The following is a 55,594-nucleotide window of genomic DNA, read 5'->3' as shown; positions in this document are numbered from 1 at the left end:
ATCGTCAAGCTCGACGCCGACCAGAACCCTGAGACGGTGACCGCAGTCGGTGTCACGTCCATTCCCACCCTCGGGTTCTACACGGGAGGCGCGCGCGTCGACACACTCATCGGCGCCCACCCGAAGCCCATCATCGCCACGAAGATGGAGGCTCTCCTCGCATGAGCACCGCCACCGCACCTACCACCGTCCCGACCACCACGCGCCGTCTGTCGACCCTCGACCGGTGGTTGCCGCTCTGGATCGGTCTCGCCATGGTCGGCGGCATCGTCATCGGCCGCTTCATCCCCGGCGTCTCCGGTCTCCTGGCCGATCTTGAGGTCGGTGGAATCTCGATTCCCATCGCCCTCGGCTTGCTGGTGATGATGTACCCGGTTCTCGCTAAGGTCCGTTACGACAAGGTCGCCGCGGTCACCGGAGACAAGAAGCTGCTCATCTCCTCCCTGGTGCTCAACTGGCTCGTCGGACCGGCGCTCATGTTCGTTCTTGCGTGGGCCCTCCTCCCGGACCTGCCTGAGTATCGAACCGGGCTCATCATCGTCGGTCTTGCCCGCTGCATCGCCATGGTCGTCATCTGGAATGACCTCGCCTGTGGCGACCGCGAGGCTGCGGCAGTGCTCGTCGCCATCAATTCGGTGTTCCAGGTCTTCGCCTTCTCGCTGCTCGGCTGGTTCTACCTGACGGTTCTGCCCGGCTGGCTCGGCCTCGACTCCCAAGGCCTGGAGATCTCGGTCTGGCAGATCGCGCTCAACGTGCTGATCTTCCTCGGCATACCCCTCGTCGCCGGATTCGCCTCCCGCTTCATCGGGGAGCGCACGAAGGGACGCGACTGGTACGAAGACCGCTACCTCCCGAAGATCGGCCCCTGGGCCCTCTACGGTCTCCTCTTCACCATCGTGCTGTTGTTCGCGCTCCAGGGCGAACAGGTCACGAGCCGCCCCTGGGACGTCGCTCGGATCGCCCTCCCACTGCTGGCGTACTTCGGGATCATGTGGTTTATCGGCCTCTTCACCGGCAAGGCACTGGGTCTCGGATACGCACGCTCGTCGACGCTGGCATTCACCGCAGCGGGCAACAACTTCGAGCTCGCCATCGCCGTCGCCATCGGCACATTCGGCGCGACATCCGGCCAGGCCCTCGCCGGAGTCGTCGGCCCGCTCATCGAAGTCCCTGTTCTCGTCGGACTGGTCTATGTCTCTCTCTGGGCAGCCCGACGCTGGTTCCACACCGATCCATTCACCGCTGAAAGGATGTAGACATGAACGCCGTGCTGACCACCCAGGGCGACACCTGCAGTCCTGTCGCCAGCCACGCCATAGGCGTCGATGCGGCCACCTCGGTCGCCTCTACTCTGAAGGCGCTGTCGGATCCGCTCCGTCTTCGAATGCTGTCTGCCATCGCATCCGACCCTCGAGGGGAGTCGTGCGTCTGCGATCTCGCCGAGCTCGCCGAGGTTTCCCAGCCGACGGTCTCTCATCATCTGAAGGTGCTCAAGGACGTCGATGTCCTCACCTCGGAGCGGCGTGGAACCTGGGTCTGGTATCGGATCAACCCGAACCTGCGCAGCGCCGTCACGGCCCTGCTGGAATCCTTCGCGCCCGCGACGCTCGCACCGTGGAGTGTCTCTGACGGCCGCGATGAGCCGCGGCCCGACTTCGACGCGCGGGTGACCCATCTCGCAGATGAACTCGCAGCAGAAGTCCCCGAGCTCGACCCCAATGTCGTGCTCACCATCGTCCGCGAGTCCTACACCGCCCTCGCCCGCACCGCGCGAGTCACCTCAGCACTCGTGCCACTGACCGAACGCTTCGCACGTCAGCGACTCGCCGACCTCACACGGGACCGCGACTCTGCTGTGCCCCAGGTGCTCTTCGTCTGTGTCGCCAACGCGGGGCGTTCGCAGCTCGCCGCCGCGCTCGTCAACAAGATGGCGGGCGGCAAGGTCGTGGCTCGCTCGGCAGGATCGGCTCCTGCCGACGTCATCCATCCTCACGTCCGGTCGATTCTCGCCGAGATCGAAGGTGACGCTGCCGTCGAGCGCTTTCCGAAGCCGCTCACCGATGATGCCGTCCGTGCGGCGGACGTCGTCATCACGATGGGCTGCGGAGATGTCTGCCCGATCATCCCCGGCGTCCGTTACGACGACTGGGCAGTCGGCGATCCTGCTCTCGCATCGCGTGACGGTGTCGAAGCCATCCGTGACGACATCGCCGGCCGCGTGCGCGCGCTCGTCGAAGACCTTCTCCCTTGACCAACCCCTCGCACCAGGAGCAACCATGACTGACACGACCACCAAGCCCTCCGTTCTCTTCGTCTGCGTCCACAACGCCGGACGCTCGCAGATGGCCGCCGGATTCCTCCGCGACATCGCCGGCGACCGCATTGAGGTCCGCTCCGCCGGCTCCATGCCCGCCGACCAGATCAACTCGACTGCCGTCGAAGCGATGAATGAACTCGGGATCGACATCACCGCCGAGCAGCCCAAGATCCTGACGACCGAGGCCGTGCAGGCATCCGATGTCGTCATCACGATGGGATGCGGTGACGCCTGCCCGTTCTTCCCCGGCAAGCGCTACGAGGACTGGAAGCTCGACGACCCGGCCGGCCAGGGCATCGACGCCGTGCGTCCCATCCGTGACGACATCAAGGCGCGAATCGAGCAGCTGGTGAGCGAACTCGTCTAACGAGGGGAATGTGCTCGCCGATCCGGGATGCTTTCGTCAGTGATCGAATCGGGAGCTCGAGTCTCTCGATCACTCCCGATTCGCTCGTGTCAGCGTCAGCGCCAAACAGAGAGCTAGCGCTGGATGCGAGGAGGACTCAGCGCCACGAGTAAAACCCCAGACGAGGTTCGCATCGGGTCCTGTTACTACTTGCGACATTCGGGGCAGTGGGCGTGAGGTCTGCGGGTTCTGGTCTGAATCTTGGACGGCCACGAATATCCGCACGCACAGATCCACATGACTTTTCGACCCGACCCGACGGTGACCTCGGTAGGAGAGAGGGCGTTCGCTGGGTCCCATTGCTTGGCGAGGTCGGGGCGCAGAGTCGCAAGGTCGTTCTCGCCAGGGATGGGCAGCTTTCCTGCGCAGTAGGGGCAGCCGTGGCCGCACGTCCGATTCTTGACTGTCGCCGGCCACGAGTGGTTGCGGTGGCAGATCCATGACACTTTCACGTGGGAGGAGACTGTGACCTGATTCGGTGAGCAGTCGTTGCTGGGGTCCCATTGTGCGGCGATATCCGGTCGGCGTGTCGCGAGGTCAGTGGCTCCCGGGATGGCGACCCGTCCGGAGCATGAGGGGCACCCGGAGCCTGCGTGTCGGTTGGCGACTGTCGCTGGCCACGTGTGATTCTCAGCGCAGCGCCACTGGGCTTCATAGGAGCTACTAACGGTCACTTCGGAGGGTGTTCGGTCGTTCGCCCCCGCTTCATGGTCCCACTCCGAAGCCAGACGAGGGTCGAGGGTTCCCAAGTCGTTGAATCCCGCGAGGACGACCCGATTCGCGCACACGGGGCATCCCGTCTTGTCCGTCGTGCGACCCCAGACGGGAAGCTCCCACGTGTGGCTCAGCGCGCAACGCCATACCGCAGGGTAATCCGAACCCGCGGTGACCTCTCGCGGAGTCTTGGAGTTCGAGGGGTCCCACTGGCCGGCGAGTCGAGGGTGGGTGGTGGCCAGGTCATTGAAACCGGCGAGGGTGCGTTGATTTGAACAGTACGGGCACCCGTATCCCGAGCAACGGTCGCCGACGGCCGCGTCCCAGCTGTGGTCGCAGGGGCCGCGCCACCAGACGACACGGTCCGATCCGGGGGTGACTGTCTCCGGAGTGATGGAGCTGTCGTTGCGTTCGCAATCCCACTCTGCTGCAAGGCCCGGGTGAAGTGTGGCTAAGTCTGTTTCACCCGGTATCGCCCGGCTACCGCTGCAGTAGGGGCAGCTGGTTTCTTGCGTGGTGCGGGAACGCACCTGGGCGGGCCAGGTGTGCTCTCGAGCAGTACACCTCCAGTTGATTCTCCGGGCAGAGGTGACGCTGACGTGATGGGGGTCCCCGCGGTTGGCTCCTGAGGTGGTGTCCCATTCCGCGGCGATGTCTGGCCGCAGGGTGCCAAGGTCGGTGTGTCCAGGCCAGAAGTCCATGCCGATGCAGTACGAGCAGTTTGTCTCGGCAAAGCCTCGCACGTGGGGGCTTGCTTCCCAGGAGTGCCCCTCCTCGCACAACCACCAGGCTTTGTGGGAGACATCTACTCCCGACCAGGGGTCGCGGGTGGGCGGGTTGCGATCCCAGTCCCATTCGGAGATGGCTTTCGGGTGGCGGAGGATCCACAGCGGGTAGTTGGCGGTGGTGTCGAGGATGCGGGGGACGTCGACAGTGTCGAGGGCAGCTTCCAGGGGGCGGAACTTCGTGGGGATGGTGTGGCGGCGGAGGGGGCGGAGCCAGAGAATCACCCGTTCGACGAGGACGTCGCTGTTGGTGAAGCCCAACGTTGCCTTGATGTCGAGCCGTAGATCTGCCGCCGACTGAGTGCGCCATCGTGCGCAGTGCGAATGATTGGACAAGATCTGCAGAACGCGCACCGTCGCGCGGTACAGATGTGCGCGGCGATCGATCTCGCGTACCGCGCTCATCAAAGACGGACTCTGCCCGGTCTCTGCGTTCTGGGCGGAGAGCGTGTCGTTGTCGCGCACCATGGCCCACACCTGACCGTGCATTTGCGTGGTGACCTGACCAGTAGCGACGAGTCGACGGAAGGAGAGTTCCGCGTTCCGAAGAGAGGGATCGAAGGGAACGATCACCTGGGTATCGGTTTCGGTTCCGGGACCGAACCACACCATCTGCCCCGGGTGTCGGAGACAGAAGTTCTCCCGATCGTGGGGAATCTGCTCGATCGTCTCCCCGGCACTGCATAGGCGGCACAGGAAGCGCTGCGGGTAGGCCCGTGTGGAGTCCGGTTGCGCTAGACGTTTCATGCGGAGGTAATGACCGGCTGGGCGCCCCGCCGTCGCCTCGACCGTCCGAGCGGCCGCTTCGTCGTCGATCCAGACGCGGTGGATGTTCGGTTGCGCTCGGTTGGTCAGTGCCCTCTCGGCGAAGTCGAACGGCACTCCTGCGGCGCGGCATTGCCGCTGCGCGTAGGAGCGTGGCGTCTCAAGATGATGCCACTTGGGTCGTTTCGCCCACGCCTGCGTGCTGATCATGCGGCGTCAACCAAGTCGTCCAGGGTGACGTTGTGTTTGTTGAGCGTGGTGCGCCGGAGAGTATCGAGAACCCCGAAGAGTCGCTGGCGGGTTACGGTCTCAGAGGTGCGCGATTCGTCTCGCAAGATGGACGCGACGAGGCGGTCCACAATCATCGCGAGTACGGCGAGCTGCCCGTCGGCGGCGTGGACTAGCGTGCCGGCGTTGCGGGTGAGAAGGCCGTGGGAGTGCCCGCATAGTGGTAGGAAGCTGTCGAAGGTGGCGACCCATTTGATCCATTGTTCGAAGTCCTCTTTGACGTCCGGGTCGATCTTGTCGAGTGTGACGAAGTCGCAGCGTGCGCTGACTTGCAGGCCGTCGCCCGTCTTGAATGCTTGGTCGAGACTGATTCCAACCAGGACGACGGTCGCACAGGACTCGTTCTGGAGGGCTTTGATGACACTGGAGGGTTCAGTCCCGCCGAGCTTGTGCGCTTCGTCGATCAAGAGCAGCTTCGTGCCGTGACGGTGGAGGGCTTCGACGGCAAGCTTCCGCAGCCTGTCGGTGGCGATTTGTTTGGGGAGAACGATGGTGGGGGCGAGAAACTCCACGATCTGGGCAAGGAGAGCTTTCCCGGTCGAGTGTTCGGTCATCTCCACCCAGACGACCGGTGCGTCTCCGTCTCTGAGGTAGTCGGGGTGTTGGGCTGCGTGTCTGCGTTCTACGGATCGAGCCAACAGGAGAGCGAGCTCTGTCTTGCCGGAGAACATCGGCGCGGATATCATCAGCCCGCGCCGCGAGTTCTTTAGCCGAGGGTTGATCCGGATGAGGTCCTCCAGAATGCGAGCGCAGACCGCTTGCTCGCGTGTCTTCACCCTCAGTGTCAGTCGGAGAAAGTCTTCGCGAGCTTGGTCGTATAGTTCTCGTGCTTCACTGTCCAGATTTGTGTACTGCCGGAAGGTGATCTTCGGCGGGGATGCGGGCTCGGCGTCGAATGCTTCTCGAAGCCCTGCAAGGCTGGTCTTGCGGTCATGGCGGAGGACGAGCGGGGTGATCTTCATGAATCAAGCTCCTCTGCTTGCGCGAGATGTATGTCGGGGGATGTCCAATCGATGCTGGTGATGTCGACGGGTTTGGCCCATTGCCGTAGTGGGATCGGTGTCGTTGTCGAGGGGCCTGGTTCACGTTGCGCTTCGACCTTGAGGCGCTGTTGCTCTCGTTTGTGCTGGGTACGTTTCCGTTTGTCTCCTCGTTCGCGACTTTCGACGTGGTCGATCCACTCGCGGCGGCGGTCGGGATCGTCGATTGCGGCGTCGGGGTATCGGGCAAGGAGTTTCATGTCGATCTCGGCGACCATCGGTGCTGTCTTCTCCCGCAGAGCGATGTCCCAGCACTCGATCCACACACCGGTTTCTGGGTGACGCACCCAGACGGCATTGGCGTTGTAGGGGTCGAAGCTCACTGGGAATTTCCTGGCTTTCGCGGATCCCGGTTCAGCGCCCGTGAGGGAGCGATTGCGGAGATCTTCCAGGTGGGGTGAGTCGTAGCGGCGATTGTGGAGTTCGATCCCTGCACGACCGATCATGCGCCGTTCCGTGGGCAAGAGCGCGAGGTACTCCTCAACTCCGAAAGGCACCGGGACGCCGGGTCCTACAGCGAACAGTTCGGTGTACATCTGATTCGGGGTGAAGATGCGCCCTGGGGAGCTCGTCGACTTCAAGCCACGGTGAGGCCTGTTCAGGTAGATGTTCGTTATCCAGCTGTCGAGGATGAGGCGAAGCGAATCCAGGGTGAGGGTGGGGTCGTCTTTGGCGGCCCGATGGGCGACGGAGTTCCCCACGAAACCGGCCAGCCATGCGGCGAAGTCTGTCGAGAGGGTGCCGAAGTTGCGCTCTACGTGTGGCTTTACCGTCGGCGTTCTGGAGGGGGCAAGTTCCCTGTGGATTCCGTACGCACTGCAGGCATCTCTGAACGTGCGGGACCGAAAATCTGCTCCGCCGTCGATAGTGATCGATCGCGGGAAGATCCACGGGAGGGCCAGAGAATCGTCGGTGAGGTAGGGGTTCACCTGCTTCATCAGGTCAGAAGGCAACGTGGCTGATCCCGCGAGGGTGGCTGCTCCCGAACCAGGTACGGCTTTGCGCCCGATGACAGCCCGGGCGAGCAGGAGTGCATGGTCGAATCCGCCAGGGCTGTCCGCGTGAATCGCCCAAGCGAGCGGTACCCGGCTTGCGACATCGAGAAGCACGGTGAGCGTCGGCCGGAACTCACTGTTCTCATCCCAGACGAGAACGTCGAGTTTCGTTGAATCGATCTCGCATCGCTCCCCAAGTTGATAGGCAGCCCCGGAGTAGTACTGACGCTTGGGGCTGTTATCGGTGTTTCGCCGGGTGGTCGCTTTGTCGAAGCTGTAACGGCCGGCCGCCCGCTCGTTGATGTAACCCTGGAGGGTGCGAGCCTTGATCTCGCATAGAGGATCGCCCGGGTAAGTGGTCTCGAGCTCTCGCCTCACCAAGACAGCGCACCGGCGTTTGCTGCTCGTCGACTTGTCCGTTTGGCGATCGAGGAATCGATCGATGATCGTCACCAGCCGTGCATCTGCCCGGCTGATGGAGAGTCGCTGCTCGCCCTTGCGATGCATGCGGGCATTCAGCCCGGCTGCACCGTCTTGCTGGTACGTCTTCCACAGGAGGTGAAAGGTGCTGCGCGCTCGCCCAAGTGACGTGCCTTTTAGCTCGAGCAGCTTCGCGTCAACGCGTGCGTTCTGAGTTGTCAGCGCAGGGTCGTATTGTGCCCGAGAAGCGGAGGCCAACGGATCCATCGGCCTGCCCGTGAACGCCTCAAGGAGATGGGCTTCCATATCGCATACGTCGGTCGGCCATGCATCCCCGTCCGGTCGAAGAGATACGCTGCGATCCCGTTGGGCTGTTCCGGCCTGGAGCAGGAACTCGTCTACGGACATGATCAGGTGTCGATCGGGCGCGTGTTCAGAGCGGAGCTTCACCTCCAGGCCAGGAATGATGTGGACCCAGACCCAGCTCTCGCCGTCAATCTCGAAAGAGTCTCCGAGCTTCAGTTTGCGTTCATCGGACACTGATCGCGTCCGTTCTCTCCCGATGTGCGGTAGTCAGTAGCGTGTTGCTATTGAATACGGACGACAAGTCGAGCGCGAGAAGTCTGCGCCAGGCGAGGTTGTCAACCCATGCGCACGCTAGAAGCGGGCAATCTGGAGACGCCAGCTCACACAACTCCCGGCGTGTTTTGCCCTGAGTAGCTGCGTCGAGGATCTTGTCCTCGATGTCCGCCGACGGCCTGCAACGGTCATGACGCGACGCCGACAACCATTCGACCACGCGAGTCGCATGGACGCTGTGACCGGAGAGCACCTCGTAGTGCCAGCCGAGCGTTGCCGACAGCCGTGCGGTTTCATCGAACTGCAGTTGCACGGACTCGTCGATGCGTTCCTTCGGCTTCACATCTCGGACGGCGTAGGAGCCGTCCGACATCTGCAACAAGAAATCCGGCACGTGCCAATGACCGGCCATCGGTGAGCGGACGCCGAACACCACGCCAAACGGCTGCGACCACACCCTTTCGACCTGTCCGGCAAAATCGAGCCACATCAACTCGTCGCGCTCGAACTGAGACTCACACCACACGTGGCTGCGGGTGCGACTCCAGAAGTACTCAGATCCTGTGAAGAAGTGGCTGGCGCCCTTCGATACTCGAACCTTCATGGGGTCGATGACAGACCAATCCAAACGGCCGAGACTTCGGTCGACCGGTGCGAACGAGGTGTTGTTCGCATAGCCAGTCTCCGAACGATGATCACGCGGCACCCAGTGCAGCTCCGACTCTTTCGAGAACCGTCGACGAGCGATCATCCGTGCGATCTCAGCTGGCTTCATCATCACTCCCGGAGGGAGGCGGAGTGCCGGTAGGCACATCTTCGTCGCCTGCGCCCAGGATCAGCCCGGTCGGCTTCGACGGGCTTCCGACACACCGGCGCGGACCGGATATCGTTCGATCTGATCTCGAGTGGCCCGACGTGAAGCGAGAACCGCATCGTTGGTCGCCCGATGTCACTCGGGACTCCACCGGCTTCCGTCGCAAGGTCTAGGCAACGCAAGGCCAGACTTGAACGAACGAGGGGAAAGCTCCCCCACTAGCCTTCGGGTGAACAGTACTCGCCGCCGGCTTCCGGTGAACATTGCCGGCTCCGGCGCTGCGGCAGACATTGAGATGCCGGTCGGCGTTGCCGTCCCGGGCGCTCACGCCTTGGCGTCCGCGGAGACCGTTGCGGACCCCGACCTCGTGAGACTGACCATCCCGCTCCCCCAGTGCAGGACCCGTCCCGCACGAGATGCTCGACGGGAACCTCGTCATCGACAAGGTGAACTACTGACCGCCACCGACGGGGTTCTGGAGGCCCTCGACTTACACAACGAGGGCCTGCACGTGTGCACGTGCAGGCCCTCAGGTTCGATTAGACGCGCTGGCTGATCGTGCCGCCCGGGTTGCGGTTGGCGGTCGATTCGGTGACGAACCGGCCCGACGACGCGGAGCGGTGCACCGTGGTCGAGTTGCTCGTGCCGGAACCGACACGTTCGGTGGTGGTCTTTCCGGGCCAGCGGGCCGCAGCGGCCTTGGAGACGAAACGACCGGTGGATGCAGAGCGACGAACGGTTCCCATGGGAACTCCTTCACTGATTGGTGCCGGGGTGCCATGAGATGGAGCGCCGCTAGTCTGCGGCTGCCAACTCCGGTACAGTCAGTGCTCTGGATGAGACCTGACCTTCTCAGGGCTTGTGAGCCGTCCCGTTACCGCGGGGCGGCTCTTTTCCGTTGTGATCCCGACATCTCGGTATATGTCCGCCGCTGGTCACTTCCCCTCGCGGCCTCTCAACTGCTTCGATTGAGTCTTGCCCGTCATCGATCGCGAGACGAGCGACTGCGCTTTGTTGGCGGAAACGGTTCGGCGTGCCGCCTTCGCGTTCTGGGTCCCGAAGGACGAGCGCTCGATCTTGCCTCGAAATTCACTGCTCATGCGGACTCCCGGTTCTGTCGTACTTGCTGACGTGCGCGCGCGATCGCCGACTCCACCGCTTTCGCGGTCATGCCAAGCTTCTCGCCGATCTCCGCGTGCGTGAAGCCATGCGTCACGTTCAGATAAAAGGCTGAGCGGACACGCTCGTCCTTGATGCTCCCGAATGCACGACGCAGCTCGTCCTTGATGTGCGCCGCCTCGCTCGCGTCGGGAGCAGCCGACGTCGACGGACCCTCCTCGAAGTCGTCGGCCCAGGCCGCTGCGGGCGGCGGAGCCTGCGGCTCCGCATATGAACGCAGCTCTTCTCGACGCCAACGCTTGTAGACGTTGCTGAACTGCAGAAGGCACTGGCCCACGAAGAACGTGCGCAGGGAAGCTCCCTTGGCGGGGTCCCACTTGCCCGGGACGAGCACCTTGTCTCGGAACGCGGTGAGGGCGAGCACGATCGTCTCATCCGCCAGGCTCTCGGCCTCTTCGATCATCGAGCCCGGGCGGGGCTCAGGCTCCAGTGCGCCGAAGCCTTTTCGCTTCACCTCGCCACGAATCTGCCCTTTGTAGATCCACCCGCGGATGACAGCCCATCCGTACTTCGCGATCTCATTCGCGAACAGATCGTAGTTCCGGCCACGGTATCCGCTGGCCTGGAGTGCGGTCGCGAGTTCGCGGTCTCCAGCGAGCCGGTCGAAACGTTCCTCGGCGCGATCGCGGTCTGCCTCGGCCAGCCAGGCCTGATCCGTTGCCCACGCGATGAGAGTAGGAACGCCATCGGGGGACGAATGCCCTTCGGGCTCGTCGTTACCGGTCATAGCGTTCCCTCACGATCCTGGTCAGCTCATAGTCACCACGATCCCTCATATGTCCGACATTGCAGACTTCCCCTCGCCTCTCGCAAGAAAATGTTGAGCAACCTCACGGTTCGGTGCCGCCCGCCGTACACGATCGTTTGCGGCGTGGTTTCGCATTCGGTTCTACTGGTGGTGCCGCAAGCGAGGCCTCGGACCCATCTCCGCTTTCCAAAATCTCCCGCTGAAGACGCGAGGGAGCACAGCAGGAGGGAGCGTGCAGCAGACGACCCGCCGAAAACGATCGTTTCCGGCGAGTTCGCGTCGCCCGTCATCGTGCGCCCGCCGTTAACGTTCGCCGGTATCTGCTTTCGGCAGACGTTTCCGGCGTTCAGGTAGCGGGTCTCGCTCGTCGTCCGCCGATGCGAGTTGGCGAGGATGGTTTCGTTCCGCGCGGAGTTGTTGCTCGATCTTGGCGTGTGCTTTTCGTTCGTTGCGGTCGGCTCTGATGATGGACCGCAGGACGAACCAGAATGCTGCGACGACGGCGATCGTGGGGATGACGGACCAAAAGGCGTTGGTCCAGTAGTCATTGAGATTCATCCGCGCCTCCCGGGGGTTCACGCAGCACGAGCGCCAGTCCGACGATCGCGAGGATGAACGCTGTTTCGTAGCTTCCGAGCGTGTATGCCCAGAGTGACCGTTGGTCTGGAACGGTTGTGTCGATGAGGAGATGAGTTGCGATCAGTGCGACGGCGGCCAGGAGAAGGAAGGCCCCGATACGTACGAGGCGATCGTGACGCCGCTGTGGGGACATGTGGCTGGTGCGCGTGGGAACGTGTGCTCGTGGACGGTGCCGAGCTGGGTGCAGGTGGCGGGTCATCTGAATATGGCTCCGATGAGGTAGAAGCTCGCAAGGGCGAGAAGCAGGGCGAGGACTGTGGCGCACGCGATGAAGACGGATATGCGTCGGAAGGGATTGCGGCGGGGGACCATGGGTGGCCGTTCTGGTGGTGGCGTTCTCTACCGGGCGGGGGCGAGGATGGTTGTGTCGTCGGCTGTGATCTGGACGATGCCGCGGTCGTCGACAACGATGAAGCGTTCGTCATCGATCGCGGTGAAGGCCTGAGCGGCCCCTTGAAGCGCGTCGAGGCGTTGCCATGTTCCTTCGGTGTTCTGTGACCAGAGGGCACCGTCGGTTCCGACTCCTGCGAGCGAGCCATTGGGTTTGGCGTCGAGTGTGTAGAGCAGCGGGGCGTCGGCGACGGGGGTGAAGGTGGCGCCGTTGTCAGTGCTGAGGAGCAGTCCTTCTTCCGCGGCGGCGTAGAGACCGTCGCCGGTGGCGGCGAGGTCTGCCGCGGCAAGTGTTGCGCCGCGGGTCCATTCGAGACCGTCGTCAGTGCTGATGAGCAGATCGACGCCATCGGAGGCGATCCCGTAGAGAGTGCCGTCTGGTCCGGCGGTGAGGACATGGAAGTCCGTACTGCCAGTGAGGGCGATCGGTGACCACGATTCGCCGAAGTCGTCACTACGAATGACACCTAGGTTCGGGGAGCCGAGCTCTGCGGGTGTCTGTGTGCCCGGGTGACCGGATGCGAAGAGGGCGTCGTCGAGGACGGTAAAGCCCATCGCATCGAAATCGTGGCCTCCGATGGGACCGGCGATCGCACCTTCAGGATTGAGGGTGAAGAGTCCTCCGTGGGTGGCTATGAAGAGGTCCTCACCGCGGGGGTCAGCGGCAACACCGTGAATGTGTTGGATAACGGGGGGGACCGCGTTGGTGCCGGAGGCCTGCGGCACGGCGCAGCCGGTGAGGGCGACGGCTGCGAGAGCGATCGCGAAAGCGGGTAGGGGCGAGTGGCGGTTCATGAGACTCCGACGTGAAGAAATGCATGCAGGTGCGCGAGCGGTACGCGAATGAGAGTCGCGACATGGCACCAGCGCGGTGGCGTGGGTTACTGCGAGAAGGCCAGTTCGGGGGTGCGGGCGAGCGCCGCACCCCCGAAGGTAGATCAGAGTGTGTCGAGGAGGTCTTTCATCGTGGCGATCTCCGTGGTCTGTGCCTCGATGATCGTCTCGGCCAGGGCGACCGCGTCACTGTTCTGGCCGTTGTCGACTTCGTCTTGGGCCATTTCGACGGCACCCTGGTGGTGCTCGATCATCTGCTCGAGGAACAGACGGCTGGCGTCCGCCCCGGTGGCATCTTCGAGGGCCTGCATGTCGTCGTCGGACATCATGCCGCCGCCGTGGTCCATGCCTTCCATGTTGGAGGTATCAGCGCCCCACTCTTCGAGCCACTGCTCCATCTTCTGGATTTCGGGGCCCTGCGCTGCCTTGATCTCTTCCGCGAGGGCGGCGACGCGCTCGTTGACGCCGTCCTTGCTGAGGAGCATGTCAGACATCTCGATGGCCTGAGCGTGGTGCTCCTTCATCATGCTGGCGAACATGATGTCGGCGTCATTGGCGTCCGCCGACGCCGGGGCGGAGCTGCTGCTCTCGTGATTCATGCCGGGCATATCGCCTCCGCCGGAGGTGTTTCCAGCGCAGCCGGCAAGGGCGAGCACAGCAGTGAGAGTGAGTGCGGCGGTCGCCGCAAAACGGGTCTTCATGATGGTTCTCTCCAAGAGTCGATGATGGTGCCCAGCGAGACAGGCTGGGCGAGGGGGCGTTGCCCATAGAACGGGCATGCCAGCCATCAGGTGCGACTGATGCAGAGAACGGTGAGAGACGGCGGCCGCAGCGGGTACAGCGCGCCGCGAAGCGCAAAACGTGAAAGGAGCGGACCAGGGGTTTCGGTGAGTGAGCGCCACCAGGCGGGCGGCCGGGTGACCAGCACTACGGCGATGAGGAGCGCGAGAACGCAGGCCATCCACGACATGCCGTGATCGTCAGAGCACGTCGCACAGCCCGTCTCATCCATCGCTGCAGCTTCGCCTGAGGCGTGTGCGGGGTGAGCGTCGGCATGCGCGGGTGCGACCGCGATGGTTTCGCTGTGCCCGGAGGGCATGGTGTGCGTGTTCATCGAGTGCATCGCCAGAAGCCCGAAGATCACGGAAAAGGCGACGGCGACGACGGTCAGGAGGGTGCGGGTGAGGGTGCGCTGGTCATGCACGCGCCGTGCGATCGTCGTCAACACTGTCCCACCTCCCTTTCTTCCAGGGTACGTCGCCGCCGCCCGTGCGCCTACTTGTCGACGACGGCGTCCGGGCTGAGGTTCAGCCGTCGCAGCAACTGCGCATTCAGCGCGACAACGATCGTGGATAGTGACATCAACACTGCACCGACCGACATCGGCAACACGAACCCGACGGGGGCGAGCGCACCGGCAGCCAACGGCACCGAGAGAAGGTTGTACCCGGCGGCCCACCAGAGGTTCTGTTTCATCTTCCGGTAACTGGCCCGCGACAGCTCAATCACGGAGATCACCGATCGGGGGTCGTCGCTGGCGAGGATGACACCTGCGGAGGCGATCGCAACGTCCGTTCCTGCACCGATCGCAATCCCTACGTCTGCCTGGGCGAGGGCGGGGGCGTCGTTCACGCCGTCACCGACCATCCCGACCTTGCGGCCTTCGTTTTGCAGTTCTTTCACCTTGGAGGCTTTGTCCTCCGGACGGACCCCTGCGAAGTACCGGTCGATACCCAGCTCGCCGGCGACGGACGCGGCGACCGCGTCAGCGTCACCGGTGATCATGACCACCTGCACGCCGCGCTCGTGAAGCGCAACGACCGCGTGACGCGACTCGGAGCGGATTTCATCCGCGAGGCGCAGCGCGCCCGTCACCTGACCGTCGACGAGCACGTGGAGGATGATCGCACCCTCACCGCGCCACTCGTCGGCAACCGGCAGCTCGGCGGCGTGTTCTTGCTCGAGCATGTACGGGCCGCCGACCTGCACGACGTGTCCGTCGACACGGGCACGCACCCCCACGGCGGGGGAGGATTCAAAATCGGTCGATCGCGGAACGGTGAGGTTCTTCTCTTTCGCTGCGTTGACGATCGCACGGGCGAGGGGGTGCTCGGAGTCCGCTTCCGCGGCCGCCGCCCACGCGAGCAGCTGATCGGCGTCGGCCCCTGTGACGGGATCGATCGCGGTCACGGCGGGGGTGCCCTTGGTGAGCGTGCCGGTCTTGTCGAACAGGATCGTGTCGACGGTGCGCATGCTCTCCAGGGCGAGACGATCCTTGATCAGCACACCTCCACGGGCGGCGCGTTCGGTCGCTATCGACACGACCAGTGGGATCGCGAGACCCAGCGCGTGCGGGCAGGCGATGACCAGCACGGTGATGGTGCGGATCACGGCTGCCTCGGGCTGGCCGACGAGAGTCCACACAATCGCGGTGATCGCGGCAGCGCCGAGCGCGAACCAGAACAGCCACCCCGCTGCCTTATCCGCGAGTCGTTGCGCCCGCGACGATGAACTCTGCGCCTCCGTGACCAGTTTCTGGATGCCCGCGAGTGCGGTGTCTTCACCAATGGCGGTGATCTCTACCCGCACCCCGGAATCGGTGGCTACGGTTCCAGCGATTACCGGGTCACCATCGCTGCGGCGCACCGGCCGAGACTCTCCGGTGATCATCGACTCGTCCATGCTGGCCGAACCCTGCACGATCCGCCCATCCGCGGGGACCCGCCCGCCCGGACGCACCACCACCACGTCTCCGACCTGCAGATCAGCCGGTGCGACGGTGACAGTGGTGTCTCCATCGACCTTCTCCGCCTCGTCGGGCAGCAATGCGGCGAGGGAATCCAACGCCGACGTCGTCTGGGCGAGGGAACGCATCTCGATCCAGTGGCCGAGCAGCATGATCACGATCAGCAGCGCCAGCTCCCACCAGAAATCCAGCTCGTGGTGCAGCAGCCCGATGCTCGCCCCCCAGGAGGCGAGGAACGCCACGGTGATCGCGAGGGCGATCAGCAGCATCATCCCCGGTTTGCGGGCACGAAGTTCACCGACCGCACCGGTCAGGAACGGGGCACCGCCCCACACGTACATCACCGTTCCGAGAGCCGGTGACACCCACGCGACCCACGCCGCGTCCGGCAGCGGGTACCCCAGGATCATCGAGAACATCGTCGAGAATCCGACCACCGGCACGGCGAGGAGCAGCATGATCCAGAACAGGCGCCGGAACTGCCCCACATGATCCCCGTGGCCGCCATGCCCGCCGTGACCGGCGTGATCTTCGTGGCCGCCGTGCCCGGTGTCTTCGTGCGGTGCAGCGTGATCGTGGCTCATCGCCCCATGGTCGTGCTCCGTCGTTGCCGCCGCCGTGTGGTTGCGGTGCGCGGTGTGATCGGTGTGTTCGTCGTGCTGGCTCATCGGAGACTCCTTGCTCAGGTGCGCCCGGGGTAAGCCGGACGCCGACAGATGCAACTCAGGGCTGGCTGGTCGCGAGAGCGTAGCCGGCCTCCTCCACCGCAGCCTTCACAGCGGCGGGGTCAACCGGGGCGGTGCTGCGGATGGTCACCCGGGAGGTGCCACCCGCGTTGAGATCCACGGTGACGGACTCGACACCGTCGACAGCGCCCAGCTCCTCACTGACGCTCGATGCGCAATGCGAGCATGTCATCCCGTCGACGAGCACCTCCGATGTGACCGCAGAATCGTCGTGGACGGCTGTCTCTGTGTTCGATGGGGCAGCGCAGCATGCGCAACCAGCGTTCGCATCCGTCAGTCCCAGCTCGATGCGATCAGTCATGGTGTTCTCCTTTACTAAACAGACGTGTGGTCATGAACGAACCAGGCGGGCGATGGCTTCGTTGGCCTCACGAACCTTCTCCGCTGCGAAGTCGCCACCCTCAGCACTTGCCTGAGCGACGCAGTGACTCAGATGATCGCTCAGCAACGACAACGCCACCGTCTCCAGGGCCTTCGTCGCCGCAGAGACCTGCGTAAGGATGTCGATGCAGTACTTGTCCTCATCAACCATCCGGGAGATCCCCCGCACCTGGCCTTCGACGCGATTCAACCGCTTGCGCAGGTCGTCCTTGCTTCCGTCGTACCCGTTCATGCCTCGAGCATACCCCCTGGGGGTATCTAACTCAATGTTTTCGCTTCTATTCCCGCTAGGCGAACGTGGTCGCCGACTCTGTTCAGCTCACAGGCTGATCTGCGCAGCGCGGCGGCTTATCAATACCGGGTTACCAGACCCCAGCGGGGTATTCAAGGGCCTCAGTGCGCGGGCGATGCGAGCGTACTTTCGTGGCTCACGAAAGGAGTTCTCTCATGACCGTCACCGAAGAAATGCTCAGCACGTATCCGAAAGATCTGGGCGGAATTGATCAGAAGAAGCTCGTCGACTGCATCGACGCGTGTCTCGCGTGCGCGCAAGCCTGCACCGCATGTGCCGACGCTTGCCTCAGCGAGGACATGGTTGCTGACCTAATCAAGTGCATTCGCGCGAACCAGGACTGTGCAGACCTTTGCGTAACCACCACCCGGATCCTCTCCCGTCGCACCGGGCACGACGCCAGCGTCACCCGTGCCGCGCTCGAAGCTTGCCGAGCGGCGTGCCTGAGCTGTGCTAACGAGTGTGAACAGCACACCATGCACGAACACTGCACGATCTGCGCTGAGGCATGCCGACGCTGCGAACAGGCGTGCGTTGCACTGCTGGAGTCGCTATGACAAGCCGGCACGCCGACAACGGTTCACGCCCGCCGGCCGGCCACTCCCAGGGGAAGAATCAGGGCGGGATGTCGAGCTACCTTAAGCTCGCCGTCTCGCTATCGCTCAGCTTCGTTGTGATGTACTTCCTCACGTTTGCGATGATCAACGTCCTGGACGATCTCTTCCTCAACATCAGCAACCTCTACATGGCACTGATGATGGTCTTCCCCATGGGCATCATCATGGTCATCGTCATGTGGAAGATGTTCCCGAACAAGGCCGCGAACATCAGCTTGCTCGTAGGTTTCGCCGCGCTTTTCCTTGTCGCCTTCTTCATGGGACGCTCGGAAGCGTTCGTCGGTAACGACCAGTTCCTCCGTTCCATGATCCCGCATCACTCTCGAGCGATTCTGGTGTGTGAGCAATCAGACATCAGCGACCCGGAGATCCAAGATCTCTGTGAGCAGATCATCTCGTCACAGCAGGAAGAGATCGACCAGATGAATGAGATTCTCGACCGTCTCGACGATTAGTGGGGCGTCGGCACCACCCTTGCGACGAGTAGACCGGCTACCGCGCTCATGACGAGCGGACCGGATCACCGCCGTCGACAGGGTCCGGGTCGACCAGGCAACCTTACGCCTCAGCCTTACGCGAGAGCTGCCGAAAACGATCGTTTGCGGCGCGGTGAGTGAAGGCACACCAGATCGAATGCCAGAAACGTGCGCCGTAAGCGGGTTTCGGTAGGCGTATTCGGTGGGGTGTGAGCCGGATGTACTTACACCCAGGCCCCAGAGATGTCGCCTGGGGTGAAGCCGTTCCAATAGGTCATCAATCACTGTATAGTTCAGTGTGTGCTGACTATTTCCTCACGCCTCGATGTCATGAACCGGCTCGGCCGGGCCATGGCCGATCCCACGCGTTCCCGAATCCTAATGTCTCTGCTCGGTGGACCGAGCTACCCGGCTGTGCTCTCTCGTGAGCTGGAGCTGACGCGTTCGAACGTGTCGAACCATCTCACCTGCCTGCGTGACTGCGGGATTGTCGTTGCCGAGCCGGAGGGTCGCCAGACTCGTTACGAGATCGCCGACCCGCATCTTACGGCTGCGCTCGTCGCGCTCGTGGACGTGACGCTGGCGGTCGATGAGCACGCGCCGTGCGTGGACTCTGCGTGCACGGTGGCTGGCTGCTGTGGGACGGGGGCGGACGCGTGAGCGCGGCGTGTGGCTGCGAGCACGAGCCTGCCCAGCCTGCCACTGCGGCGGAGGATGAGACCGAAGAGGTTGTGCGGCCCTGGTGGAGGGACCGTGGGATCATGGTGCCGGTCTTCTCCGGTGTCGCATTCCTGGCCGGTCTGATCCTTGAATGGTCCGGCCTCGAGATCCCGGCGCTGGTGTTGTTCTGGGCCGGTCTGCTCCTCGGTGCGTCGACGTTCACGCCCGGCGCGATCCGGAAACTGTTCAAGGGCAAGCTCGGTATCGGGCTGCTGATGACGATCAGCGCGATCGGCGCGGTCATCCTCGGCTACGTGGAGGAGGCTGCGGCTCTGGCGTTCTTGTACTCGATTGCTGAGGCGCTCGAGGACAAGGCGATGGACCGTGCCCGGGGCGGGCTGAGGGCGCTGCTGAAGCTCGTGCCGGAGACAGCGACCGTGCTGCAGAACGGCGTCTCTGCGCAGGTGCCCGCGAGAGAGCTGACGGTCGGCCAGGTCATGGTGGTCCGTCCCGGCGAGCGGATCGCAACCGACGGGATCGTCCGTTCTGGCCGCTCCAGCCTGGACACCTCGGCGATCACCGGGGAGTCGATCCCCGTCGAGGTCGAGCCCGGCGATGCGGTGTCGGCCGGTGCGATCAACAGCGCCGGCGCGCTGGAGGTCGAAACGACCGCTGCGGGCACCGACAACTCGCTCACCACGATCGTGGAGCTGGTCGAGAAGGCGCAGACCGAGAAAGGCGAGCGTGCACGTCTCGCGGACAGGATCGCCCGCCCGCTCGTACCCGGCGTTCTGATCCTCGCAGCGCTCGTCGCGATCATCGGGTCGCTGCTGGGCGATCCAGCGGTGTGGATCACCCGCGCGCTTGTCGTGCTGGTCGCCGCTTCTCCGTGTGCGCTGGCGATCTCGGTGCCGCTGACGGTCGTCGCCGCGATCGGCGCAGCAAGCAAGTTCGGCGTGATCATCAAGTCCGGCGCCGTCTTCGAGCGCTTCGGCACGGTCCGCCACGTCGCGGTCGACAAGACCGGCACCCTCACCCGCAACGAACCTGCGGTCACCGCGGTGCTCACTGCGAACGGCGTGACCGAGACACAGGCGCTGGCCTGGGCGGCCGCACTGGAGCAGCACAGCACGCATCCCCTTGCCTCTGCGATCACCGCCGCGGCCCCGGGCACACCGGCAGCTGCAGATGTGACCGAGCAGGCCGGGCACGGCATCGACGGCACTGTCGGCGGATCGAGAATCACCGTCGGCAGTCCTCGCTGGCTGGACGCGGGCGACCTCGGGAAGCAGGTCGCGGAGTTGGAGGAGCAGGGCATGACCGTCGTGATCGTCCACCGCGACGGAACCCCCGTCGCCGCGATCGGCGTCCGCGACGAACTGCGCCCTGAAGTCCCCGAGGTAGTCCGGACGCTCACCAACCAAGGCGTCGGCGTGACGATGCTCACCGGAGACAACGCCCGCACCGCTCGTGCACTGGCCGCGCAGGCCGGGATCAGCAACGTGCGCGCGGAACTGCGTCCCGAGGATAAGGCAACCGCGATCGGCGAGCTGTCAAAGGCGGGGCCGGTCGCGATGATCGGCGACGGAATCAACGACGCACCGGCCCTCGCTGGCGCAGACATCGGTATCGCGATGGGCGCCACCGGCTCCGACGCGGCAATCGAATCCGCCGACGTGGCCTTCACCGGCCATGATCTGCGCCTCATCCCGCGAGCGTTCGATCACGCCCGCCGCGGTCGACGGATCATCAACCAGAACATCATCCTGTCGCTGCTGATCATCACTGCACTGCTCCCGCTCGCGCTCTTCGGCGTCCTGGGGCTCGCGGCCGTCGTCCTGGTCCACGAGGTCGCGGAGGTCATCGTGATCCTCAACGGTCTGCGCGCCGCACGCACCCGCACGCCACGACTGGAAAGCTGATGCTCGCAACTATCGGTTCAGCGATCGGCCTGTTCGCGGCAACCAACATCGACGACATTGTCGTGCTCACCGTGCTGTTCCTGGCTTCCAGTCGAGGGAAGCCCCGGCCGTGGCAGATCGTCGCGGGCCAGTATCTCGGGTTCATCACCCTCGTCGTGATCAGCGTGATCGCCGCTCTCGGTCTCACCATCGTTCCGGACGAATGGGTCGGTTTCCTGGGTCTGATCCCGCTCGGCATCGGCATCTGGACGCTCATTCGCGGCCTGCGCCGTAACAGCGATGACGATGATGACGACTCCAAGATCACCGCGGTCGGACTATGGGGCGTCGCAGGGATCACGATCGCCAACGGGGCCGACAACATCTCCCTCTACACGCCGATCTTCCGCACCAGCGCCCCCAGCGACGTCGCGATCATGATCGTCGTATTCCTGATCCTCGTCGCGGTCTGGTGCGCGGCCGGCCGGCTGATCGGCACCAACAAGGCTGTTACCGAGGGGCTGGAGCGCGTCGAGCACTGGCTCGTACCGGCCGTGTTCATCGGCCTGGGCCTGTTCATCCTGATCGAATCTGGGGTCATCGTCCGTCTGATCGAGGTGCTCGCATGACCTCCTCCCAGTCAGAGGCTCATCCGCCCGCTGCGCGCAAGCTGTCGTCGACCCGGCGGCGGCAGCTCACTGGTGGAGCGCTCTTGATCGCCGTGGTCGTCGTGCTGATCGATCAGGGAACCAAGGTGTGGGCCGAAGCGACCCTCACCGACCGTGAGCGCATCCCGCTGATCGGTGACCTGCTGGGTTTGCAGCTCGCCTATAACCCCGGAGCGGCATTCTCCTTCGGGGAAGGCTTCACCTGGGTGTTCGCGCTGCTCGCTGTCGCCGCCACGGTCACAGCGATCGTGTTCGCGTTCCGAGTGCAACGCGTGAGATGGGCGATCGTCATCGGCGCGCTCGGCGGCGCTTCCGCCTCACACGCAGGCGACCGCCTTTTCCGGGACCCCGGATTCGCCCGTGGTCACGTCGTGGACTTCCTCGCCTACGGAAACTGGTTCATCGGCAACATCGCCGACATCGTAATCTTCGCCGCAGCGATCACCGGAGCAGTTTTCATGATCCGCGCCGGGGATGAGAGCACCGAGTGAGATCCGTTGTGCGGTGGTGGGACACCCATCAACTCGCCCTCTACATCGGCGCGATCGCCGTGGGCAGCCGTTGAGTGAGTTCACGCTTAGGCAGGCGGGCGGTCGCGATGTAGGCGCAGAGCCACCCACCAGCCGCATCGTCGACAGATGAAAGCGCGATCGTCTCCGAGTGCGTGCAGCTTCTTGCGTGGCAGATGTCGCCCGCAGCACGTGCACGCAACGTCCTCGTCAGTCGCCATGAGCGGAGAGCGCCTCTCGAATCTGTTCAACCGTTGGCATCCCGGCCAGCCCAGCAGGGGTGCTGTAAATACGGCAGGCGAGGTCATTGCTTCGCCCCGACCCCGGAAAGAGATCGTTGCCATCCAGGGTGATCGTGGGGGAGCCCGCGAACGAGACTGCGCCCGCGTCCTCCTCCGTCCGGATGAGTCGGTAGTGAACCTCCGATTCGTCGTGGCCTGTTTCTCGTAGCGCCTCAGAAACACGACGGCCAGCCTCAACCCAGCTGGGGCAACCGGCGATATAAAGCAGCTCAATCTCCACGACTCAATCATCCTCGACTTCGCTGTTGATGTCGTGCCCGGGCTACCACCGAAAACGATCGTTTGCGGCCGGGCACCCGTGGTGGTGCTGGGGAAGTGCGACACGCCGAGCGTCGCCCCTGTGGAGTTGATCGCTCGGTGGCGGTGTTCTGTGATCGCTTGGCGGCGTTAGTTGCCGATGACGAGGATGCTAGCTGCGGCTTCGATGACGTCGTCGGTGATGGTCTCAAGCCCGTTGATCTTCAGCACTCGGGCGATCTGAGGGAAGAGCCGTTCAAGGAGACGAAAGTTGCCACGGGTGATGCGTTCGATCGCAGCTATCGCCTGCGCGTCGGTGAAGTCCTCTGGGTCGAGTTGCTGTCCTAGGTGTTTCCAGTGGCGGTCGAGGACGAAGAGGAGTTCTTCTCGGCCGAGGGTTCGGTAGTGGTGGGAGAAGCCGAGTCGGCTGTAGAGCTGTGGGTAGTGGCGGAACCGTTGGTCGATGCCGGGCATGCCAATGAGGATCATAGAGAGGTGTTCACGGTCGTGGCGGTCGCGGAGCAGCTCGAGCGCAGTCGGTGTGAGCCTTTCGGCTTCGTCGATGATGAGCAGATCCACGAGGTGAGACATGCCGATCGGCGTGGTGGTCGGTTCGGTCTCACGCGAGCGGAGGTGTTCGTCGGCGCAGATCTCGACCTTTGCCTGCCAGCGGTCGATGTCGTGCATGAGATCTTTGGGTCTGCAGAGGACCTCGGGTGTGTAGAAGACAGTCCGGGATCGGTTGGCGAGGGCGTAGTGCTTGGCGTCGTGCTCGCCGCGAGGTCCCCACTTGTTGATGTAGGGCTCCAGAGCGTCCCAGTTTGCGTAGCGGCGGGCGGAGTTGGTCTTGCCGACGCCGGCGTCGCCGTGGCAGATGCCGATGGTTTTCTCTTTGCGGACGGCGTTCGCGAATTCGGTGAAGCGTCGGTGCTCTTTGGTGACGATGAATGGCTGGTTCATCACTCGTCCTCTTCGTAGGTGCGTAGCCGGCGGCGATGCGGAGGTGCCGCGACGTCGCGTGGCTCGTCGCGGGTGACGGCGGTGAGGATGCGGTCGTTGATGGTGTGTCGGAGTGCGCGGCGGCGGGCTCGGCGGGCGGTTTCGATGTCGCGGAGGCTGAGGCGGAGATTGGGGTGGGCTTCGTCGACGGCGATGCAGACGAATGTGTCGCGGTCGTACACGCGGATCTCGGAGATGTCGCGCGGGTCGTAGCGGATTGTGATCGTGTGCCCGACGAAGGGGGCGAGTGTCGGAGCGAGGTAGCGCTGGCCCTGGAAGTGAATGCCGTCGCGCTGCACGACCCGGTTCTTGGGGACCGTGAGCAGGAGGCCGTCGAGTTGTTCCAGACTGTCGGGCATTCGCGGAAGCCAGCCGTCCGCGACCCACGCGTCCCGAGGCGATACTCCGAGCTCCCGGTGCGGGCGTGCGTTGTACATCCCGATGAACCCGCCGATCGCCTGGTCGAGGGCGGCCAGATCTAGAGCGGGGTGAGGATTCCTGTCGCCTGGTCTGAGGTGCCCGGGGAGAGTGGAGAGAAGCTCTGTGTTGATGGTGCGGAAGAAGCGTTCGATCTTGCCGCGGCCTTGGGGCCGAGCCACGGTGGAGTGGATGATCCGGATGCGCAGCTCGATGGCGGTGCGTTCGAGGTGATGGCTGGTAAAGTCGGAGCCGTGGTCGACGTGGAGCACGTCGGGTATTCCACACATGGCCCACGCGGGGTCGGTCTTGCGCCAGATCGCCTGCCTGAGCGCGAGGGCCGTGTTCATCGCTGATGGTGCACCGGTGAAGACGGTGTATCCGCAGATCGCGCGTGAGTGGTCGTCGATCACGATCGTGAGCCAGGGTCGATCAGATTTGCCGCCTACGGCACTGGTGATGAGGATGTCGAGTTCGGTGTGATCGGCCTGCCAGATCTGGTTGGGCCCGTCGGCTCGGCGCCGGTATACGAGCTCGTATCGATCGCGATACGCAATGGGTCCATCCAACGCGAGCGTTACCAGTGCCGGGTCGAGGGACTGCACGATATCTCTGACAGTGGCGTAGCTGGGCACCGCCAGGCCTTGCCGCTCCGCTTCGGTACTCGCAAGGCGGTGCAGCGTCGCGATCGCTGGCCTCGGCCTGGTCAACGCGAGGTGCTCGATGAATCTGACCAATTCGCCCCCCGTGCGACGAATGCCGGCGTCGGCTCTCGGTTGAGGGTCGAGTGCAGTGATGCCGTGGTCTCGGTAGAGCTGGTGCCAGCGTTGGAGCGTGCGCAGGCCAATCCCGGTTTCTCGGGAGAGAGCGGTGAGAGGTATCTGGTCCTCGACGTGTAGTCGAAGAATTCGCCACCGCTCCCCGCCGCTCATCACATCGCTAGATGGTGATGCTCTCGCGGCTGGCGAGGGCTTGCTGGTGGCGGTAGAGCGTGGCGCGACTCCACCCGACGAGCCGTGCTGCATCTTCGGCGGTGCGACCTTTCGCTCGGGCGTCGGCGGCGATCGCGAGCTTGTCGGCGATTACCGCTGGGTCCGAGAGTGGACGACCGAAGCGAGTGCCGCTCTGCCTGGCGGCGGCGATCCCAGCATTTACCCGCTCGACAATCAGTTCACGCTCGTACTCCGCGAGCGTGGCGAGCATGTTCAGCATCAACCGGCCCGTCGATGTCGCTGGATCTATCCCATCCGAGACAGAACGCACATGGATGCCCCGCTCGCGCAGCAGGTTTACGGTGTTCAGCACGTCGATGAGGGAGCGGCCGAGGCGGTCCACGCGCCAGACGACGACGGTGTCACCGGCTTCTGCGTGCTCGAGGAGTTTTTTCATCCCACGACGCTCGATCGCGGTCTTGCTCCCGGAGGTGACATCGGCGAACACGTCGCGCTTCTGAACACCAGCGGCGACGAGTGCGTCGAGCTGCAGCTGCGCATCCTGGCTCGATGTGCTCACGCGGGTGTATCCAAGAAGTCTCACTCGGCCATTGTGCCTCACAAACCCCGCCGCGTCATCGCGCTGAGACACTTTCCGGTGAGACGCATTGTTGAGACAGACGCTGACCGAGGATCACACGGATCAGCGATCACACAGCCGGGATCCGGCCGATGTCTCGAAAAGCTGTAGCTTTTCGAGATGCCCTGCTGGTGCGTACAACGACGGGTTTACGGTAGCGGCCGCGGGATGACGTTGCAGATGCTGCGCTCCGAGCACGTCGCTGGGTCGACGGCCGAACTGGTGGTGAGCATGTCGACGAGTTCTGTTTCGAGACGGGCGAGTTCTTGTTGACGGACCCTGACTTCATTGAGTTTGCCATCGAGCAGCGAGTGCACGTGCGAGCAGGGCGCCTGCCCGTCTTCCCGGAGAGTGAGGACTCCGGCGATGTCGGCCAGCGTCAATCCGGCAGATTGAGCGGCGCGAATGAATCCGACGCGGGAAGCGACCTCATCGTCATAAACCCGGTATCCATTGCTTTGTCGACTCGGTGCAGAAAGTAGCCCTTCGCGTTCGTAGAAACGAAGGGTCTGGGTGCTGACTCCCGTGGTGGCGGCGAGGTCTCCAATGCGCATACCCCCATTTCACCACTTGACCTTGTACCGGGCTGCAACGTTTACGGTCGATGCATGCAGATCACGTTGCAGTACTTCGATGGGTGCCCGAACTGGGAGACGGCCGCGGATCGCCTCGCGGTGATCGCCGCGGAACGATCCGACGTCACGGTGAGCCGGCAGCTCATCGAGACGCAGGAGGAAGCGGAAGCTCTCGACTTCCGCGGGTCCCCGACTCTCCTGGCCGACGGTGTGCCGCTGTTTCCCGCGCCAGAAGCTCCGCCCGGCCTGTCGTGCCGGGTGTATTTGACACCGGCAGGTCTTGCCGGGTCGCCCACGACAGAGCAGATCCGGGACGCCATCAGGACCGTCGAAGCGGGTATCCGGTGAGTGACGCGTTCGATCTGCTGGTCATCGGTGCAGGCATGGCGGGCACGTCCGCTGCGAACAAGTGTGCGGCGCAGGGCTGGCGGGTCGGGATTGTCGACGCGTTGCCCTACGGCGGTACCTGCGCGCTCCGGGGATGCGACCCGAAAAAGATCCTCCGCCGCGGCGCCGAAATCGTCGATGCCGCCCGGCTGATGAACGACACCGGCATCACAGAAGGCGGCCTCCGTGTCGACTGGCCGGCCCTGATGCGGCGCAAGCGCGGCTTCACCGACGGTGTCCCGAAAGGCATGGAAGACGAACTCACCGGCAACGGTGCCACCACTTTTCACGGCCACGCCGAGTTCACTGGCCCGAACACCCTCACCATCGATGGCACTACCCACCACGCCGACCGCTTCCTCATCGCCACCGGGGCCACCCCGAGGCCGTTGACGTTCCCCGGTGCGGCACACCTCATCGACAGCACCCAATTCCTCGACCTCGATGCTCTACCGCAGCGGATCGTGTTCATCGGCGGCGGCTTCATCTCGTTCGAGTTCGCGCACATCGCCGCCCGCGCCGGCGCGCAGTGCACGATCATCGACCACGGCCCGCGACCCCTGCGCGAGTTCGACCCCGACCTGGTGGAGTTGCTGACCTCCCGCACCGAGCAAGCCGGCATCCACGTCTACCGAAACACCAACGTCACCGCCATCGAGGCCACCCCCGCCGGGTTCCAGATCAGCATCAACACCCACGGCACGACCACCCGTCTTGACGCGGACCTCGTCGTTCATGGAGCAGGTCGCGTCCCCGCCCTCGATGGCCTCCATTTGGACGCTGCCGGTATTGCCGGCAGCCTACGTGGAGTCACCGTCGCCGGGCACCTGCAAAGCACCACCAACCCCGCCGTCTATGCCGCAGGAGACGCCGCCGACACCGCGGGACGTCCCCTGACTCCGGTGGCCGTGTTTGAGGGGAAAGTCGCCGCGTCGAACATGCTCAAAGGAACCACCACAGCACCCGACTACACCGGGGTCCCCACGACCGTGTTCACCATCCCGGAGCTGAACCGGGTCGGCCTCCTCGAAGAAGAAGCCGCCACAAGCCACAACACCGCCGTTCGCTTCACTGACACCAGCAACTGGTACTCCACCTACCGGGTCGCCGAAACCACCGCCGCCGCGAAGATCATCATCGATACCGACACCGATCAGATCCTTGGCGCGCACCTGCTCGGCCCCGGCTACTCCGAACTGATCAACACCTTCGGCATCGCCATCAAACTGGGTCTCACCACCCGGCAACTCAAATCCACCACCGCCACCTACCCCTCCCTCGGCTCCGACCTCGGCTCCCTACTCTGACCAACTAACACACAGAGCCGACTACCTCTGCTTTCCGTCAGTTGCCGGCCAGCCACACCCGTCACTAAGCGATCACAAAACACCGCCAAAAAGCGACAATGTCCACACGTCGCCCCGCCGTAACCCCCTGCCGAAACGTTAGGGCGCCGAAACGGGTGGTGTATGGGTTTCGGCGCAGGTTCTGCCGACCGCCAACCATCCGTATTCGGGGTCTGGATGTGCGCGCGTTTTGACCGTCGTCCTGCATGAGTCGGCCTGACGATCTGACTTTCCTCGCGACCGCAGCTGGCTTCATTGCCACTCCGAAGGGAGGCGGCCCCCAGCACTCTGCTTTAGATCGGACTCAGTCCGGCTCAGCCTCGGGTAGTCCGATGTAAAGCATCTAGTCCGATCTAAAGCCGCAAGTCACAAGTCGGCCCTTGACATCCGCCGCGCTCAGGCATAACGTACAACCAAATGGTTGCACAAATAGAACTGAGCGAAGCGGAGGTCGACCGTGTCTTCCACGCACTGGCGACGTCGACCCGGCGCGACATCCTGCGCCGGACAATCGAGCGGGAGCAGTCCGTCTCGACCCTCGCCGCCGACTACGAGATGTCGTTCGCCGCGGTGCAGAAGCACGTCGCCGTGCTCGAGGCCGCGAACCTCATCGTCAAGCGCGCCGAGGGACGCGAGCGGCTCGTCCGCGCGAACCCCGAGATGATCGCCCGCGCCAGGGCGCTCCTCGCCCGGTACGAAGAGCTGTGGCGGTCGCGCATCGCCCGACTCGACGACCTGCTGGCCGAGACGCCTCGGTCCGCCGTATCCGACAGCACCGACAACGCGAACAAGAACAACGAACAAGGAGACTGAAATGCCTGTCACCGACGTCACCACCGATGCCGACAACCTCACCATGACCGTGGTCGCGGACTTCGCCGCCCCGGTCGAGCGGGTCTGGAGCGCCTACAGCGATCCGCGCCAGCTCGAGCGCTTCTGGGGTCCTCCCGGATGGCCGGCGACCTTCACCTCGTGGGACCACACGGTCGGCGGCCGCGCGGTCTACTCCATGAACGGTCCGCGGGGCGAGAAGTCGTCCGGGGCATGGGAGTTCGTGTCGATCGATGCGCCCCGCAGCTTCGAGGTCATCGACTCCTTCGTCGACGAGGACGGCAACCCGCTCGACGGCTTTCCCGCCCAGCGGATGTCGTTCGCGTTCGAGCCGACCACCGACGGCACCCGCATGGTCACGACGAGCCACTTCGACTCGGTCGACGCTCTCGAACAGGTCGTCGAGATGGGCCAGGTCGAGGGCATCAAGATGGCCATGAGTCAGCTCGACGCCGTGCTGCAGGACCTCCGGGAGTACGCGCAGGGCAAGGGCACGAGGGTCGAGCTGCTCGACGACACGCACGTGCGCATCACGCGTCTGGTCGAGGGTCCGCGCGAGCTGGTCTGGCGCGCGCACTTCGAGCCCGAGCTGATCCGCAAGTGGATGCTCGGCCCCGACGGCTGGGAGATGACGGAGTGCGTGGCCGCCACCGAGGTCGGCCAGTCGTACCGCAACTCCTGGGCGCCGGTGGGCGACACCGAGGGCGAGCCGTTCGGGTTCGAGGGCGAGGCTCTCCTGATCGACGCCCCGCGCCGCGCGGTCACCACCGAGCGGATGCAGGGCATGCCGACCGAGACTCTCAACGACCTCAACCTCTATGAAGAGGACGGCGCGACCCTCGTCACGGTGCTCATCGAATACCCCGACAAGGAGACGCGCGACATGATCCTCGCCACCGGCATGGCCGACGGCATGGAGGCCTCGTTCGCCCGCCTGGAGCGGGAGCTGCTCACCGTCTGAGCGCGCACATCCCGCCCCGCGCGTTGCCGCGTCAGGCATTCACGCCGGGTCAGGCCGATCTCCACGGAGACAGCCTGACCCGGCGTTTTCGCCTGACCCCGCGCGCGACGAAGATGCGGAACGAGCGGGATACCGGGTGCGGGACCGAGTGCCCCGCACCGGCACGCAGGTGTTCGGGATAAGGTGGCGGCACGATGAGGATCACGCGCCGCACACTGCTCCTCGGCGCCGGAGCCGGTGTCGCCTCGGTGCTTCTCGCCTCCTGCACCCCGGAGCCCGCGCCTACTCCGACGCCCACTCGTACGCGCGAGCCGGAGCCTCCGCCCGGAGTACCTGCGCCCGCCGGAAGCATCCGCAGCACCTGGACCACCGACCCGTTCGCCCTCGGTGCGGCCAGCTTCACACCCGTCGGCGTGCTGTCGGACACCCGCTCCGCGCTGGCGACGCCGGTCGACAAGCGCCTCTTCTTCGCGGGCGAGGCGACAGACACCGAAGCGCCAGGCACCGTGCGCGGTGCGATCGCGTCGGGGATGCGCGCCGCCGAAGAGGTCTTGGTCCCGGCGACGTCGGGCGAACGCATCGCGGTGGTCGGCGCAGGACTCGCCGGCGCCACGGCGGCGGCGCTGCTCGCCGAGAACGGGATGCAAGTGACCGTCTTCGAGGCGAGGGACCGCGTCGGCGGCCGGATCTTCTCCCGCACCGACGACTCCTGGCCCGTCCCGGTGCAATTGGGTGCGTGGCTCTTCGGCGAAGACGACAGCGATGTGCTCGACCGCCTGAGCAGCGGCGACATCGGCATCGTCGACCTCGCCGGCGCGCGATGGCGGACCCCGGACGGCGACACGGAGCCGGTCGACCCGCAGCCGTTCGACGCCGCCGTGACCACGGCTCAAGCTGCTCCCGAGGACACATCCGTCGCCGATGCGCTGACCGCCGCGGGCATCGACCCCGCAGACCCCGCGACCGCCGCACTTCTCGCGATCCTCGCGGCCCGCACCGGGGCCGGCGCCGACGAGCTCTCGAGCTGGTTCGCCCCGCCCCTGCCCAGTGGTGATCCGACGGCGGCGCGTGACAGCCTCACGCCGTTCGTCGAGCACGCACTCGACGGTGTGCAGGTCGGGCTCAACTCACCGGTCGCGCGGCTCGCGTACGACGACTCCGGCGTCAGCGTGCGTCTCGGCACGGGGGAGGCCCTGTCGTTCGACCGTGTGATCGTGACCGTGCCACTCGGTGTGCTCCAGGACCGCAGCATCGAGTTCGACCCGCCGCTGCCGTTCTCGAACCGCGGGGCGATCGCGGCGCTCGGCATGGGGGCGATCGAGACCGTATGGCTGCGGTGGGACGAGCCGTTCTGGGAGAACGAGGAGGCGATCTGGCACGCCGTCGGAGGCGACGGACTCATCCCCACGTGGATCAACCTCCGCCCCGCGACCGGGGAGAACGTGCTCGTCGGAATCGTGGGAGGGGCGGCTGCGGCGGAGCTCGCGCAGCTCGATGAGGACGAGGCCATCGAAGCCGCCCTCGCATCGCTCTCCCTCTACGTCTGACCGACGCGCTCGTCGACCGGCACCTGCTCCTTCGCCGGTGTCCGCGCGGTGTGCTCCGCCTCGATGCGCAGCCGTCGCGGCAGCGGCATCCTGCTGATGAGTACGAGCACCGTCGCGACGGCGGCGAAGGTGCCGAGGGCGATCGCGGCGGAGACCAGGAACTCCACGGGCCCGCTCACCTGACGAGGGTCGAGGAAGTAGTACGGGTACCACCCGATCAACGGTCCGCGGATCATCGTCGCGATCCCCCACAGCACCGGATACGCGAGAGCCACCGGGACCACCCGCCACGGAACGGAGCGATGGCCCGGAGCGAGCGCCCACGCGGCGACCGTCACCGCGGGGAGCCAGAAGTGCAGCACCTGATCCGACCACGGCACGTCGATGCGGATGCCGCGGAGACCGGCCTGCCACACCAGGATCGCGAACACGAGGCCCGCGGTGATGGTCCAGGTCAGCACGAGCGCGAGCGCGACGGTGAGCCATCGCGGATCCCTCGCGCGACGGAGGGCGATGACGCCGGCGATGCTCAGCAGCACGACGAAGGCGATGTTCGACTGGTTGGTCAGGTAGGCGAAGAAGTTCTGGCTCGCGATCGTGTTCGACGCCAGGCCCCACGCGAGCCGATGGATGAGCGCCACCAGACAGACGGCGGCGGCGCCGAGGCGGAGCAGGCCGAAGACGGTGCGGGCCTTCACCGCTGCGTCACCCGCCGTCTTCTCATCCGCCGAGTCTACGGAGGGGGTGCTGCACGAAGCCTCACCGCGGCCGGTCGATGCGCCCGGTCTCTCCCGGGCACGACAGGGTCAGCGGCGGGGTGTGCGGGTCGACCACAGTGCGAGCGCGACGAGCACCGGCTGGAAGAACAGGCGGACGAAGCGTTTCATGTCGGTGTCGAGGCCGAAGCCGTCGCGATGGTGCATCCACTGCGCCACGTTGCCGGGGAACACCGCGACGAAGAACAGCGCGGCGATCGTGCCGACCGTGCGCCGACGCTTGCGCGCCAGGAGGAGGGCGGAGCCGAGCGCGACCTCGGCCACGCCGGAGGCGAGCACCGTCGTATCCGGATCGAGGGGCAGCGACTCGGGCACCTGCGCCTGGAACTCCTCACGGGCGAGCGTGAGGTGGGAGATGCCGGCGAAGACGAGGGAGGCGCCGAGGAACACGCGGCCGATGGTGCGGGCAGGAGTCGACATGGTGCGAGTGTACGCCTCGGCTTCTGCGCTCAGATCAGGCGTCGGAGCGCCTCCTCGAGTGAGACGCCCTGGGCCTCGGCACGGTCACGCAGCCGAGCATGCTCGTCGGGGGAGAGCGGGATGCGCAGCTCGATCGGGTCGTCCTCGGGGGCGTCGAGGCCGTCGAGCAGGTCCGAGGTCTCGGCCCACAACGGCTCCGCGACCGAGGTCGACGTGGCGGGGGACGACGTGCGTGCCGGTGCAGCGGATGTGTTCCCGGACCCCGACACCGGTGCGGAGGACGGAGCGTTCGCGGCGACCGGAGCCGAGGCGGCGACCGCGGCCCCGGCATCCGTTCCACGGGTGAAGCCCGGTCCACGACGCGGTTCCTGCTTCTGCTGGTACGCCTTCGCCGCGGCGTTCGCACGTTCGTCGGCGGCTTCGTTCAGGGGATGTCCGGCGTGCCCCTTGACCCACGAGAACTCGACGTCACGGCCGCGGATCGCCTCGTCGATGCCCTCCAGCAGGTCGCGGTTGAGCACGGCTCCGCCGTCGGACTTGCGCCAGCCCCTGCGCTTCCATCCCGGCATCCACTTGGTCACGGAGTCGATCACGTAGCGGCTGTCGCACTCGATCAGCAGCTTCTCGTCGGTGCCGGCCGTGGCCCGGAGCAGTTCGAGCACGGCGCGCAGTTCGCCCTGGTTGTTGGTGCCGTGGGGGGAGCCGCCTGCCGCCCAGTTCGCGTCGTCGATATACCAGGCCCACCCGTTGGGGCCGGGGTTGCCCAGGGCGGAGCCGTCTGCGGCGGCGGTGATCGTCATCCCTCAACCGTAGCGGTGGGGGACGACGGCGGAATCACCGCCGGACCACCATGGGGGTGCCGGTGACCGGGTCGGGTGTCACCACCGCGTCGATGCCGAAGACGTCGCCCACGCGCTCTGCCGTGATGAGCTCGGACGGGGTCCCGGTGGCGACAACGCCGCCCTCCTTCATGAGCACGAGGTTGTCCGCGTACCGTGCCGCCTGGTTGAGGTCATGCAGCACCGCGATCACGGTCTTGCCCTGCGCGTTGAGGTCGCGCAGCAGGTCGAGCAACTCGTACTGGTGAGCGATGTCGAGGAAAGTCGTCGGCTCGTCGAGCAGCATCACCGGGGTCTGCTGGGCGAGCAGCAGCGCGACCCAGACGCGCTGCCGCTGGCCGCCGGAGAGCTGGTCCACGTAGCGCTCGGCGAGGTCGGCGGTGTTGGTCGCGGCCAGAGCCTCGCGCGTGGCGGTGTCGTCCGCGGATGTCCATCGCTGCAGCGCGGAGTGGTGAGGATACCTGCCGCGCGAGACCAGGTCGGCGACGCGCATCCCCTCTGGGGCGATGGCATCCTGCGGCAGGAGCCCCATCCGCCGGGCGAGTTCCTTGGAGCCGTACTCCCCGAGCGCGCGGCCGTCGAACAGCACATCGCCGGATTCGGGCCTGAGCACGCGGGCGAGGGCGCGCAGCACGGTGGACTTGCCCGAGGCGTTCGGCCCGAGGATCACGGTGAACGACCCTTCGGGCAGCGCGAGGTCGATGCCGTCCACGACGACCTTGCCGTCGTAGGCGACGACGAGCCCACGGGCCTCGATTGCCGGGTGCGGCGTGGTCATTGTTCCTCCGGGTGTTCGAATCGCCCGAACGGCTCTGCTTCCGTGTGAGAAGGAGCCATTCGAGCGATTCGGATGGGATCAGCGTCAGCCGAGCAGGTCCTCGACCTGATCGATCACCAGGTTCGCACCGATCACGCCGATGCCCACCATCCAGGTGTCGTCCTCGACCTCGAACGCCGTGTCATCCGCGGGGCCGGGCTGTGCGCCCCACAGTCCCGTGATCCGCTCCTGCGTGGTCGCTGTCGGGTCGCCGCCGGGGCTCATGTAGAAGACGACGTCGCCGTCGATCTGCTCGTAGAGCTCGGGGCTGAGCTCCATCATCGAGTACTCGTTCCAGTCACGGTCGGCGCCGAGGTCGAAGCCCATGTCGGTGAGCAGCGAGCCCGAGAACGTGCCGGGCCCGTACAGGCGGAAGTTGTCGGCGCGGAAGCGCACGATCGACGCGGTGGTGCCGTCGGCCTCGACCGCCGTGCCCACCTCGGCCGCTCGATCCTGGACGCCCTCGATGAGCTCGTCCATCTTGTCGCTCTGGTTGACGGCGGCGGCGGTCAGCTCGGCCTGCTCGGTCCAGTTGGTGCCGGTGTCCTCCGAGAAGACGGTGGGGGCGATGGCCGACAGCTCCTCGTAGAGCGCCTCGTGGCGCACCTTCGAGCCGATGATCAGGTCGGGGGCGAGGTTCGCGATCGCGTCGACGTCGGGCTCGGCGATGAAGCCGATCGACTCGGTGCCCTCGAGGTCGTCGGCGAGATAGGCCGGGAAGCCGCGTCCGGCGCCGATCTCCGGGGCGCCGACGGGGGTGACGCCCAGGGCGACCAGGGCATCCATCTGCGGGGAGTCGAGCACGACGATCCGCTCGGGCACGGTCTCGAACTCGGTCTCGCCCATCGCGTGCTCCACGGTGTAACCCGTGTCCACGGTGGGTGCGGATTCCTCCGCGGCGGGGGTGCTCGAGCATCCTGTGGCGATCAGGGCGATCGCGGCCAGGGAGGCGGCAGCGGTGGCGAGCGGACGGAAGCGGGTGCGGAGAGGTCTGGTCACGTGTCACAACCCTAGCCACGTTTGGTTAGGCTATCCAAATATGAGCTCCGCACCCGTCATCGTCGAGCGTCGTCGCGCTCCGGTCGCGGCGTCCCGATTGCCGGCATGGTTCGGCACGGTCCTGGTCGTCGTCGTGCTGGTCGTCTCGCTGGCGCTGAGCCTCGCCGTCGGCGCGCGCTTCGTACCCCTCGACGAGGTCGTGCTCTCGCTTTTCGGCTCGGGGGACCAGAACGTCCTGAACATCGTCGGCGAGCTGCGCGTGACCCGCACCGTCAACGCCGTGATCTGCGGCGTCGCCCTCGGAGCGGCAGGTGTCCTGATGCAGGCACTCACCCGCAACCCGATCGCCGACCCGGGAATGCTGGGTGTCAGCGCCGGCGCCTCGTTCGGCGTCGTCGCCGGCATGAGCGTGCTGGGCGCCCTCGGCGTCGGGGGCATGATCTGGCTCGCGCTCGCCGGAGCGGCTCTCGCCTCCGCGGTCATCTTCTGGTTCTCGGGCACCCGGTTCGCCTCCGGTTCGCCCGTGCGACTGATCCTCGCGGGGGTCGCGTTCTCGGCCATCCTGGCCGGTGCCTCGCAGGCGATCGTGCTGACCGATGAGGCGGTGCTCGACGCGTTCCGGTTCTGGCGAGTCGGCTCCCTCACCGCCCGACCGGTGGAGGAGGCCCTGCCGCTCGTGGCTCTCATCGTGGTCGGCGTGATCCTCGCCCTGCTGCTCGGGCCCGCACTCAACCTGATGGCGCTCGGCGACGACAATGCGATCGCTCTCGGGGTCAGGCCCGGTGCCGTGCGCGCGCTCGTGCTCGTCGCCGTCACGCTGCTGTGCGGCACAGCGACCGCGATCGCCGGTCCCATCGCGTTCGTCGGCCTCGTCATCCCGCATCTGCTGCGCCGTCTCGTCGGACCGGACCTCCGCGTGGTGCTGCCGCTGTCCTTGCTCGCGGCTCCGGCGATGCTGCTGCTGGCCGACACGCTCGGCCGCGTGATCGGCGGAGGCGGCGAGGTGCAGGTCGGCATCGTCACGGCTCTGATCGGTGGTCCGCTGCTCATCGCCTTCGTGGTCGGCAAGCGGACGGCGGGGATATCGTGAGCCTGCGCACCAATGCCCTGACCACCGACGACCGTGTTCTCCGCGGCGCCCGCTGGTCGTTCCGATTCAGCCATCGCACGGCCCTGGTGTGCGGGATCCTCGTCGGCGCCCTGCTGGTGCTGCTGGTCGCCGCGCTCATGATCGGGGAGTACATCGTCACTCCGGCGGCGCTGATCGAGACGCTGCTCGGGCGCCCTCCGGAGCGGCTTGACGGATTCTTCGTGCTTGGACGCCGCCTGCCGCGAAGCCTCGTCGCGATCGTCGTCGGCGCGAGCCTGGCTGTCGCCGGGGCCGTGTTCCAGAGCCTGACCCGCAACCCGCTCGCCAGCCCCGACGTGATCGGTATCAGCAGCGGAGCCTCGGTCGGTGCGGTCGTCGTGATGCTCGTGCTCGGCGGATCCCTGGCGCAGGCGGCGCTCGGAGCGGTGATCGGCGCCCTCCTGATCGCCGGCGTGATCGTGCTGTTCACCGCACGATCGGGGCTCCACGGCGTGCAGTTGATCCTCACCGGTGTCGCGCTGTCGGCCACCGCGATGGCCGTGGTCGACTACGTGCTCACCCAGGTGTTCGTCGCAAGCGCGACCACGGCGCAGACGTGGCTGACCGGCTCCCTGCAGGGCCGGGGATGGGGCGACCTCCTCCCGGCGCTGAGCGCGTTGCTCCTGATCATCCCGCTCCTCGTCTGGGCGGCACCGGCCGCGCGGATGATGGCACTCGGCGACAGTGTCTCGACCGCGCTGGGGGTGCGGACCGTGCGTGCACGATGGATCCTGCTCGCCGCTGCAACTCTGCTCGTGGCTGTGGCCGTCGCCACGGCGGGGCCGATCTCGTTCGTCGCGCTGATCGCTCCGCACATCGCCCGACGGCTGAGCGGTGCGACGAGCTTCCTCGCCTCTGGGCTCGTGGGGTCGCTGCTGCTGCTCACCAGCGACCTGCTCGCGCAGAACATCTTCCCGGCGCCCATCCCGGTCGGCGTCGTCACCATCACCATCGGCGGCGCATTCTTCCTGTGGCTGCTCTGGAGAGAGGGGGCTCGGCGTGGCTGAGCACACCGTCCCGCGCGTCCGTCCGCCCCAGCGCCCTCGCCGCACCGGCGCCCGCGTCTTCGCGGCCGGGGTCACCGCGGTGCGCGATCTGACCCCTCATATGCGGCGGCTCACGATCTCGGCGGCGGAGTTCGCCGACTACGCGCCAGCGGGTCCCGACGAGTACCTCGGGCTGCTGCTGCCTCGCGACGAGAAGGCTCCGCTCGTCCTGCCCGCGAACGATGGGACGGAGAACATCCGCGCGGCCGTCGCGGCCATCCCCGACGATGAGCGGCCGGACCTGCGTTGGTACACGCTGCGCGACCACCGTCCCGACGCTCGTGAGATCGACATCGACTTCGTCGTGCACGGTGACGAGGGGCCGGGCACACGATTCGCCGGCCGAGCGCTTGCGGGCACACCCCTCGGGATTCGCGAGTGCACGGCACTCTACGCGCCGCTGCCAGAGACGAGAGCGCGGGTGATCATCGGCGACGAGTCGTCGCTGCCCGCGATCGCACGCATCCTCGAGTCGACGGAGGCTCCGGAGTCGCACGTCTTCATCGAGATCTCGGATGCCGCCGAGAAGCAGGATCTCGCGGGTGCCGTGACCTGGATCGAGCGCCGGGGGGAGCTGCCGGGTGTCCGACTGCAGCAAGCTGTGCGCGCCGCCGAGCTTCCTGAGGTGATCGACTACGCATGGGTGTGTGGCGAGCGACTCGCGGTGCAGGAGCTGCGCCGTCATCTCGTCGAGCGCGGTGTCTCGAAGGAACGCATCACGTTCTCGGGCTATTGGCGTCTGGGCGAAGCGCGAGGCTGAGGTCGGTCGGGGGCGCGGACCCGGTGGGTCACTCTCCTGCGGGGTCGTCGTTCTCGGGCTCGCGGCTCTCGATCGAGACGGCGTCGGGGGCAGGCGGCGCGACCGGGAACAGCACGGTGCTCAGATCGCCGCTGGCCTCTGCGCCGAGGCCGATCGAGAGCGGGTCGACGACGGGTGCCGTGTCGAGGATCTCCGATTCGGAACGCTCGAGCGGCTCGGAGGGCAGAGTCCACTGGTTCTCTTCTTCTTCAGGCTTGTGCTGGAACAGTCCCATGGGGTCCATTGTGAACCCGTGCTCGGCCGGGAGCGCCGGATTCACACGGGATTGATCGGATGACCCGCCGCGACGAACCGTCAGGCGGAGGCCGCGCGTACGGCTTCGACCAGCGCGCGCCAGGGACCGTCGAGTGCCGAGTCGGGCAGCTCGCGCTCGCGCCGCTCGGAGGGCGTGCGAGCGCGGATGCTCCAGATGAACCGGTCGGCGCCGCTGTCGGCATCGGTCTCCTGATCCCACGGGCAGCTGTCGATGAGGTCGATCCACTCCACGGCGTCGTCGGACTCCGCCTCCACGCGCCACTGACGGCGGATGCCGGCGATGCCGCCCGAGCGCACGACCGCGATGACGACCTGTGCGTCAGTCGGTGGAGGGGACTCGCTCATCCTCATAGACTCCCACGCGCGTCCAGGCGCGTCGAGCGGCGGCAGCAGTGGCATCGTCGATCGCGGTGGCGGCGGCGACCGTCGCATCGGCGAACTCGGTGAACGTCGCGGTGCTCGACAACCCGCCGGTGAGCGCCCGATACCAGGTCGTGCCGGCGCGCTCCCAGGCCTTGCCGCCGAGGTCGATCGCGAAGAGGGCGAACGCGCGGTTGGGGATGCCGGAGTTGATGTGCACCCCGCCGTTGTCTTCGGTCGTGCGGACGAACCCGCTCATGTGGTCGGGCTGGGGGTCTCGGCCGAGCTCGTCGTCGTCGTACGCCGTGCCGGGAGCGATCATCGACCGCAGCGCTGCACCCTCGACCGCATCGGTGAAGATCTCGGCGCCGATGAGCCAGGTCGCCTCGTCGGCCGACTGCCCGAGCGCGTACTGCTCGGTCAGCGCCCCGAACACGTCGGCGATCGACTCGTTCAGAGCCCCCGGCTGACCCTGGTACTCGAGGTTCGCGGTGTGCTGCACCACGCCGTGGGCGAGCTCGTGCCCGATGACCGTGAGAGACCCGGTGAAGCCCTGGAACACCTCGCCGTCGCCGTCGCCGAACACCATGCGCGCTCCGTCCCAGAACGCGTTGTCGTAGTCGACGCCGTAGTGCACGGTGGCATCGAGTGGAGCGCCCGCATCGTCGAGGGAGTTGCGCGCGAACGCGGCCAGCAGCATCTCGAACGTCGCGCCGAGCCCGTCGAACGCCTGGTTCACCGCAGCGTCCGCCACAGGGGCGTCGTCTTCGGCGCGCACCACGACTCCCGGCAGCTGCTGCGTGTTGGCGGCGTCGCTGATCGTGCGGTTCGGTGCGTCGGACAGCTGCGCGACGAGGTCGCCGTTCTCGTCGATCGACAGGTCGATGCGCGCCCGGAACGGCGGTCGGCCGGCGGTCAGGGTCTGGCGCGCCGCCGCCGCCGCTCTGGGGAACCGGCCCGACTCGGCCAGCCGCGCGAGCAGATAGGACGGGACCACTCCATGACGTCGTGCGGATACTGTGCTGCTCATGCTGAGACCCTACGCCGGGGCGCCGACGTCGGGACGATCTTGGTGCCCGGAGCGCGCTCTCGCGCCACCACCGTCGACTTGAGATTGAGAATCGTTATCAATAAGGTGGCAGAGTCATGAAGCTCTCCACGCTGCGCCGCGCCGCGCTCCTCCCGTCCGCCCTGGCTCTGCTCCTCGCCGCGTCCGCCTGCGCCCCCTCGTCGGCGCCGGCGGGAACGGCGACGTCACCCTCGGCGCCGTCGACATCCGATGCGCACGGCATCGACGCCGGAGCCGCAGCCGAGGTCGCGACCCCTGCGCTGGCCCTCGCGATCGCCGACCGGGACGGCGAGGTCATGCTCCTCGACCTCGCCTCCGAGGAACGCTCGACACTCGCTGTGGCGGACTCCGACGTGACGGGCGTCTTCGGCGACGGGCGACTGGTGTTCCGCGCCCACGCCGACGGCGACGAGGCCTCCGTCGAGGTCATCGACTCGGCGCGCTGGACGATGCCGCACGGCGACCACACCCATTCCTTCCGTGGAGAGCCGCGGAGTCTCGGCCGCATCGAGGGCGACGGCGAGGTGCGCGCGACGACGAGCGGACAGCGGACCACGGTCGCCTTCGCGGGCGGGGACCTCGTCCTCCTCGCGCACGACGACCTCGGCGAGACCGTCGATGCGACACCCCGCCTCGTCGTCGACGCGTCTGGGCCGGTCATGCCCTTCGCGGACCGGCTGCTCGTCCCCACCGCCGGCAGCTCGATCGAGATCTTCGACCTCTCAGGCGACCCCGCCCCCGGGGAGGGCGCGGCGTGCACCGGCGCATCCGATGCGGACACCACGCGCGTCGGTGCCGTGTTCACGTGCGACTCCGGCGCCGTGCTCTTCACACGCGAGGTCGGCGGCGCGCTCGCGGCTGAGCCCATCCCCTTCCCTGTCGAGGCCCCGCCGTCGACGACTCTCTCCGGACGCGCGGATCGGCCCGACCTCGCCGGCGTCGCGGGTGAGGTCGGAGCGTGGCTGCTCGATGTGCGCGAGCGGCGGTGGACGCTGCTCCGCTCGGAGGTCCCGCTGATCCGGGCGGTCGCGCTCGGCGACGACGGCAGCCGCACGGCCGCCCTCGACATCGACGGTCGGGTGCGGGTGCTCGCCCCGGATGGGGAGGTGCTCGTCCGGACCGAACCGCTGCTGGCGGCATCCGTCGCCGATCCCGACCTGCGCGACCGCGTGCAGCTCGTCGTCGACGCGCGCCATGCCTACCTCACCGACCCGGCTTCCGGATCCGTGCACGAGATCGATCATCGCGACGGCCGCGTCGCCCGCACCTTCACCGACCTGGACCCCTGGTTCGTCCAGCAGGTCGGCTGAGCACGCGACGGCCGCCGGCCGTCGTCGCGCGTCCGCGCACCCCTGAGAAGAAAGAGAGACGACCCATGTCCCGACCCCGCAGCCGCCTCGCGATCGGCGCCGTCGGCGCGCTCGCCGCCGTGGCGCTCGCCGGATGCGCGACGACCGCGCCCGGTGCCGAGAAGACCGATGCCCCTGCCGCCGAGGAGCACCACGAGGGTGACACCCGCGTCGCCCTGACCTATGACGGCGGGGTGCTCGTGCTCGATGGCGAGACCCTCGACGTCGTCGGGCAGGCGGAACTCGGCGGCTTCCTGCGCGTGAACGGCGCCGGCGACCACGACGGCCACGTCTTCGTCACGGCCGAAGACGGCTTCCACGTGCTCGACTCCGGCCTCGCGTCCGGCACGGTCGAGTTCACCGGCGAGGTCTTCGATGCCGAAGCCGCCGGCCACGCCGTCCCGCACGCCGGGCGCACGGCCCTGTTCGACGACGGCACCGGCGAGGTGCGGATCTTCGACACGGATGCCGTGGGCTCCGGCACGCTCCCGCAGACCGACACCCTCACCTCGGAAGCCGCGCACCACGGGGTCGCGATCGAACTTGCCGACGGCACGACCCTGTCGACGATCGGCACTTCCGAGACCCGCAGCGGCGTGCGACACCTCGCGGCGGACGGCACGGAGCTCGCGCGCGACGAGCAGTGCCCCGGTGTGCACGGCGAGGGGGCGCTGAAGGACGAGGTCGTGATCTTCGGCTGCGAAGACGGTGTGCTCGTGTTCCACGCGGGGGCGTTCACCAAGCTCGACGCCCCGGACGACTTCGGCCGCACGGGCAACGCCTACGTGACGGAGACCAGCTCGATCGCGTTCGGCGACTACAAGACCGACCCGGACGCCGAGGGCTACCTGCTCTCGCAGCTCGTGCGCGTCGACACCGCCGCCGGGGAGATCTCGGTGGTCGATCTTCCCGGTGACCTCCGGTACACGTGGCGCGGTGTCGGCCGCAGCGGGCATGACGATGTCATCGTGCTCGGGGCCGACGGCACCCTCTCCGTGCTCGACGAAGACGGAGCGCTGCAGGAGTCGTGGCCGGTCATCGACGCGTGGGAGAGCCCGACCGAGTGGCAGCAGCCGCACCCGGGGCTGCGCGTGGTGGGCGACATCGCCTACGTGACCGAGCCGTCGAAGAGCCGCATCCTCGCGGTCGACCTGCACACGGGAGAGGTGTCGGCCGAAGCCACCCTCGACGTGGTGCCGAACGAGTTCGTGGTGGTCGGCGCCGCGGGGCATTGACCCGCATCCGTTCGGCGTGACGGATCGTATGCCCTCAGGCCGAGCGTGGCGGGGCGTCAGTCCGGTTCGATGCTCAGGACGGTCGTGCGCATCCCGTCCGACTCGAACTGCACCGGCATCCCGGGGTGCGACACCGAGAACCAGAAGACGCCGTCCTCGGTGTCGTACCGCCGGCAGGTCAGCTCGCCCAGAGGGGAGGAGAGCGTCACGGTCGACACGCTCGTGGTGCCGGCGTCGAACGCCGCGTGCCGCTGCAGCTCGGCCCAGGTCACGCGGCTCGACACGACCGCCTTCGGGTCTGCGGCCGCCCAGCGGTCGAGCGTCGCGCCCTCGTCGTCGACGTCGTGGAAGCGGTTGACGTGCTCGCCGAGCGGTCCGTCCGGCCCCTCCAGCAGCAGGTGGATGGTCGTGCCCTGCCCCGTGGCGTCGCGGATCTCGGCGGCTGTGAACGGCGTCGGCAGGAGCCCGGGGCCGAGCAGGTGCGGATCGGGTTCTGTCATGATGCCAGTCTGCGCCCTCCGGCCGATCGGCAGGGGATGGCGCTTCTCCAGTCCGGGGGCTATCTTTGTTTGACCACCGAAACAAGATGATTCGAGGACACCGTGGCACCGGCGACCCAGACCGTACATTCCGAGGGTGAGATCTTCCGGCTGGTGCGCACCGGAGCGGCGCAGTCACGCGCCGATCTGGCCCGCCTCACCGGTCTATCGCCCTCGACCGTGGCACTGCGCGTGGAAGAGCTGATCGCGCACGGCTACATCGAGGAGAACGGCGAGGGCGAGTCGCGTGGCGGTCGTCGGCCCCGCGTGCTCACGGTGAAGGCCGGCGGCAGCGTCGTCGCCGGTGTGGAGCTCGGCGAGCAGCATGCGACCGTGGCGCTGTTCGATCGCCGCGCCGAGGTCGTCGTATCGACCGTCGCGCAGGTCTCGCTCCTTGACGGCGTCGAGAGCGTCGTCAACCAGGTGTGGGAGTCCGCGCGGGAGCTCGCGAAGGCCAACGGCGGGCTGACCCTCGAGGGCATCGCGATGAGCCTGCCGGGACCCGTGGACTCGCGCACGTCCCGGCTCCTTGCGCCGATGCGGATGCCCGGATGGAACGGCGTCGACGTCGGCGAGGTGCTCGGCTCGGTCACGGGTCTGCCGTTCCTGGTCGACAACGACGCGAACGCGATGGCCGTCGGGGAGTTCATCGAGCGCGGCGGCGAGCAGGAGCAGCTGGTCTTCGTGAAGGCGGGCAGCGGCATCGGCTGCGGCATCATCCTGGAGGGCGCGGTCTACCGCGGGTTCCGCGGCGTCGCCGGCGACATCAGCCATGTCGCCCTGCACAACGCACCGCCGATCATCTGCTCGTGCGGTCGGGTCGGCTGCCTCGACGTGGTCGCCAGCGGCGCGGCGATCGTCGACGCGCTCAAGGAGGCAGGCGTCGCGGTCGAGACCCTCGACGACGTGCTGGCACTCGCGCAGGACGCCCACCCCAAGGCCACCTCCGCGCTGCGCGAGGCGGGCGCGCGCACCGGCGAGGTGCTCGCCACGATCATCAATTTCTTCAACCCGCAGGCGCTCGCGCTCGGGGGACGCCTGGCCACGGCGGACGCGTTCGTCGCCGGTGTGCGTCAGGCGCTGTTCACGCTCTGCCTGCCCATGTCGACCGATGCCCTGGAGATCGGCGTCAGCCGGGCGGGCGCGCTCGCCGGTGCCCGCGGAGTGGCGTGGGAGCTGCTGGAGCGGATGCTCGACCCCGCCCGGATCGATGAGGCGCTGCGCGCCGCGGCTGCCTGACCCGTCGTAGCTTCGAAAATCGATCCAAGTTCCATCTCATTCGCAATAAGACGTCGGGTTTTCTTCGAGCTGCGATCTAGACTCGAAGCATGACCGCGACCTCCACGCTTCCGCGCATCGCCATCGCCGGCATGGCCATCGAGTCCAGCACCTTCTCGCCCCACCGTGCGGGTGAGCGGGACTTCCTGCGGGTGGAGGGCGACGAGCTCATCACCCGCTACGACTCACTGCGCGACGGCGAGCTCACGGACCGGGCCGAGTGGCTGCCGGTCTACTACGCCAGGTCGATCCCCGGCGGTGCGGTGCTGCGCGAGGTCTACGAGAGCATCAAGACGCGCATCTGCGACGGTCTGCGCGCCCTGGTCGCGGACGGGGAGAAACTGGACGGGCTCTTCTTCGACATCCACGGCGCGATGAGCGTCGACGGCCTGGACGACGCCGAGGGTGACCTGATCACGGCCATCCGCGAGGTGATCGGCGCTGACGTCGTGGTGTCCGCGTCGATGGACCTGCACGGCAACGTCTCGCGCACCCTGATCGAGAACGTCGACATCATCACGTGCTACCGGCTGGCCCCGCACGAGGACACGTGGGAGACGCGCGACCGCGCGATCCGCAACCTCGTCGAGGCGCTCGAGAGCGGCGTCACCCCCCGCCGCGCGTGGGTGCGCGTGCCGATCCTGCTCCCCGGCGAGAAGACCAGCACCAGGGTGGAGCCGGCCAAGAGCCTGTATGCGCGGATCCCCGAGATCGAAGCACGACCGGGCGTCACCGACGCCGCGATCTGGATCGGCTACGCCTGGGCGGATGAGCCGCGCTGCCACGCGACGGTCGTCGTGACCGGTACCGATGACGCGGCGACGGCCGCAGCCGCGGAGGAACTGGGCCGTGCGTTCTGGGACGTGCGCGACGACTTCGAGTTCGTCGGCCCTCCCGGCACCCTCGACGAAGGGGTCGCCGCGGGACTCGCCGCGACCGACACCCCGTACTTCATCAGCGACTCGGGCGACAACCCGGGCGCCGGCGGCACGGGTGACGTGACCTGGACGCTCGCTCAGCTGCTGCAGAAGCCCGAGCTCACTTCCGAGGGCGCGCCGGTCACGCTGTGCGCGTCGGTGTTCGACAAGGGGGCCCTCGAGATCCTGCGCGCACACGCCGTCGGCGACAGGGTGTCGGTCGAGGTCGGCGCGCGGGTCGACAGCGGACCGCACGGTCCGGTCCTCGTCGAGGGTGTGCTGCACAGCCTGCATGAGGGCGACGTGGATGCGGGTGGGATCGCCGTCATCCGGGTCGGCGGGCTGCACGTGATCGTCACCGAGTTCCGCAAGGCGTACCACGCCGTCTCCGACTTCACCTCGATCGGACTCGACCCGGTCGCGGCGCAGATCGTCGTCACCAAGATCGGCTACCTCGAGCCCGAGCTCTACGCCGCCATGCGCGGATGGACGCTCGCGCTCACCCCCGGCGGGGTGGACCAGGACCTCGAGCGCCTCGGGCACCACCGCATCCAGCGACCCATGCATCCGTTCGATGCCTTCGAGGCGACCCCCGACCTCTCCGCCGAGATGGTCGGCTGACACAGTCACGGCCTTTCACCTGCCATCGAATGAAGTTAGTTACTTAAACGTAACAAGCCTGACTTTTGCGGCTGACTTTATTCGGGCATGATGCAAAGTACGTCACAAATTGGACGAACGCTTCGGGTGACGGGGCGTTGAACAAGGAGGTTTACATGCGATCTCAGTCGCTGCGCCGCCGGTTGCTCGCCCCCCTGGGTGCGCTCGCCGTCGCGACGCTCGCCCTCACCGCGTGCCAGGCCGGCACCTCGGGAGACAGTGGGGCAGGCGAGAAGGACACGGTCAGCTTCGCCCTTCAGGTGGGCACCGGACCCAACTGGATCCTGCCGATCTCGTCGCCCGACAAGATGGCGACGCACAACAGCGCCATCAAGGCGACGATGTGGCCGCGCCTGTTCGAGTACAACGGCGTCGACGGCGAGATGGGCTGGGACGAGCTGGCCTCGGCCGCGAAGTCCTACGAGTTCTCCGACGACCGCAAGACGATCACGATCACGCTGAACGACCTCGACTGGTCGGACGGCGAGCCCGTCACCTCGCGCGACGTGGAGTTCTGGTACAACCTGGTGCGCTTCAACGGCGAGAAGACGGGCGGCTACTCCGCCGGCCTGATGCCGGACAACATCACCGAGTTCACGACCATCGACGACAAGACGTTCTCGCTGACGATGGACAAGGTCTACAACGAGGAGTTCCTCCTCGGCAACCAGCTCAGCCTGATGTACCCGATGCCGCAGCACGTCTGGGACAAGACCAGCGCGGACGGCGAGATCGGCGACCACGACCGCGACGCCGAGGGCGCAGCCGCCGTGCTCGACTACCTCTTCTCCGAGGCCGAGGACATGAAGACCTACGCCACCAACGACCTGTGGAAGACCGTCGCCGGTCCGTACACGGTCAAGAGCTGGTCGGACTCGGGTCTCGTGGAGCTCACCGCCAACAAGGAGTACACCGGCGAGGACAAGCCGAGCATCGAGAACGTCGAGTTCCTGCCCTTCACCTCGGCCGACGCCGAGATGAACGTCGTGCGTTCGGGTGACGTCGACTACGGCTACGTCACGAGCTCGCAGCTCACGAACGAGAAGCAGTTCACCGACCTCGGCTACAGCATCGAGCCGTGGGCCGGCTGGTCGATCACGTACATGCCGTACAACTTCGCCAACCCCGAGAAGGGCTCCTTCTACAAGCAGCTCTACGTGCGCCAGGCGCTGCAGCACGCCATCGACCAGGAGACCATCTCCGAGGTCGTCTGGCATGGCGCCGCGACGCCCGACTACGGTCCCATCCCGCAGACGGCCGACTCCAACGGGCTGTCCGACGTGCAGAAGGACAACCCCTACCCGTTCGACCTGAAGAAGGCCGAGAAGCTCTTCACGGACAACGGCTGGGTCAAGGGCTCCGACGGCACGCTCGAGTGCGCCGAAGCCGGTGCGGCCGAGGGCCAGTGCGGTGAGGGCATCGCCGCGGGTGACAAGGCGGAGATCGTCGTCACCACGCAGAACGGCTCGCAGGAGACCGACAACATGATGGCCGAGATCCAGTCGTCGCTGGGCAAGATCGGCGTCAAGATGACGATCGACTCCAAGCCGCTGGACACCGTCCTCACGCAGGCACAGGAGTGCAAGACCGGCAGCTCCTGCACGTGGGAGCTCGTCTTCTTCGGCACCGCGGGCAGCTGGTACTTCCCGCCCTACGCCACCGGTGAGCGCGTCTTCGCGAAGGACACCAAGTGGAACGCGGGACAGTACGACAACCCCGAGGCCGAGGAACTCGTCCAGGCGATGGCCTTCTCGACCGACCCGGAGATCGCGAAGAAGTACTCCGAGTACCTCGCGACCGACCTCCCGGTCATGTGGATGCCGAACCCGGTGTACCAGGTCTCCGTCGTCCGTGACGGACTCGACATCGCCCACCAGGACCCGGGCGCGTCGTTCCTTCCGCAGCGTTGGTCCTGGACCAAGTAACGAGCAGGTGACATGAGCGTGGTGGAAGCAGCGCAGAACGCGCAGCAGAAGAAGGAGAGGGCCGGCGGCCCGCGGTTCTGGTGGTACCTGTTGCGACGGGTCGGCCAGGGCGGGATCGTCATCCTCATCGTGACGCTGATCGTGTTCGCGCTGCTCCACCTCGCGATGCCGCAGGGGCCGGCCGCCGGCATCCTCGGCATGCAGGCCTCGCAGGAGCAGATCGACGCCTTCAACAAGGAGAACGGCTTCGATCTGCCCCTGTGGCAGCAGTACTTCCACTTCCTCGCCCAGCTCGTGCAGGGTGACCTCGGGGACTCCTTCAAGCTGAACAGGCCGGTGGCCGACGCGATCGGGCAGCGGCTTCCGAAGACGCTGATCCTCGCGCTGATCTCCATGCTGTTCGCGCTGATCATCGCGATCCCGATGGGCATCTTCCAGGCCGTGCGCCGCGGCAAGGCGGCCGACTACGCGCTGACCACCTGGAACTTCATCGTCTACTCGACGCCGTCGTTCTTCCTCGGGCTCATCCTCGTGATCGTGTTCGCGCAGTGGCTGCGGCTCGTACCGGCCCAGGCGCCGCAGGGCGAGACGGTCGGCGACGTGCTCTCGAACCCGGCGGGCCTCGTGCTCCCGGTGCTCACCGCGGCGCTCGGCATCATCGCGACCTTCTCGCGATACATGCGGTCGGCGACGATCGACAACCTGTCCGAGGACTACGTCCGCACCGCCAGGGCCAAGGGCACCTCGGTGCCCGTCGTGATCACCCGCCACGTGGTGCGCAACTCCCTGACTCCCGTGATCGCCATGCTCGGCTACTACCTGCCGGTCATGTTCGGCGGCATGATCGTCGTCGAATCGCTCTTCAACTACCCCGGCATGGGGCTGCTGTTCTGGACCTCGGCCCAGACCTCCGACTACCCCGTGCTGATCGGCTGCATCCTGGTGATCGCGCTCGCGACGGTCATCGGATCGCTTCTCGCCGACATCATCCAGGCGCTGCTCGATCCGCGCACCCGAGAGGAGCTCTCGTGAGCACGACCACCATCGTGATGCGCACGCTGACCCCGCGTCAGCGCGGCATGCGCCGCTTCCTGCAGAACAAACTCGCGGTGTTCGGCATCGTGACCATCGTCCTGTTCCTGCTCTTCTGCTTCCTGGGGCCGCTGATCCACCCGACGGATCAGGTCCACACCGACCTGCGCAGCACGATGCTGCCGCCCGGCAGCCCCGGGCATCCGCTGGGCACGGACGACGTCGGCTACGACGTGCTCGGCCGGCTCATGGTCGGCGGTCAGATCTCGATCCTGATCGGCCTCGCCGCCGGTATCCTCGCCACCGTCATCGGCACGCTGTGGGGCGCGATCGCCGGCTACGTGGGCGGTGCCGTCGACACCGTGATGATGCGTGTGGTCGACGCGGGCATCGCGATCCCCGCGACCTTCCTGCTGCTGATCCTCTCCGCGATCCTGCGCCCGAGCGTCCCGCTCATGATCTGCGTCATCGGCCTGGTCTCGTGGCTCGTGCCCGCCCGTCTCGTGCGTGCCGAGTCGATCTCGCTGAAGTCGCGCGAGTACGTGCTGGCGCTGCGGGCCATGGGCGGCACGCACTCGCGCGCCGTGCTGAAGCACATCGTCCCGAACACGGTCGGCACGATCGTCGTGAACGCCACCTTCCAGGTGGCAGACGCGATCCTCCTCGTCGCCTACATCTCGTTCCTCGGCATGGGGCTGCAGAAGCCGGCCACCGACTGGGGCGCCATGCTCACCAGCGGCATCACCTACACGTACGCGGGCGCCTGGTGGCTGATCTTCCCCGCCGGATTCTGCATCGTGCTGACGGTGTGCGCCTTCAACAGCATCGGCGACGGACTCCGCGACTTCTTCGACGTGAAGGGGCGTGCCGCATGAGCGACGCACTGCTGTCGGTGACCGACCTGAAGGTCACGTTCCGCACCGAAGACGGATCCGTCGAGGCCGTCAAGGGCATCGACCTCGAGGTGCGTCCGGGAGAGGTGCTGGCGCTGGTCGGCGAGTCGGGCTCCGGCAAGTCGGTCACGGCCATGGCCATCCTCAAACTGCTGCCGCGGACGGCGACGGTCACCGGGTCGATCTCCCTCGCCGGACGCGAACTCCTCCCGCTCGCGGAAGCCGACATGAACGCCGTGCGCGGCGCCGAGATCTCGATGGTGTTCCAGGAGCCGATGACCGCGCTCAACCCGAGCATGCGGATCGGCGACCAGATCACTGAGGCGATCCTCAACCACCGCGACATCTCGAAGGCGGAGGCCTGGAAGCGCGCGGTCGAGATGCTCCAGCGCGTGGGCATCCCCGAGCCTGTGCGTCGGGCGAAGAGCTATCCGCACGAGCTGTCGGGCGGGCAGCGCCAGCGCGTGGTCATCGCGATCGCCCTCGCGTGCGAGCCGCAGCTGATCATCGCCGACGAGCCGACCACCGCGCTCGACGTCACGGTGCAGGCCGAGATCCTCGACCTCATCCGGCGGCTCGCCGCGGAGTCGGGCACCGCGTTCCTGCTGGTCACGCACAACATGGGCGTGGTCGCCGACATCGCCGACCGGGTCGCCGTGATGTTCCGCGGCACCATGGTCGAGGTGGGCGACACCCGTACCGTGCTCACCGCACCCCGTGAGGCCTACACCAAGAAGCTGCTCAGCGCCGTGCCGTCGCTGCCCGACATCGCGACCGTGATCGAGCGGGAGCCCGAGACCGAGGTGCCGGCCGCCGTGCTCGAGCTCGATGCCGCGAGTGTGACCTACCGCCGCGGTGGGCGTCCGTTCCTCGCGCTCGACGGGGTGAGCCTCGCGATCGCACCGGGCGAGATCGTCGGGCTGGTCGGCGAATCCGGGTCAGGCAAGTCGACTCTCGGGCGTGCGGCGCTCGGTCTGCTGCCGCTGTCGAGCGGTTCGATCACCCTCTTCGGCGAGAAGGTCGGACGCGGGGGAGTCTCCGGGCGCCGCGAGCGCGCGCTGCGCGGACGTGTCGGAGCGATCTTCCAGGACCCCGGCTCCAGCCTCGACCCCCGCATGACCGTGGGTGAGGCGATCGCCGAGCCTCTGCTCGTGCAGCGTCGACGCGTCCCGACCACCGCGGCCGGGCGTCGGACCAGGGTGGCCGAGCTGCTGGACGCCGTGGAACTGCCGACGAACTACGCCTCCCGCTACCCGCACGAGCTCTCGGGGGGCCAGCGCCAGCGCATCGGCCTCGCCAGGGCGATCGCGCTGGAGCCGGAGCTGATCATCGCCGACGAGCCGACCTCGGCGCTCGACGTGTCGGTGCAGGCGGCCGTGCTCGAAGTGCTGCGCACCCTGCAGGAGAAGATGCACTTCGCCTGTCTGTTCATCAGTCACGACCTCGCGGTCGTGCACGAGATCTCCGACCGGGTCGCCGTGATGCTGAAGGGCGAGATCGTCGAGACGGGGTCCGCGGATGACGTGCTCCTCGCGCCGCAGCACCCCTACAGTCGACGCCTGCTGGCGTCGGTCCCCGTGCCCGACCCGGACAAGCAGGCGCTGCGGCGGGAGGCCCGTGCGGCCGCACTGGTGATGACGAAGTGACCGCGGAAGGACCGAGCCGAACGAGCAGGGGTGTGCGCCACGCGGGACCCGTCGTCCTGGGGCTCGACGTCGGCGGATCGAGCGTGAAGCACCTGCTCGCCCCCGCGCTGGCGTCGATGGACGCTCCGCCGACACCGCTCGCCCGCGGCCGACACTCGACGCCCAAGGCCGCGCCCGTCGAGGGGCTGTCCGCCATCGTCGACTCCCTCCGCGGCGACGCCGACCTGGAGCGCGTGGTGCTGTCGATCCCGGGGCTCGTGGACGAGGCGGAGGGTGTCGTCGTGCGCTCGACCAACATCCCCTCGCTCGACGGCCGTCCGCTCGGCGCACAGCTCAGCGCCGCACTCGGCGTCCCCGTCGACGTGATCAACGACGGTCACGCCGCGGCCGTCGCTGAGGCCTCGTGGGGTGCGGGCGCCGGTATCGACGATGTGTTCGTGCTCGCACTCGGCACCGGGATCGCGGGGGCGCACGTCGCGCACGGACGCGTCGTGCCCGGGGCGCACGGCTCCGCCGGGGAACTCGGCCACATCACGATCGAGCCCGACGGCCACGTCTGCTCCTGCGGACGGCGTGGCTGCCTCGAGACCATCATCGGCGCCCCCGCTCTGCGCAGAGCCTGGGCGGAGGCCGGGGGTGCTGGCGGCCCGGAGAAGCTGCTCGCGGCCAGCAGTGCCGGGGATGCCGCGGCCAAGGCGATCGTCGAGCGCGCGTCGTCGGCGCTCGCCGAGGCGATCCTCACCCTCTGCGCCCTCGTCGACCCTGGGTGCATCGTGATCGGCGGCGGGCTCGCCCAGGCGCCGCACGAGCTCGTGACGCTCGCGGCGCGGTACGTGGGTGCGCGCGCCTCGTTCCACCGGGTTCCGCCCATCGTGCCCGCGACGCTCGGGGAGTGGGCGGGCGTGAACGGCACGGTGCTCACCGCGCTCCGTCGCCAGCACGCTCTGGTCTGACTCCGCGCCGCTGTTGATTCGCTGAGTGCACGGGTTCGCGCCGTTGCGTCCGTTTCGCTGAGTGCACGGGTTCGCGCCGAGTGCACGGCTTCCGTGCGTCGGTACGCCGTGCGCTCGGCGACAAGCCGTGCACTCGGCGGCGGGACGGATGCTCGGGAGGGGAGGGAGGGGCATATGCCCAGGACACTCGCGTAAAATCGGCACAATGACCGACGCCCCCTCCGACGCTGCACCCGAACTCGGACCGGGCATCGACCCCGACGACCTCGCCACGACCCTGCGCGTGCTGTCCGAGCTGCATGAGATCGACAACGAGCATCCGGACTTCGTCGCCGTGCGCCACGCGACCGCCGCGATGTTCAAGGCCGTCAAGCGCGTGCGCCGCAAGGAGATCCGCGACGCGATCGCCGAAGCCGACAAGGCCGTGGTCGCCCGCACCGCCACCGGGGCGCCAGACCGCATCGACGACGAGACCCGAGGCAACGATCTCGCGACCAGCGTGGTGGACGCCCCGATCGCGGGCGAGCTGCTCAAGCCGCGCAACTGCTACATCTGCAAGCAGCCGTACACGCAGGTCGACGCCTTCTACCACCAGCTCTGCCCTGACTGCGCCCGCTTCAGCCACGGCAAGCGCAATGCTCGGACCGACCTCACCGGCAAGCGCGCCCTGCTCACGGGCGGCCGCGCGAAGATCGGCATGCACATCGCGCTGCGGCTGCTCCGCGACGGCGCGCACACCACGATCACGACGCGCTTCCCCCGCGATGCCGTCCGCCGGTTCTCTGCCCTGCCCGACTCGTCCGACTGGCTGCACAGGCTCCGCGTCGTCGGCATCGACCTGCGCGACCCGGCCCAGGTGATCGGCCTCGCCGACTCGGTCGCGGCTCAGGGTCCGCTCGACATCCTCATCAACAATGCAGCCCAGACCGTCCGGCGCTCGCCCGGTGCATACTCGCTGCTCGCAGATGCCGAGCTGCAGCCGCTCCCCGACGGACCTCTGCCCGAGATGGAGACGTTCGGGCACACCGCAGACCCGCACCCGCAGGCGCTGCAGGCATCCGTCGACGCCCATCCGCTGCTCTCGGTCGCGGCCCTCGGCGGCACGGTCGCCGAGCAGGGCGGCCAGGCGCTGACGGCCGAAGACCTCGCCAGGCTCGCCATGGCCCCCGGATCCTCGTCGCTCGAGAAGCACGCCGACGGCACCGCCATCGATGCGGGCGGCCTCGTGCCCGACGTGAACCGCGTCAACAGCTGGGTGCAGTCGATCGAGCAGGTCGATCCGCTCGAGATGCTCGAGGTGCAGCTCGCCAACACGACCGCGCCGTTCCTGCTGATCAGCCGGCTGCGGGCCTCGATGGCCGCGTCGTCGTCGCACCGGAAGTACGTCGTGAACGTGTCGGCGATGGAGGGGCAGTTCTCTCGCCGCTACAAGGGGCCGGGCCACCCGCACACGAATATGGCCAAGGCTGCTCTCAACATGCTGACCCGGACGAGCGCGGGTGAGATGCTCGAGAAGGACGGCATCCTGATGACCGCCGTCGACACCGGCTGGATCACGGACGAGCGTCCGCACTACACGAAGGTGCGCCTGGCCGAAGAGGGCTTCCACGCGCCGCTCGACCTCGTCGATGGCGCCGCCCGCGTGTACGACCCGATCGTGCGCGGCGAGGCCGGCGAAGACATCCACGGCGTGTTCCTGAAGGACTACGAGCCCAGCCCCTGGTGACACGCGCGGGCGGGTGCGGGCCCCGGTCGCAGCGCCGGGTCGCGTCACGCCGGTCACCTGTCGGGAGGATTCACGGATGTCGGGCGGGAACGCGGTTTCCCGTCCTGCATCCGGGCGAACTCCCGACAAACGGACGACGAAGCGCGGCGCGGTCGCGGATGGCGTGACGCGAACCTCGGGCGACGCGTCAGTGCGCGCGGGCGGCGAGGTTCGTCGAGGCCCACTGCCCCAGCTGGTCGAGGATCGGCAGGAGGCCGGTGCCGCTCGGGGTGAGCGCATACGACACGGTGACCGGCGGGCCGGGGTCGACCGTGCGCGCCACGAGCCCGGCGTCGGCGAGTTCCGCCAGCCGGTCGGACAGCACGGTGTCGCTGATGCCGGCGACGGCGCGGCGGAGGGCGACGAAGGTCGAGGGCCCGCCTCCGAGCGACGAAACGATCATGCCGTTCCACCGTTTTCCGAGCACGCTGAAGGCCAGTGTGACGGCGGCGTCGCACACCTGACGCTCTTCCTCGACCTCGGCCATGCACACATCCTACCCGTGCTACGTTAACCAGTGTCGCTAATAAAAAGCTAGTGACTACGAAAATGAGAGGTAGGCCCATGTCCCTGTTCCGCCTGGATGCCAGCATCCTTCCCGCGTCGTCCGCCAGCCGCGCGCTCGCCGACATCGTCGAGGCCGAGTGGACCGCGTCCCACCCCGACTCGACCGTGCTCCGCCGCGACCTGGCCAGCGAACCGGTGCCGGCGACAGCGTGGGCGGATGCCGTCACTGGCGGATTCGTCGACGAGGCCCAGCGCACCCCCGCGCAGAACGAGGCCCGCGCGCTCGCGACCTCGTTCGCCGATGAGTTGATCGGCGCCGACGCGCTGCTCTTCGCCGTGCCGCTGTACAACTACGGCGTCTCGCAGCACTTCAAGACCTGGTTCGACCTGGCGTACATCGACTCCCGTATCGACCCGACCGGCACGGCGCTCAACGGCAAGCCAGCGACGCTCGTCACGGTCCTCGGCGGCAACTACGCTCCCGGCTCGCCCAAGGAGGGCTGGGACCACTCGACCGGCTGGCTGCGCCGCGTGCTCGAAGACGTCTGGGGCCTCGACCTCCGTGTCGTGCAGCGTCCGTTCACCCTGGTCGGGGTGAATCCGGCCCTCGACGCGTTCGCCGACACCGCCCGCGAGCTCAAGGAGAACGCCGAGGCCGACGCCCGGACCTTCGGCCGCGAGCTGGCCGCGACGCGCGATCCTCGCGTGGCCTGACCCCCCGCCTCCGTCCATCCGTCCACCCGTCCATCCGTCGGACGAGCGGACGGATGTCGGACCGGAAACCGCGTTCCGGTCCGACATCCGTGAATCCGTCCGACATCCGTGCACCCGCGGGCGCGTCAGGAGAAGGCGGGCGCGTCAGCCGAGGGGCGCGGGGTAGGGGTGCGGCAGCCAGACCGTCACGATCAGGCCTCCGTCCGTGCGCGGGGTGAGCACCAGCGTGCCGCCGTGCGCCTGCGTGATGCGGTCGACGATCGCGAGGCCGAGACCGGCACCGGCGTGATCGTCGCTGCGGGTGCGCTCGGCCCCGCGCTGGAACGGCTCCACCAGCGTCGCCACACGGTGGGCCGGAAGCACCTCGCCCGTGTTCTCGACCACGAGTGCGACGGCGTGCGGCATCGCATGCGTGCGCACCGCGACGGAGCCGCCGAACGACAGGTTGTGCACGATCGCGTTGAGCACGAGGTTCGTGACCAGCTGCGGCAGCAGGGCCGCCGAGCCGAGCACCGGAGCGGGAGCGCCGCCCACCTCCACGGCCACACCTCGGCGATCCGCGAGCGGC

At 66.9% G+C, this 55,594-nt stretch carries 58 protein-coding genes and 1 pseudogene (2 of these 59 cut by a window edge); 29 read left to right on the top strand and 30 right to left on the bottom strand.

The window, feature by feature from the left end; genetic code table 11:
• The 4 genes in view from trxA to AB0E56_RS01290 are tightly spaced (at most 25 nt apart) and all read left to right on the top strand, a layout consistent with a single transcriptional unit that may run on beyond the window.
• Window positions 1–165: the 3' portion of a thioredoxin gene (trxA, locus tag AB0E56_RS01305; RefSeq protein ID WP_183151627.1), read on the top strand. Its footprint begins 162 nt before the window's first position; only the last 165 of its 327 coding nucleotides appear in the window; its start codon lies beyond the left edge, outside the window; it ends in the stop codon at window positions 163–165.
• A complete protein-coding gene (arsB, locus tag AB0E56_RS01300; protein WP_183151628.1) occupies window positions 162–1,256 on the top strand; it encodes an ACR3 family arsenite efflux transporter in 1,095 nt (364 codons plus the stop codon). The genes trxA and arsB overlap by 4 nt, the downstream gene beginning before the upstream one ends.
• Before the next feature lie 2 nt (window positions 1,257–1,258).
• The gene (locus tag AB0E56_RS01295; RefSeq protein WP_029264079.1) at window positions 1,259–2,251 is read left to right on the top strand and encodes a metalloregulator ArsR/SmtB family transcription factor; all 993 of its coding nucleotides are present in this window, start codon (window positions 1,259–1,261) and stop codon (window positions 2,249–2,251) included.
• Between the two features lie 25 nt (window positions 2,252–2,276).
• Complete coding sequence (locus AB0E56_RS01290; protein ID WP_183151629.1) at window positions 2,277–2,684, top strand: arsenate reductase ArsC; 408 nt, start codon at window positions 2,277–2,279, stop codon at window positions 2,682–2,684.
• A gap of 185 nt (window positions 2,685–2,869) precedes the next feature.
• Here AB0E56_RS01290 and AB0E56_RS01285 read toward each other — a convergent pair whose 3' ends face one another.
• The 13 genes from AB0E56_RS01285 to AB0E56_RS01225 all read right to left on the bottom strand — a co-directional run bounded on the left by AB0E56_RS01285 (window position 2,870) and on the right by AB0E56_RS01225 (window position 17,018).
• Window positions 2,870–5,197, bottom strand: a complete 2,328-nt coding sequence (locus AB0E56_RS01285) for a zinc-ribbon domain-containing protein (protein WP_183151630.1) — start codon at window positions 5,195–5,197, stop codon at window positions 2,870–2,872.
• Complete coding sequence (locus tag AB0E56_RS01280) at window positions 5,194–6,237, bottom strand: TniB family NTP-binding protein (RefSeq protein WP_183151631.1); 1,044 nt, start codon at window positions 6,235–6,237, stop codon at window positions 5,194–5,196. The genes AB0E56_RS01285 and AB0E56_RS01280 overlap by 4 nt, the downstream gene beginning before the upstream one ends.
• Window positions 6,234–8,270 (bottom strand): Mu transposase C-terminal domain-containing protein, encoded by a 2,037-nt coding sequence (locus AB0E56_RS01275; RefSeq protein ID WP_183151632.1) that lies wholly within the window; start codon window positions 8,268–8,270, stop codon window positions 6,234–6,236. Before AB0E56_RS01275 ends, AB0E56_RS01280 begins: the two co-directional genes overlap by 4 nt.
• Complete coding sequence (locus AB0E56_RS01270; protein ID WP_164743619.1) at window positions 8,260–9,087, bottom strand: TnsA-like heteromeric transposase endonuclease subunit; 828 nt, start codon at window positions 9,085–9,087, stop codon at window positions 8,260–8,262. The genes AB0E56_RS01275 and AB0E56_RS01270 overlap by 11 nt, the downstream gene beginning before the upstream one ends.
• Window positions 9,088–9,662: 575 nt before the next feature.
• Complete coding sequence (locus AB0E56_RS01265) at window positions 9,663–9,869, bottom strand: hypothetical protein (protein WP_017201940.1); 207 nt, start codon at window positions 9,867–9,869, stop codon at window positions 9,663–9,665.
• Between the two features lie 350 nt (window positions 9,870–10,219).
• Window positions 10,220–11,029: a sigma-70 family RNA polymerase sigma factor gene (locus AB0E56_RS01260; protein ID WP_029264083.1), complete on the bottom strand. Its 810-nt coding sequence runs from the start codon at window positions 11,027–11,029 to the stop codon at window positions 10,220–10,222.
• A 324-nt stretch (window positions 11,030–11,353) separates the two neighbouring features.
• Window positions 11,354–11,608, bottom strand: coding sequence for a hypothetical protein (locus tag AB0E56_RS01255; protein WP_081859903.1), 255 nt, complete (start codon window positions 11,606–11,608; stop codon window positions 11,354–11,356).
• 420 nt (window positions 11,609–12,028) lie between these two features.
• Window positions 12,029–12,805 (bottom strand): F510_1955 family glycosylhydrolase, encoded by a 777-nt coding sequence (locus tag AB0E56_RS01250; RefSeq protein ID WP_244632319.1) that lies wholly within the window; start codon window positions 12,803–12,805, stop codon window positions 12,029–12,031.
• 212 nt (window positions 12,806–13,017) lie between these two features.
• Window positions 13,018–13,614: a DUF305 domain-containing protein gene (locus AB0E56_RS01245; RefSeq protein WP_026049681.1), complete on the bottom strand. Its 597-nt coding sequence runs from the start codon at window positions 13,612–13,614 to the stop codon at window positions 13,018–13,020.
• Between the two features lie 86 nt (window positions 13,615–13,700).
• Complete coding sequence (locus AB0E56_RS01240; RefSeq protein WP_042538298.1) at window positions 13,701–14,141, bottom strand: DUF6153 family protein; 441 nt, start codon at window positions 14,139–14,141, stop codon at window positions 13,701–13,703.
• A 47-nt stretch (window positions 14,142–14,188) separates the two neighbouring features.
• Window positions 14,189–16,243 (bottom strand): heavy metal translocating P-type ATPase, encoded by a 2,055-nt coding sequence (locus AB0E56_RS01235; protein ID WP_231919681.1) that lies wholly within the window; start codon window positions 16,241–16,243, stop codon window positions 14,189–14,191.
• A 139-nt stretch (window positions 16,244–16,382) separates the two neighbouring features.
• The gene (locus tag AB0E56_RS01230; RefSeq protein WP_060921756.1) at window positions 16,383–16,706 is read right to left on the bottom strand and encodes a heavy metal-associated domain-containing protein; all 324 of its coding nucleotides are present in this window, start codon (window positions 16,704–16,706) and stop codon (window positions 16,383–16,385) included.
• Window positions 16,707–16,736: 30 nt separating this feature from the next.
• Window positions 16,737–17,018: a metal-sensitive transcriptional regulator gene (locus AB0E56_RS01225; RefSeq protein WP_053095982.1), complete on the bottom strand. Its 282-nt coding sequence runs from the start codon at window positions 17,016–17,018 to the stop codon at window positions 16,737–16,739.
• Between the two features lie 215 nt (window positions 17,019–17,233).
• Between AB0E56_RS01225 and AB0E56_RS01220 the strand changes: the two genes are divergently transcribed.
• The 6 genes from AB0E56_RS01220 (at window position 17,234) to AB0E56_RS01195 (ending at window position 21,891) form a co-directional block, all read left to right on the top strand.
• Window positions 17,234–17,635: a four-helix bundle copper-binding protein gene (locus AB0E56_RS01220; RefSeq protein ID WP_082750002.1), complete on the top strand. Its 402-nt coding sequence runs from the start codon at window positions 17,234–17,236 to the stop codon at window positions 17,633–17,635.
• The gene (locus tag AB0E56_RS01215; RefSeq protein ID WP_359796283.1) at window positions 17,632–18,150 is read left to right on the top strand and encodes a DUF305 domain-containing protein; all 519 of its coding nucleotides are present in this window, start codon (window positions 17,632–17,634) and stop codon (window positions 18,148–18,150) included. Before AB0E56_RS01220 ends, AB0E56_RS01215 begins: the two co-directional genes overlap by 4 nt.
• A gap of 321 nt (window positions 18,151–18,471) precedes the next feature.
• Window positions 18,472–18,831 carry a metalloregulator ArsR/SmtB family transcription factor gene (locus tag AB0E56_RS01210; protein ID WP_036275916.1) on the top strand — a complete coding sequence of 120 codons (360 nt, stop codon included), beginning with the start codon at window positions 18,472–18,474 and terminating at the stop codon, window positions 18,829–18,831.
• Window positions 18,828–20,753 carry a cation-translocating P-type ATPase gene (locus AB0E56_RS01205; protein ID WP_359796282.1) on the top strand — a complete coding sequence of 642 codons (1,926 nt, stop codon included), beginning with the start codon at window positions 18,828–18,830 and terminating at the stop codon, window positions 20,751–20,753. Before AB0E56_RS01210 ends, AB0E56_RS01205 begins: the two co-directional genes overlap by 4 nt.
• The gene (locus AB0E56_RS01200) at window positions 20,753–21,361 is read left to right on the top strand and encodes a cadmium resistance transporter (RefSeq protein WP_036275918.1); all 609 of its coding nucleotides are present in this window, start codon (window positions 20,753–20,755) and stop codon (window positions 21,359–21,361) included. The genes AB0E56_RS01205 and AB0E56_RS01200 overlap by 1 nt, the downstream gene beginning before the upstream one ends.
• Window positions 21,358–21,891 (top strand): signal peptidase II, encoded by a 534-nt coding sequence (locus AB0E56_RS01195; protein WP_029264099.1) that lies wholly within the window; start codon window positions 21,358–21,360, stop codon window positions 21,889–21,891. Before AB0E56_RS01200 ends, AB0E56_RS01195 begins: the two co-directional genes overlap by 4 nt.
• A gap of 228 nt (window positions 21,892–22,119) precedes the next feature.
• On the opposite strand, the gene AB0E56_RS01190 is transcribed toward AB0E56_RS01195, so the two are convergent.
• The 6 genes and pseudogenes from AB0E56_RS01190 to AB0E56_RS01165 form a co-directional block, all read right to left on the bottom strand.
• Window positions 22,120–22,431, bottom strand: coding sequence for a hypothetical protein (locus tag AB0E56_RS01190; RefSeq protein ID WP_029153956.1), 312 nt, complete (start codon window positions 22,429–22,431; stop codon window positions 22,120–22,122).
• 167 nt (window positions 22,432–22,598) lie between these two features.
• Complete coding sequence (locus AB0E56_RS01185; protein WP_060921758.1) at window positions 22,599–23,408, bottom strand: AAA family ATPase; 810 nt, start codon at window positions 23,406–23,408, stop codon at window positions 22,599–22,601.
• The gene (locus AB0E56_RS01180; protein ID WP_309491667.1) at window positions 23,408–24,433 is read right to left on the bottom strand and encodes a Mu transposase C-terminal domain-containing protein; all 1,026 of its coding nucleotides are present in this window, start codon (window positions 24,431–24,433) and stop codon (window positions 23,408–23,410) included. The genes AB0E56_RS01185 and AB0E56_RS01180 overlap by 1 nt, the downstream gene beginning before the upstream one ends.
• 228 nt (window positions 24,434–24,661) lie before the next feature.
• Window positions 24,662–24,796 (bottom strand): annotated as a pseudogene (locus tag AB0E56_RS01175) (helix-turn-helix domain-containing protein); the annotation flags it as partial.
• Between the two features lie 7 nt (window positions 24,797–24,803).
• A complete protein-coding gene (locus tag AB0E56_RS01170) occupies window positions 24,804–25,400 on the bottom strand; it encodes a recombinase family protein (protein ID WP_060921759.1) in 597 nt (198 codons plus the stop codon).
• 185 nt (window positions 25,401–25,585) lie between these two features.
• Window positions 25,586–25,990, bottom strand: a complete 405-nt coding sequence (locus AB0E56_RS01165; protein WP_183151636.1) for a heavy metal-responsive transcriptional regulator — start codon at window positions 25,988–25,990, stop codon at window positions 25,586–25,588.
• A gap of 54 nt (window positions 25,991–26,044) precedes the next feature.
• On the opposite strand from AB0E56_RS01165, the gene AB0E56_RS01160 reads away from it, so the two are divergent.
• The 5 genes from AB0E56_RS01160 to AB0E56_RS01140 all read left to right on the top strand — a co-directional run bounded on the left by AB0E56_RS01160 (window position 26,045) and on the right by AB0E56_RS01140 (window position 31,083).
• Entirely contained in the window at window positions 26,045–26,359 is a 315-nt protein-coding gene (locus tag AB0E56_RS01160) for a thioredoxin family protein (RefSeq protein ID WP_167163704.1), read from the top strand.
• Entirely contained in the window at window positions 26,356–27,705 is a 1,350-nt protein-coding gene (locus tag AB0E56_RS01155; RefSeq protein ID WP_183151637.1) for an NAD(P)/FAD-dependent oxidoreductase, read from the top strand. Before AB0E56_RS01160 ends, AB0E56_RS01155 begins: the two co-directional genes overlap by 4 nt.
• Window positions 27,706–28,161: 456 nt before the next feature.
• On the top strand, window positions 28,162–28,557 hold the full coding sequence (locus AB0E56_RS01150) for a metalloregulator ArsR/SmtB family transcription factor (protein ID WP_359796281.1): 396 nt from the start codon (window positions 28,162–28,164) through the stop codon (window positions 28,555–28,557).
• A gap of 1 nt (window position 28,558) precedes the next feature.
• Window positions 28,559–29,536 carry an SRPBCC family protein gene (locus AB0E56_RS01145; protein WP_359796280.1) on the top strand — a complete coding sequence of 326 codons (978 nt, stop codon included), beginning with the start codon at window positions 28,559–28,561 and terminating at the stop codon, window positions 29,534–29,536.
• A 194-nt stretch (window positions 29,537–29,730) separates the two neighbouring features.
• A complete protein-coding gene (locus tag AB0E56_RS01140; protein ID WP_359796279.1) occupies window positions 29,731–31,083 on the top strand; it encodes an FAD-dependent oxidoreductase in 1,353 nt (450 codons plus the stop codon).
• Here AB0E56_RS01140 and AB0E56_RS01135 read toward each other — a convergent pair.
• The 5 genes from AB0E56_RS01135 to AB0E56_RS01115 all read right to left on the bottom strand — a co-directional run bounded on the left by AB0E56_RS01135 (window position 31,074) and on the right by AB0E56_RS01115 (window position 34,934).
• Window positions 31,074–31,781, bottom strand: coding sequence for a Pr6Pr family membrane protein (locus AB0E56_RS01135; RefSeq protein ID WP_359796278.1), 708 nt, complete (start codon window positions 31,779–31,781; stop codon window positions 31,074–31,076). The genes AB0E56_RS01140 and AB0E56_RS01135 overlap by 10 nt on opposite strands.
• 108 nt (window positions 31,782–31,889) lie before the next feature.
• A complete protein-coding gene (locus AB0E56_RS01130; protein WP_359796277.1) occupies window positions 31,890–32,279 on the bottom strand; it encodes a DoxX family membrane protein in 390 nt (129 codons plus the stop codon).
• A 29-nt stretch (window positions 32,280–32,308) separates the two neighbouring features.
• The gene (locus AB0E56_RS01125) at window positions 32,309–33,079 is read right to left on the bottom strand and encodes a ribonuclease H (protein WP_359796276.1); all 771 of its coding nucleotides are present in this window, start codon (window positions 33,077–33,079) and stop codon (window positions 32,309–32,311) included.
• 34 nt (window positions 33,080–33,113) lie between these two features.
• Window positions 33,114–33,896, bottom strand: a complete 783-nt coding sequence (locus tag AB0E56_RS01120) for an ABC transporter ATP-binding protein (protein ID WP_359796275.1) — start codon at window positions 33,894–33,896, stop codon at window positions 33,114–33,116.
• Between the two features lie 84 nt (window positions 33,897–33,980).
• Complete coding sequence (locus AB0E56_RS01115; protein WP_359796274.1) at window positions 33,981–34,934, bottom strand: iron-siderophore ABC transporter substrate-binding protein; 954 nt, start codon at window positions 34,932–34,934, stop codon at window positions 33,981–33,983.
• A gap of 40 nt (window positions 34,935–34,974) precedes the next feature.
• Here AB0E56_RS01115 and AB0E56_RS01110 point away from each other — a divergent pair, with 40 nt between their 5' ends.
• The 3 genes from AB0E56_RS01110 to AB0E56_RS01100 are packed head-to-tail and all read left to right on the top strand — an operon-like array spanning window position 34,975 to window position 37,869.
• Window positions 34,975–36,024 carry an iron ABC transporter permease gene (locus tag AB0E56_RS01110; protein WP_359796273.1) on the top strand — a complete coding sequence of 350 codons (1,050 nt, stop codon included), beginning with the start codon at window positions 34,975–34,977 and terminating at the stop codon, window positions 36,022–36,024.
• Window positions 36,021–37,070 carry an iron chelate uptake ABC transporter family permease subunit gene (locus tag AB0E56_RS01105; protein WP_359796272.1) on the top strand — a complete coding sequence of 350 codons (1,050 nt, stop codon included), beginning with the start codon at window positions 36,021–36,023 and terminating at the stop codon, window positions 37,068–37,070. The genes AB0E56_RS01110 and AB0E56_RS01105 overlap by 4 nt, the downstream gene beginning before the upstream one ends.
• On the top strand, window positions 37,063–37,869 hold the full coding sequence (locus AB0E56_RS01100; RefSeq protein ID WP_359796271.1) for a siderophore-interacting protein: 807 nt from the start codon (window positions 37,063–37,065) through the stop codon (window positions 37,867–37,869). Before AB0E56_RS01105 ends, AB0E56_RS01100 begins: the two co-directional genes overlap by 8 nt.
• Window positions 37,870–37,897: 28 nt before the next feature.
• Here AB0E56_RS01100 and AB0E56_RS01095 read toward each other — a convergent pair whose 3' ends face one another.
• From AB0E56_RS01095 to AB0E56_RS01085, 3 genes are all read right to left on the bottom strand, one after another.
• A complete protein-coding gene (locus AB0E56_RS01095) occupies window positions 37,898–38,143 on the bottom strand; it encodes a hypothetical protein (RefSeq protein WP_359796270.1) in 246 nt (81 codons plus the stop codon).
• A gap of 80 nt (window positions 38,144–38,223) precedes the next feature.
• Window positions 38,224–38,529, bottom strand: a complete 306-nt coding sequence (locus AB0E56_RS01090; protein ID WP_359796269.1) for a protealysin inhibitor emfourin — start codon at window positions 38,527–38,529, stop codon at window positions 38,224–38,226.
• Window positions 38,504–39,574, bottom strand: coding sequence for a M4 family metallopeptidase (locus AB0E56_RS01085; RefSeq protein ID WP_359796268.1), 1,071 nt, complete (start codon window positions 39,572–39,574; stop codon window positions 38,504–38,506). The genes AB0E56_RS01090 and AB0E56_RS01085 overlap by 26 nt, the downstream gene beginning before the upstream one ends.
• A 116-nt stretch (window positions 39,575–39,690) precedes the next feature.
• On the opposite strand from AB0E56_RS01085, the gene AB0E56_RS01080 reads away from it, so the two are divergent.
• On the top strand, window positions 39,691–40,923 hold the full coding sequence (locus AB0E56_RS01080; RefSeq protein WP_359796267.1) for a hypothetical protein: 1,233 nt from the start codon (window positions 39,691–39,693) through the stop codon (window positions 40,921–40,923).
• A gap of 65 nt (window positions 40,924–40,988) precedes the next feature.
• Complete coding sequence (locus AB0E56_RS01075; RefSeq protein ID WP_359796266.1) at window positions 40,989–42,197, top strand: hypothetical protein; 1,209 nt, start codon at window positions 40,989–40,991, stop codon at window positions 42,195–42,197.
• Window positions 42,198–42,253: 56 nt separating this feature from the next.
• On the opposite strand, the gene AB0E56_RS01070 is transcribed toward AB0E56_RS01075, so the two are convergent.
• A complete protein-coding gene (locus tag AB0E56_RS01070) occupies window positions 42,254–42,697 on the bottom strand; it encodes a hypothetical protein (RefSeq protein ID WP_359796265.1) in 444 nt (147 codons plus the stop codon).
• Window positions 42,698–42,799: 102 nt separating this feature from the next.
• Here AB0E56_RS01070 and AB0E56_RS01065 point away from each other — a divergent pair, with 102 nt between their 5' ends.
• From AB0E56_RS01065 to AB0E56_RS01030, 8 genes are all read left to right on the top strand, one after another.
• On the top strand, window positions 42,800–43,975 hold the full coding sequence (locus AB0E56_RS01065) for an ROK family transcriptional regulator (protein WP_359796264.1): 1,176 nt from the start codon (window positions 42,800–42,802) through the stop codon (window positions 43,973–43,975).
• Window positions 43,976–44,064: 89 nt separating this feature from the next.
• Window positions 44,065–45,552 carry a M81 family metallopeptidase gene (locus AB0E56_RS01060; protein WP_359796263.1) on the top strand — a complete coding sequence of 496 codons (1,488 nt, stop codon included), beginning with the start codon at window positions 44,065–44,067 and terminating at the stop codon, window positions 45,550–45,552.
• 155 nt (window positions 45,553–45,707) lie between these two features.
• Window positions 45,708–47,516: a peptide ABC transporter substrate-binding protein gene (locus AB0E56_RS01055; RefSeq protein WP_359796262.1), complete on the top strand. Its 1,809-nt coding sequence runs from the start codon at window positions 45,708–45,710 to the stop codon at window positions 47,514–47,516.
• A gap of 12 nt (window positions 47,517–47,528) precedes the next feature.
• Window positions 47,529–48,548, top strand: coding sequence for an ABC transporter permease (locus tag AB0E56_RS01050; protein WP_359796261.1), 1,020 nt, complete (start codon window positions 47,529–47,531; stop codon window positions 48,546–48,548).
• The gene (locus AB0E56_RS01045) at window positions 48,545–49,423 is read left to right on the top strand and encodes an ABC transporter permease (protein ID WP_359796260.1); all 879 of its coding nucleotides are present in this window, start codon (window positions 48,545–48,547) and stop codon (window positions 49,421–49,423) included. Before AB0E56_RS01050 ends, AB0E56_RS01045 begins: the two co-directional genes overlap by 4 nt.
• Window positions 49,420–51,087 (top strand): ABC transporter ATP-binding protein, encoded by a 1,668-nt coding sequence (locus tag AB0E56_RS01040; protein WP_359796259.1) that lies wholly within the window; start codon window positions 49,420–49,422, stop codon window positions 51,085–51,087. Before AB0E56_RS01045 ends, AB0E56_RS01040 begins: the two co-directional genes overlap by 4 nt.
• A 32-nt stretch (window positions 51,088–51,119) precedes the next feature.
• Window positions 51,120–52,040, top strand: coding sequence for an ROK family protein (locus AB0E56_RS01035; RefSeq protein ID WP_359796258.1), 921 nt, complete (start codon window positions 51,120–51,122; stop codon window positions 52,038–52,040).
• Window positions 52,041–52,245: 205 nt separating this feature from the next.
• Entirely contained in the window at window positions 52,246–53,766 is a 1,521-nt protein-coding gene (locus AB0E56_RS01030) for an SDR family NAD(P)-dependent oxidoreductase (RefSeq protein ID WP_359796257.1), read from the top strand.
• Window positions 53,767–53,953: 187 nt separating this feature from the next.
• Here the strand turns inward: AB0E56_RS01030 and AB0E56_RS01025 are convergent, their stop codons facing one another.
• Window positions 53,954–54,292: a helix-turn-helix domain-containing protein gene (locus AB0E56_RS01025; protein ID WP_359796256.1), complete on the bottom strand. Its 339-nt coding sequence runs from the start codon at window positions 54,290–54,292 to the stop codon at window positions 53,954–53,956.
• Window positions 54,293–54,369: 77 nt separating this feature from the next.
• Here AB0E56_RS01025 and AB0E56_RS01020 point away from each other — a divergent pair, with 77 nt between their 5' ends.
• Window positions 54,370–55,026 carry an NAD(P)H-dependent oxidoreductase gene (locus tag AB0E56_RS01020; protein ID WP_359796255.1) on the top strand — a complete coding sequence of 219 codons (657 nt, stop codon included), beginning with the start codon at window positions 54,370–54,372 and terminating at the stop codon, window positions 55,024–55,026.
• A 144-nt stretch (window positions 55,027–55,170) separates the two neighbouring features.
• On the opposite strand, the gene AB0E56_RS01015 is transcribed toward AB0E56_RS01020, so the two are convergent.
• Window positions 55,171–55,594, bottom strand: partial view of a HAMP domain-containing sensor histidine kinase gene (locus AB0E56_RS01015; RefSeq protein ID WP_359796254.1) — the end only. The gene runs 659 nt beyond the window's last position; only the last 424 of its 1,083 coding nucleotides appear in the window; its start codon lies beyond the right edge, outside the window; the stop codon is at window positions 55,171–55,173.

This window comes from Microbacterium sp. NPDC028030 (genome assembly GCF_040637855.1).
Taxonomy (GTDB): domain Bacteria; phylum Actinomycetota; class Actinomycetes; order Actinomycetales; family Microbacteriaceae; genus Microbacterium.
This window is presented reverse-complemented; position numbering and strand designations above follow the sequence as displayed.

Excerpts from the sequence above, each read along its gene's own strand:
- AB0E56_RS01140 (WP_359796279.1), top strand. The coding sequence starts at position 29,731 with ATGAGGATCACGCGCCGCACACTGCTCCTCGGCGCCGGAGCCGGTGTC.
- AB0E56_RS01080 (WP_359796267.1), top strand. The coding sequence starts at position 39,691 with ATGAAGCTCTCCACGCTGCGCCGCGCCGCGCTCCTCCCGTCCGCCCTG.
- AB0E56_RS01150 (WP_359796281.1), top strand. The coding sequence starts at position 28,162 with ATGGTTGCACAAATAGAACTGAGCGAAGCGGAGGTCGACCGTGTCTTC.
- AB0E56_RS01070 (WP_359796265.1), bottom strand. The coding sequence starts at position 42,697 with ATGACAGAACCCGATCCGCACCTGCTCGGCCCCGGGCTCCTGCCGACG.
- AB0E56_RS01020 (WP_359796255.1), top strand. The coding sequence starts at position 54,370 with ATGTCCCTGTTCCGCCTGGATGCCAGCATCCTTCCCGCGTCGTCCGCC.
- AB0E56_RS01085 (WP_359796268.1), bottom strand. The coding sequence starts at position 39,574 with ATGAGCAGCACAGTATCCGCACGACGTCATGGAGTGGTCCCGTCCTAT.
- AB0E56_RS01095 (WP_359796270.1), bottom strand. The coding sequence starts at position 38,143 with ATGGGACTGTTCCAGCACAAGCCTGAAGAAGAAGAGAACCAGTGGACT.
- AB0E56_RS01055 (WP_359796262.1), top strand. The coding sequence starts at position 45,708 with ATGCGATCTCAGTCGCTGCGCCGCCGGTTGCTCGCCCCCCTGGGTGCG.
- AB0E56_RS01215 (WP_359796283.1), top strand. The coding sequence starts at position 17,632 with ATGACAAGCCGGCACGCCGACAACGGTTCACGCCCGCCGGCCGGCCAC.
- AB0E56_RS01280 (WP_183151631.1), bottom strand. The coding sequence starts at position 6,237 with ATGAAGATCACCCCGCTCGTCCTCCGCCATGACCGCAAGACCAGCCTT.
- AB0E56_RS01125 (WP_359796276.1), bottom strand. The coding sequence starts at position 33,079 with ATGACGATCACCGCCGCCGCAGACGGCTCCGCCCTGGGCAACCCCGGC.
- AB0E56_RS01090 (WP_359796269.1), bottom strand. The coding sequence starts at position 38,529 with ATGAGCGAGTCCCCTCCACCGACTGACGCACAGGTCGTCATCGCGGTC.
- AB0E56_RS01160 (WP_167163704.1), top strand. The coding sequence starts at position 26,045 with ATGCAGATCACGTTGCAGTACTTCGATGGGTGCCCGAACTGGGAGACG.
- AB0E56_RS01050 (WP_359796261.1), top strand. The coding sequence starts at position 47,529 with ATGAGCGTGGTGGAAGCAGCGCAGAACGCGCAGCAGAAGAAGGAGAGG.
- AB0E56_RS01195 (WP_029264099.1), top strand. The coding sequence starts at position 21,358 with ATGACCTCCTCCCAGTCAGAGGCTCATCCGCCCGCTGCGCGCAAGCTG.
- AB0E56_RS01075 (WP_359796266.1), top strand. The coding sequence starts at position 40,989 with ATGTCCCGACCCCGCAGCCGCCTCGCGATCGGCGCCGTCGGCGCGCTC.
- AB0E56_RS01295 (WP_029264079.1), top strand. The coding sequence starts at position 1,259 with ATGAACGCCGTGCTGACCACCCAGGGCGACACCTGCAGTCCTGTCGCC.
- AB0E56_RS01145 (WP_359796280.1), top strand. The coding sequence starts at position 28,559 with ATGCCTGTCACCGACGTCACCACCGATGCCGACAACCTCACCATGACC.
- AB0E56_RS01025 (WP_359796256.1), bottom strand. The coding sequence starts at position 54,292 with ATGGCCGAGGTCGAGGAAGAGCGTCAGGTGTGCGACGCCGCCGTCACA.
- AB0E56_RS01270 (WP_164743619.1), bottom strand. The coding sequence starts at position 9,087 with ATGATGAAGCCAGCTGAGATCGCACGGATGATCGCTCGTCGACGGTTC.
- AB0E56_RS01235 (WP_231919681.1), bottom strand. The coding sequence starts at position 16,243 with ATGAGCCACGATCACGCTGCACCGCACGAAGACACCGGGCACGGCGGC.
- AB0E56_RS01230 (WP_060921756.1), bottom strand. The coding sequence starts at position 16,706 with ATGACTGATCGCATCGAGCTGGGACTGACGGATGCGAACGCTGGTTGC.
- AB0E56_RS01185 (WP_060921758.1), bottom strand. The coding sequence starts at position 23,408 with ATGAACCAGCCATTCATCGTCACCAAAGAGCACCGACGCTTCACCGAA.
- AB0E56_RS01165 (WP_183151636.1), bottom strand. The coding sequence starts at position 25,990 with ATGCGCATTGGAGACCTCGCCGCCACCACGGGAGTCAGCACCCAGACC.
- AB0E56_RS01040 (WP_359796259.1), top strand. The coding sequence starts at position 49,420 with ATGAGCGACGCACTGCTGTCGGTGACCGACCTGAAGGTCACGTTCCGC.
- AB0E56_RS01030 (WP_359796257.1), top strand. The coding sequence starts at position 52,246 with ATGACCGACGCCCCCTCCGACGCTGCACCCGAACTCGGACCGGGCATC.
- AB0E56_RS01285 (WP_183151630.1), bottom strand. The coding sequence starts at position 5,197 with ATGATCAGCACGCAGGCGTGGGCGAAACGACCCAAGTGGCATCATCTT.
- AB0E56_RS01290 (WP_183151629.1), top strand. The coding sequence starts at position 2,277 with ATGACTGACACGACCACCAAGCCCTCCGTTCTCTTCGTCTGCGTCCAC.
- AB0E56_RS01130 (WP_359796277.1), bottom strand. The coding sequence starts at position 32,279 with ATGTCGACTCCTGCCCGCACCATCGGCCGCGTGTTCCTCGGCGCCTCC.
- AB0E56_RS01120 (WP_359796275.1), bottom strand. The coding sequence starts at position 33,896 with ATGACCACGCCGCACCCGGCAATCGAGGCCCGTGGGCTCGTCGTCGCC.
- AB0E56_RS01260 (WP_029264083.1), bottom strand. The coding sequence starts at position 11,029 with ATGACCGGTAACGACGAGCCCGAAGGGCATTCGTCCCCCGATGGCGTT.
- AB0E56_RS01110 (WP_359796273.1), top strand. The coding sequence starts at position 34,975 with ATGAGCTCCGCACCCGTCATCGTCGAGCGTCGTCGCGCTCCGGTCGCG.
- AB0E56_RS01265 (WP_017201940.1), bottom strand. The coding sequence starts at position 9,869 with ATGGGAACCGTTCGTCGCTCTGCATCCACCGGTCGTTTCGTCTCCAAG.
- arsB (WP_183151628.1), top strand. The coding sequence starts at position 162 with ATGAGCACCGCCACCGCACCTACCACCGTCCCGACCACCACGCGCCGT.
- AB0E56_RS01060 (WP_359796263.1), top strand. The coding sequence starts at position 44,065 with ATGACCGCGACCTCCACGCTTCCGCGCATCGCCATCGCCGGCATGGCC.
- AB0E56_RS01245 (WP_026049681.1), bottom strand. The coding sequence starts at position 13,614 with ATGAAGACCCGTTTTGCGGCGACCGCCGCACTCACTCTCACTGCTGTG.
- AB0E56_RS01255 (WP_081859903.1), bottom strand. The coding sequence starts at position 11,608 with ATGAATCTCAATGACTACTGGACCAACGCCTTTTGGTCCGTCATCCCC.
- AB0E56_RS01225 (WP_053095982.1), bottom strand. The coding sequence starts at position 17,018 with ATGAACGGGTACGACGGAAGCAAGGACGACCTGCGCAAGCGGTTGAAT.
- AB0E56_RS01200 (WP_036275918.1), top strand. The coding sequence starts at position 20,753 with ATGCTCGCAACTATCGGTTCAGCGATCGGCCTGTTCGCGGCAACCAAC.
- AB0E56_RS01220 (WP_082750002.1), top strand. The coding sequence starts at position 17,234 with ATGACCGTCACCGAAGAAATGCTCAGCACGTATCCGAAAGATCTGGGC.